The sequence below is a fragment of the Streptococcus sp. HMSC078H03 genome, assembly GCF_001808655.1.
Taxonomy (GTDB): domain Bacteria; phylum Bacillota; class Bacilli; order Lactobacillales; family Streptococcaceae; genus Streptococcus; species Streptococcus salivarius_G.
This window is the reverse complement of the sequence record NZ_KV794114.1, coordinates 30,382-88,052: the sequence shown is the minus strand read 5'-3', so window position 1 is coordinate 88,052 and position 57,671 is coordinate 30,382. Positions and strand designations below refer to the sequence as shown.

Annotated in this window: 42 protein-coding genes and 2 pseudogenes (1 of these 44 running past the window's edge); 7 read left to right on the top strand and 37 right to left on the bottom strand. The window is 39.8% G+C overall.

The window, feature by feature from the left end; all coding sequences use genetic code 11:
* The 3 genes in view from HMPREF2607_RS07880 to HMPREF2607_RS07870 are tightly spaced (at most 15 nt apart) and all read right to left on the bottom strand, a layout consistent with a single transcriptional unit that may run on beyond the window.
* Positions 1 to 45: the beginning of an ABC transporter permease gene (locus HMPREF2607_RS07880; protein ID WP_070476607.1), read on the bottom strand. It extends 1,332 nt beyond the left edge of the window; the window shows 45 of its 1,377 coding nt (coding positions 1–45); the start codon lies at positions 43 to 45; the stop codon falls past the left edge of the window.
* 13 nt (positions 46 to 58) lie between these two features.
* Positions 59 to 691, bottom strand: a complete 633-nt coding sequence (locus tag HMPREF2607_RS07875) for an ABC transporter ATP-binding protein (protein ID WP_002885283.1) — start codon at positions 689 to 691, stop codon at positions 59 to 61.
* A 15-nt stretch (positions 692 to 706) separates the two neighbouring features.
* Positions 707 to 1,966: an ABC transporter permease gene (locus HMPREF2607_RS07870; RefSeq protein WP_037601091.1), complete on the bottom strand. Its 1,260-nt coding sequence runs from the start codon at positions 1,964 to 1,966 to the stop codon at positions 707 to 709.
* A 222-nt stretch (positions 1,967 to 2,188) separates the two neighbouring features.
* On the opposite strand from HMPREF2607_RS07870, the gene HMPREF2607_RS07865 reads away from it, so the two are divergent.
* Entirely contained in the window at positions 2,189 to 3,673 is a 1,485-nt protein-coding gene (locus HMPREF2607_RS07865) for a DUF1846 domain-containing protein (protein WP_070476605.1), read from the top strand.
* Positions 3,674 to 3,894: 221 nt separating this feature from the next.
* Here the strand turns inward: HMPREF2607_RS07865 and HMPREF2607_RS07860 are convergent, their stop codons facing one another.
* The 6 genes from HMPREF2607_RS07860 to dhaK all read right to left on the bottom strand — a co-directional run bounded on the left by HMPREF2607_RS07860 (position 3,895) and on the right by dhaK (position 8,748).
* Complete coding sequence (locus HMPREF2607_RS07860; RefSeq protein ID WP_022496780.1) at positions 3,895 to 4,239, bottom strand: hypothetical protein; 345 nt, start codon at positions 4,237 to 4,239, stop codon at positions 3,895 to 3,897.
* 302 nt (positions 4,240 to 4,541) lie between these two features.
* Positions 4,542 to 5,633, bottom strand: coding sequence for a glycerol dehydrogenase (locus HMPREF2607_RS07855; RefSeq protein ID WP_070476603.1), 1,092 nt, complete (start codon positions 5,631 to 5,633; stop codon positions 4,542 to 4,544).
* A 142-nt stretch (positions 5,634 to 5,775) separates the two neighbouring features.
* Positions 5,776 to 6,759: a Gfo/Idh/MocA family protein gene (locus HMPREF2607_RS07850; protein ID WP_070476602.1), complete on the bottom strand. Its 984-nt coding sequence runs from the start codon at positions 6,757 to 6,759 to the stop codon at positions 5,776 to 5,778.
* A 14-nt stretch (positions 6,760 to 6,773) separates the two neighbouring features.
* A complete protein-coding gene (dhaM, locus tag HMPREF2607_RS07845) occupies positions 6,774 to 7,148 on the bottom strand; it encodes a dihydroxyacetone kinase phosphoryl donor subunit DhaM (RefSeq protein ID WP_021143900.1) in 375 nt (124 codons plus the stop codon).
* A 3-nt stretch (positions 7,149 to 7,151) separates the two neighbouring features.
* Positions 7,152 to 7,727 carry a dihydroxyacetone kinase subunit DhaL gene (dhaL, locus tag HMPREF2607_RS07840; RefSeq protein WP_070476601.1) on the bottom strand — a complete coding sequence of 192 codons (576 nt, stop codon included), beginning with the start codon at positions 7,725 to 7,727 and terminating at the stop codon, positions 7,152 to 7,154.
* A 31-nt stretch (positions 7,728 to 7,758) separates the two neighbouring features.
* Positions 7,759 to 8,748: a dihydroxyacetone kinase subunit DhaK gene (dhaK, locus tag HMPREF2607_RS07835; protein ID WP_060972002.1), complete on the bottom strand. Its 990-nt coding sequence runs from the start codon at positions 8,746 to 8,748 to the stop codon at positions 7,759 to 7,761.
* Positions 8,749 to 9,074: 326 nt separating this feature from the next.
* Between dhaK and HMPREF2607_RS07830 the strand changes: the two genes are divergently transcribed.
* Together HMPREF2607_RS07830 and HMPREF2607_RS07825 are read left to right on the top strand one after the other, a co-directional pair.
* Positions 9,075 to 10,340 (top strand): threonine/serine exporter family protein, encoded by a 1,266-nt coding sequence (locus HMPREF2607_RS07830; RefSeq protein WP_070476599.1) that lies wholly within the window; start codon positions 9,075 to 9,077, stop codon positions 10,338 to 10,340.
* A gap of 365 nt (positions 10,341 to 10,705) precedes the next feature.
* On the top strand, positions 10,706 to 14,197 hold the full coding sequence (locus HMPREF2607_RS07825) for a KxYKxGKxW signal peptide domain-containing protein (RefSeq protein ID WP_070476598.1): 3,492 nt from the start codon (positions 10,706 to 10,708) through the stop codon (positions 14,195 to 14,197).
* 238 nt (positions 14,198 to 14,435) lie between these two features.
* Here the strand turns inward: HMPREF2607_RS07825 and HMPREF2607_RS07820 are convergent, their stop codons facing one another.
* The 9 genes from HMPREF2607_RS07820 to HMPREF2607_RS07780 all read right to left on the bottom strand — a co-directional run bounded on the left by HMPREF2607_RS07820 (position 14,436) and on the right by HMPREF2607_RS07780 (position 26,138).
* Complete coding sequence (locus HMPREF2607_RS07820; RefSeq protein WP_083278665.1) at positions 14,436 to 14,756, bottom strand: hypothetical protein; 321 nt, start codon at positions 14,754 to 14,756, stop codon at positions 14,436 to 14,438.
* 134 nt (positions 14,757 to 14,890) lie between these two features.
* Complete coding sequence (locus HMPREF2607_RS07815) at positions 14,891 to 16,906, bottom strand: M13 family metallopeptidase (RefSeq protein WP_070476596.1); 2,016 nt, start codon at positions 16,904 to 16,906, stop codon at positions 14,891 to 14,893.
* Positions 16,907 to 17,148: 242 nt separating this feature from the next.
* The gene (locus HMPREF2607_RS07810) at positions 17,149 to 17,478 is read right to left on the bottom strand and encodes a bacteriocin immunity family protein (RefSeq protein WP_014632901.1); all 330 of its coding nucleotides are present in this window, start codon (positions 17,476 to 17,478) and stop codon (positions 17,149 to 17,151) included.
* 211 nt (positions 17,479 to 17,689) lie between these two features.
* A complete protein-coding gene (locus HMPREF2607_RS07805; protein ID WP_070476594.1) occupies positions 17,690 to 18,277 on the bottom strand; it encodes a DUF1648 domain-containing protein in 588 nt (195 codons plus the stop codon).
* Complete coding sequence (locus tag HMPREF2607_RS07800) at positions 18,267 to 18,542, bottom strand: autorepressor SdpR family transcription factor (RefSeq protein WP_070476591.1); 276 nt, start codon at positions 18,540 to 18,542, stop codon at positions 18,267 to 18,269. The genes HMPREF2607_RS07805 and HMPREF2607_RS07800 overlap by 11 nt, the downstream gene beginning before the upstream one ends.
* The gene (locus HMPREF2607_RS07795; protein WP_070476589.1) at positions 18,529 to 19,266 is read right to left on the bottom strand and encodes a YhfC family glutamic-type intramembrane protease; all 738 of its coding nucleotides are present in this window, start codon (positions 19,264 to 19,266) and stop codon (positions 18,529 to 18,531) included. Before HMPREF2607_RS07795 ends, HMPREF2607_RS07800 begins: the two co-directional genes overlap by 14 nt.
* Positions 19,267 to 19,496: 230 nt before the next feature.
* On the bottom strand, positions 19,497 to 24,236 hold the full coding sequence (locus tag HMPREF2607_RS07790) for a glycoside hydrolase family 70 protein (protein ID WP_070476587.1): 4,740 nt from the start codon (positions 24,234 to 24,236) through the stop codon (positions 19,497 to 19,499).
* Positions 24,237 to 24,635: 399 nt separating this feature from the next.
* Complete coding sequence (locus HMPREF2607_RS07785; protein WP_001291561.1) at positions 24,636 to 25,853, bottom strand: tyrosine-type recombinase/integrase; 1,218 nt, start codon at positions 25,851 to 25,853, stop codon at positions 24,636 to 24,638.
* A gap of 81 nt (positions 25,854 to 25,934) precedes the next feature.
* Positions 25,935 to 26,138, bottom strand: coding sequence for an excisionase (locus tag HMPREF2607_RS07780; protein ID WP_000814511.1), 204 nt, complete (start codon positions 26,136 to 26,138; stop codon positions 25,935 to 25,937).
* On the opposite strand from HMPREF2607_RS07780, the gene HMPREF2607_RS10675 reads away from it, so the two are divergent.
* Positions 26,122 to 26,373 carry a hypothetical protein gene (locus tag HMPREF2607_RS10675; protein ID WP_001845478.1) on the top strand — a complete coding sequence of 84 codons (252 nt, stop codon included), beginning with the start codon at positions 26,122 to 26,124 and terminating at the stop codon, positions 26,371 to 26,373. The two genes, HMPREF2607_RS07780 and HMPREF2607_RS10675, sit on opposite strands and share 17 nt — an antisense overlap.
* A 225-nt stretch (positions 26,374 to 26,598) precedes the next feature.
* Here the strand turns inward: HMPREF2607_RS10675 and HMPREF2607_RS07775 are convergent, their stop codons facing one another.
* Both HMPREF2607_RS07775 and HMPREF2607_RS07770 read right to left on the bottom strand, forming a co-directional pair.
* Entirely contained in the window at positions 26,599 to 26,829 is a 231-nt protein-coding gene (locus tag HMPREF2607_RS07775) for a helix-turn-helix domain-containing protein (RefSeq protein WP_000857133.1), read from the bottom strand.
* A complete protein-coding gene (locus HMPREF2607_RS07770; protein ID WP_000804885.1) occupies positions 26,826 to 27,248 on the bottom strand; it encodes a sigma-70 family RNA polymerase sigma factor in 423 nt (140 codons plus the stop codon). The genes HMPREF2607_RS07775 and HMPREF2607_RS07770 overlap by 4 nt, the downstream gene beginning before the upstream one ends.
* Positions 27,249 to 27,752: 504 nt before the next feature.
* Here HMPREF2607_RS07770 and HMPREF2607_RS07765 point away from each other — a divergent pair.
* The gene (locus HMPREF2607_RS07765; RefSeq protein WP_001227347.1) at positions 27,753 to 28,106 is read left to right on the top strand and encodes a helix-turn-helix transcriptional regulator; all 354 of its coding nucleotides are present in this window, start codon (positions 27,753 to 27,755) and stop codon (positions 28,104 to 28,106) included.
* 59 nt (positions 28,107 to 28,165) lie between these two features.
* On the opposite strand, the gene HMPREF2607_RS10255 is transcribed toward HMPREF2607_RS07765, so the two are convergent.
* The 17 genes and pseudogenes from HMPREF2607_RS10255 to HMPREF2607_RS07695 all read right to left on the bottom strand — a co-directional run bounded on the left by HMPREF2607_RS10255 (position 28,166) and on the right by HMPREF2607_RS07695 (position 50,332).
* Positions 28,166 to 28,333, bottom strand: a complete 168-nt coding sequence (locus HMPREF2607_RS10255; protein ID WP_000336323.1) for a cysteine-rich KTR domain-containing protein — start codon at positions 28,331 to 28,333, stop codon at positions 28,166 to 28,168.
* Between the two features lie 118 nt (positions 28,334 to 28,451).
* Entirely contained in the window at positions 28,452 to 30,371 is a 1,920-nt protein-coding gene (gene tet(M), locus HMPREF2607_RS07760) for a tetracycline resistance ribosomal protection protein Tet(M) (RefSeq protein WP_004632336.1), read from the bottom strand.
* 15 nt (positions 30,372 to 30,386) lie between these two features.
* Positions 30,387 to 30,434: pseudogene (locus HMPREF2607_RS10760) on the bottom strand (hypothetical protein); the annotation flags it as partial.
* A gap of 313 nt (positions 30,435 to 30,747) precedes the next feature.
* Positions 30,748 to 31,683, bottom strand: coding sequence for a conjugal transfer protein (locus HMPREF2607_RS07755; RefSeq protein ID WP_001224320.1), 936 nt, complete (start codon positions 31,681 to 31,683; stop codon positions 30,748 to 30,750).
* A complete protein-coding gene (locus HMPREF2607_RS07750; RefSeq protein ID WP_000769868.1) occupies positions 31,680 to 32,681 on the bottom strand; it encodes a bifunctional lytic transglycosylase/C40 family peptidase in 1,002 nt (333 codons plus the stop codon). The genes HMPREF2607_RS07755 and HMPREF2607_RS07750 overlap by 4 nt, the downstream gene beginning before the upstream one ends.
* The gene (locus tag HMPREF2607_RS07745) at positions 32,678 to 34,855 is read right to left on the bottom strand and encodes a CD3337/EF1877 family mobilome membrane protein (protein ID WP_000804748.1); all 2,178 of its coding nucleotides are present in this window, start codon (positions 34,853 to 34,855) and stop codon (positions 32,678 to 32,680) included. Before HMPREF2607_RS07745 ends, HMPREF2607_RS07750 begins: the two co-directional genes overlap by 4 nt.
* A gap of 2 nt (positions 34,856 to 34,857) precedes the next feature.
* A complete protein-coding gene (locus HMPREF2607_RS07740) occupies positions 34,858 to 37,305 on the bottom strand; it encodes a conjugal transfer ATPase TcpF (RefSeq protein WP_000331160.1) in 2,448 nt (815 codons plus the stop codon).
* Entirely contained in the window at positions 37,289 to 37,681 is a 393-nt protein-coding gene (locus tag HMPREF2607_RS07735; RefSeq protein WP_000723888.1) for a conjugal transfer protein, read from the bottom strand. The genes HMPREF2607_RS07740 and HMPREF2607_RS07735 overlap by 17 nt, the downstream gene beginning before the upstream one ends.
* A gap of 88 nt (positions 37,682 to 37,769) precedes the next feature.
* Positions 37,770 to 38,267 carry an antirestriction protein ArdA gene (locus HMPREF2607_RS07730; protein WP_000342539.1) on the bottom strand — a complete coding sequence of 166 codons (498 nt, stop codon included), beginning with the start codon at positions 38,265 to 38,267 and terminating at the stop codon, positions 37,770 to 37,772.
* 116 nt (positions 38,268 to 38,383) lie between these two features.
* The gene (locus tag HMPREF2607_RS07725; protein WP_001009056.1) at positions 38,384 to 38,605 is read right to left on the bottom strand and encodes a hypothetical protein; all 222 of its coding nucleotides are present in this window, start codon (positions 38,603 to 38,605) and stop codon (positions 38,384 to 38,386) included.
* A 42-nt stretch (positions 38,606 to 38,647) separates the two neighbouring features.
* Complete coding sequence (mobT, locus tag HMPREF2607_RS07720; protein ID WP_000398284.1) at positions 38,648 to 39,853, bottom strand: MobT family relaxase; 1,206 nt, start codon at positions 39,851 to 39,853, stop codon at positions 38,648 to 38,650.
* Positions 39,854 to 39,875: 22 nt separating this feature from the next.
* The gene (locus HMPREF2607_RS10245; RefSeq protein ID WP_000879507.1) at positions 39,876 to 40,028 is read right to left on the bottom strand and encodes a hypothetical protein; all 153 of its coding nucleotides are present in this window, start codon (positions 40,026 to 40,028) and stop codon (positions 39,876 to 39,878) included.
* A gap of 2 nt (positions 40,029 to 40,030) precedes the next feature.
* The gene (locus tag HMPREF2607_RS07715) at positions 40,031 to 41,416 is read right to left on the bottom strand and encodes an FtsK/SpoIIIE domain-containing protein (protein WP_000813488.1); all 1,386 of its coding nucleotides are present in this window, start codon (positions 41,414 to 41,416) and stop codon (positions 40,031 to 40,033) included.
* Between the two features lie 28 nt (positions 41,417 to 41,444).
* On the bottom strand, positions 41,445 to 41,831 hold the full coding sequence (locus HMPREF2607_RS07710) for a YdcP family protein (RefSeq protein ID WP_000985015.1): 387 nt from the start codon (positions 41,829 to 41,831) through the stop codon (positions 41,445 to 41,447).
* Between the two features lie 15 nt (positions 41,832 to 41,846).
* Positions 41,847 to 42,161 carry a YdcP family protein gene (locus HMPREF2607_RS07705; RefSeq protein ID WP_000420682.1) on the bottom strand — a complete coding sequence of 105 codons (315 nt, stop codon included), beginning with the start codon at positions 42,159 to 42,161 and terminating at the stop codon, positions 41,847 to 41,849.
* Positions 42,162 to 43,140: 979 nt separating this feature from the next.
* A complete protein-coding gene (locus tag HMPREF2607_RS07700; RefSeq protein ID WP_049545415.1) occupies positions 43,141 to 45,117 on the bottom strand; it encodes a KxYKxGKxW signal peptide domain-containing protein in 1,977 nt (658 codons plus the stop codon).
* 481 nt (positions 45,118 to 45,598) lie between these two features.
* The gene (locus tag HMPREF2607_RS07695) at positions 45,599 to 50,332 is read right to left on the bottom strand and encodes a glycoside hydrolase family 70 protein (RefSeq protein ID WP_070476585.1); all 4,734 of its coding nucleotides are present in this window, start codon (positions 50,330 to 50,332) and stop codon (positions 45,599 to 45,601) included.
* A 1,012-nt stretch (positions 50,333 to 51,344) separates the two neighbouring features.
* Here HMPREF2607_RS07695 and HMPREF2607_RS07690 point away from each other — a divergent pair.
* Positions 51,345 to 53,980: pseudogene (locus HMPREF2607_RS07690) on the top strand (KxYKxGKxW signal peptide domain-containing protein).
* A gap of 57 nt (positions 53,981 to 54,037) precedes the next feature.
* Positions 54,038 to 57,601, top strand: coding sequence for a KxYKxGKxW signal peptide domain-containing protein (locus HMPREF2607_RS07685; protein WP_070476583.1), 3,564 nt, complete (start codon positions 54,038 to 54,040; stop codon positions 57,599 to 57,601).
* Positions 57,602 to 57,671 lie beyond the last annotated feature (70 nt).

Genomic DNA, 57,671 nt, shown 5'->3' with positions numbered 1-57,671 from the left:
CTTTGACCATTTTCGTGTAATATATGCAAAAGCGTTTCGAAACATAAGAGTCCTTTCTTTATTTTTTCTTTTCTATGAGTTGTTTCTTCTTCAACTCTAAAACCACATCAGATGCCTGAGCAACTTCCTTACTGTGCGTAACAACTATGACACATTTTTGGCGATCTAAGGCCATTCTTTTAAGGATAGCAATAATATCCTTCGCAGTTTCCTCGTCTAGATTTCCTGTCGGTTCATCTGCTAAGATAATTGGAGCCTCTGAAACCAAAGCCCGCGCAATAGCTACACGTTGTTGTTGCCCACCTGAAAGTTGCAGGACATTTCGATTAATTTGTTTTTCATCTAATCCCAATTCAGAAAGTATCTTCCTATCGGCATTTTTATTAACAAGTCGTACATTTTCTAAAGGTGTAAGATAATCAATGAGATTGTAATTTTGAAAAACAAGCGCAACATGGTGTCTACGATGATAACTAGAGCCTTTTTTCTTGATATTTTCTCCATTAAACAAGACCTGCCCCTTCTTGGGATAATCAAGACCTGCCAAAAGGGAAAGTAAGGTCGATTTTCCCGCTCCAGATTGCCCAATAATACTATAAAATTTACCTTTCTCGAAACGATAATTCACTTTCGAGAGGATAGCTTCACTTTTATTTTGATAACTATACGTAACATCTTTGAGTTCTAACATAGTGTTCCTTTCTCCTTAACTCATATTAGATAAGATTTCTTTTGGAGTTTTACGCCAAATGAGACCTGTTGTCACACCGAGCGATAATATTACCAAGACTAGAAGACTTAGATAAGATTGGCCTAAAGGTAGTCCCTGAGGTATTTGATCTAATAACTGAAGAGCCTGCTGCTGTCCTTGCTGTCCTATAAATTCTTGCAAAAACAGTCGACTTAGTAGCCGTCCAATAGCAAGGGCAGGTAGCAAAGACATAAGAGACACCAACAATATCTCCATAAGAAATTGAGCAAAAATGCGTCCCTTGCTCTTCCCAATTGCTAAAAGAATACCTATCTCATGATTTCTCTCACGCGTCCATAGTGCCATTAAAAATGAGAGGATCCCTGCTCCTGTAACAATTAAACTAATCATCATCGTTCTGACGATTCCTTGTAGCGCTTTAGACGATTCCTTCAAGGAGTCAAAAGCCTTACGGTCCTCGTCCAAACGTAGACGATACCAATCGATATCTAATTGTTCTACTTGTTTAATGACTTGGTCGATCCTATCTGGATTCTTAATACCAAAGGATAATTTTGTCACTAACTTATCAGTCAAATTAAGCAGCTGGCTAGAGTCCTCATAATGGAGGAAGACTTGATTTTCACTTAAATCTGAGGACATTCCAGTAAATGTCTCCTCCTTCTTGCCAGAAAAAATACCAACGATATCAAAGCTCATTTTCTTAGCTCTATTTTCAGTCCCCTGAAAATTGGACAAGGTCAGCTTGTCTCCGACGCTTAGCTTATTTTTCCTAGCAAGCGATTCATGAATCAAAATTTGCCTTTTAGCAGATATGTGCTTCCCCTTAATGAGTTGAAAAGCACCACTCCTAAAATCAACACTTTGGCCTGTTTCCTTAGTAAAAGTGGCTCCCAAGGCTTGATTAGCCTCATTATCAAGATCATCACGTTCCACCGTTTGTTTTCCTGTAACTACCTTCTTATCGATAAGTCGCACCGGACTTACATATTGAGGTATCGTTGAAATCACATCAGATAGATGACTAATCTTTGCCCCCTCTTTCCAGGAAAAGGCACTCCCTCTTTCTTTACTTACCAGATCAAAACTTGCCCCACTTGACTTCCTGATTTGTGCCTCCATTCCTCCACCAACTTGCATAAGAGAAAAACAAAAATACAAGCAAGATAATATCAAAAATAAAATAAGAAAAAGGATAAAATTCCGCGTTTTTTTGCGGAAAATATAAGCAACTGCCTGTTGTAAGAGAATCATCTTCCACCTCCATTTAAGACATTGGCCCTCAGCTACACCAAAGATAAATGAGGACTCTTCATTTTTCTTATCCTAATTATAGACGACAAATGTGAAACCTTTATGAAATTAAATATTCTAATTATGATTGACTTTAAACTCTTTTTCTCCAACAAATCGACTTTCGCCAATAGCATTTACCTCAGGCATTTGATATAATTTTCCTCAGAGGTATTTTTATTTATGAAGAAACAAGCTTTTAGTTCTGAACAGTATTTGAATCTGCAACGCGACCATATTTTGGAGCGTATTAACCAGTTTGACGGGAAACTCTACTTGGAGTTTGGTGGTAAAATGTTGGAGGATTTCCACGCTGCTCGTGTCCTTCCTGGTTATGAGCCTGACAATAAAATCAAGCTCCTTCAAGAGCTCAAAGATCAGGTTGAAGTGGTCATTGCCATCAATGCCAGCAATATCGAGCACTCTAAGGCTCGTGGTGACCTTGGCATTTCTTACGACCAAGAGGTCCTTCGTCTGATTGATAAATTCAACGAGCTCAATATCTATGTGGGTTCTGTTGTTATTACGCAGTATTCAGGTCAACCTGCAGCCGATGCTTTCCGTAACCAATTGGAAAAAAATGGCATCAAATCTTACATCCACTACCCAATCAAGGGCTATCCGACGGATATGAACCATATCATTTCTCCTGAAGGTATGGGAAAAAATGACTATATCAAGACTAGCCGTAACCTTATCGTCGTTACTGCTCCTGGTCCTGGTTCTGGTAAATTGGCGACATGTATGTCTAACATGTACCACGACCAAATCAATGGCATCAAATCAGGTTATGCAAAATTTGAAACCTTCCCAGTTTGGAATTTGCCACTTCATCACCCAGTCAACTTGGCCTATGAAGCTGCCACTGCCGACCTTGATGATGTCAATATGATTGACCCATTCCACTTGGAAACTTATGGCAAAACTACGGTAAACTACAACCGTGACATCGAGATTTTCCCAGTCCTCAAACGTATGCTTGAGCGCATCCTTGGTGAGTCACCTTACGCTTCACCTACAGATATGGGTGTTAACATGGTTGGTTTTGCCATTACGGATGATGAGGCAGCCAAAGAAGCTTCTAAACAAGAGATTATCCGTCGCTACTATCAAACCGTTCTTGATTTCAAAAATGAACGTGTTTCCGAGACTGCTGTCAAGAAGATTGAGTTGCTCATGAATGATCTTGGTATTACTCCTGAAGATCGCCAAGTGGTTGTTGCAGCACGCGCTAAGGCTGAAGAAACAGGTGGTTCTGCCCTTGCCCTCGAATTGCCAAATGGTCAAATCGTAACTGGTAAGAATTCAGAACTCTTTGGTCCAACAGCGGCAGCTTTAATTAATGCAATCAAGACTTCTGCAGGTATTGATAAGGATACTAAACTTATCGAGCCTGAAGTGGTTAAACCTATCCAAGGTCTGAAAATTGACCATCTGGGTAGCCGTAATCCTCGTCTCCACTCCAACGAAATCCTTATCGCCTTGGCCATTACAGCTGCCAACAATGCGGATGCGGCGCGTGCCATGGAGGAACTTGGTAGCCTCAAAGGTTCTGAAGCTCACTCAACAATCATTCTTACCGATGAAGACAAAAATGTTCTTCGTAAGCTCGGTATCAATGTGACCTTCGATCCTTACTATCAATACGACAAATTGTACCGTAAGTAATTCATGATTTAAAACAAGAAAGACCTCAGTTTTACCAACTGGGGTCTTTTCGAAATCACTTTAGCTGGAGAAAGAAAAAAGGGAAGCTCTATCGAGTTCCCTTTTTGATAACCCACTCTTTCGTCTCGACCCGTTCCCGATGAAAAGGGAGTGGCCTAGCATTATTATGAAAAAGTGAGTTAAAGGTATCAAACAGAGGGCTAAGCCACTCCCGATTCTAATCAGCCTACGATTTCTAACTTGAGAAAAGGTAAGCTAAAAAGCAAAATTATAGTAGATAGGACAGCAACAAGTGGGAGGTAACGACCTCCAACAAGATAAAGTAACAATGGCGCTATCGCTATAAAGCGATTTAGAAAATTACTAGTAACACGGACAATTTGCCCATCCTCCACCGTAATGGTGTTAGACTTGTAACCCAATTTTCCGACACTCAAACGAGCTTTTGACGATGGTAGGGAAACGCTCACGTCTTCCACTCCAGAAACGGTCCCCACAAGACTAGTGTCTACGCGAATAGGACTCTTTCTAGCTACCTTGCTCGCTTCAATTGTTATACTAGCCACTAGCCATCTCCTTTTCCTATCTTTTCATTTATAGTATACACCTTTTGAAACGCTTACACAAGGGAAATGACTGTTAAATCAAGATTTCTTGAAAATTTCTGTTGTTTTCAATAGTTCTTAAACCGCTTTGAGGGACTTTGGAAATATTGGTTTTTAAATAGTAAAAAGGGCTCAGTCCTATCTAATACAGAACTGAACCCTTTCCTATAACAATTTGTCTATCCTGTTGGGATAAGTGCCTGAGGGGGATAATATTCCTATACGGGAATGGTGCCACTTTCCCTACAAAAGACCAAATTTACTTAGGCTAATCCATGAACATAAGCATCTACTGCTACGATTGCTTGGGCAATATCAGAGGCTTTCACTTCAAATGGCATTTGATGGATAGTTTCTCCTTCAATAGTCGCTTGTTGACCAACCTTGAGAAGATCTTCATAGCTTGCATTTTCAAGATGCATTTCTTTAAGAGTAGTTGGCATTCCAATTTGTTGATAGAAGCGAATGTATTTATCCAAAACTTCTTTTGGACGATTTTCTAAGAACAATTGCACAAGAGTTCCGTAGGCTACTTTTTCACCATGAGTCAAATGGTGAATATCGCCAGTGAGAGCTGTGAAACCATTATGGATGGCATGAGCAGCAGCCAAACCACCACTTTCAAATCCAATACCACTAAGAAGGGTATTAGCTTCAATAATATTTTCTAGGGCAGGCGTTACCACTTTAGCTTCACAAGCGGCCATGGCTTGTAGACCATCTGCAAAAAGAATCTCTTCACAGCGTTCAGCAATGGCAACCCCTGCTAGAGTTTGGTGTTTACCTAGCATAGTTTTTCCGTTGGCTTGCATAACTGCTCGAGCTTCTACCCAAGTTGCTAAGCCATCTGCAATACCAGATGCTAACAAACGTTTTGGTGTTTGAGAGATCACTTTACTATCCACCAAAACCAACTCTGGGTTCTTAGAATAGAAGATATAGCGCTCAAAGGCACCCTCGTCAGTATAGATAACAGACAAAGCTGAAACTGGAGCATCTGTAGATGCGATAGTTGGGGCAATAACAACTGACGATTGTAGAAGGTCTGCAATAGCTTTAGCACTATCGATAGTCTTACCACCACCGAGTCCAATAACTAAATCACAGTCTTCTTCTTTGGCTAGGCTGACCACACGATTAATTTCATTATCCGATGCTTCTCCATTAAAGAAGACTGGTACAACTGTGAGTCCATTTTGAACAAGGTATTCTTCGAAACGTTTACCTACAATATCATAAACTACTGAGTCACATAGTAAAACAGGATGAGTTCCCAATTCTGAAATGGCTTTTGCATTTTCAAATAAGGCATTTTCACCTTGAATGTAACGTGACGGACTTGCAAAATTTCTCATGTCTTTCTCCTTTGACATAAATGTATTATATAGAATCGGTTAAATGGACCTATTCCTATCTTATGCAGGGCTAAATCCTTTTAAGAGACTGTCTATCTTTTGTAGTCAGTACATTATACTGGTCTTGTTTATCATCTAATCGCTACTCTTCTTCTGGGTAGACCAAGCCCCAGTCTTTGCGGAGTTGAGTCATAAGTTCCATAACATCTCGGCTGTAATTGAGGTAGGTATGATCATCCTCGCCTGCAACAGCTGCTTCCATGTCTAGGACCTCATACTGGAGGGCTTTGGCGGTTGCTCCTGCCTCGATGACTTCTTGTGAGCCATCTTCTGTATAGGTGATGACCGCCTTTTGCCCACGTGGGTACTCGTAAAGTTCGATATAACCCTTGTCATAAGCAATGGTGCCACGTTTAGGTTGTTTAGCATGAAGACTCAGTGTCACCGTCGCCATTTCCCCTTCTGCATTGGTAAGGAGAATACCCGCTTGCTCATCAACACCAGTTGGAGCTAATTTGACCTGTGAAACCATCTCTGTCGGTTGTGAGGTCATAAACCAACGCACGAAGGATAGGGCATAGACACCGATATCAAGTAGGGCACCACCAGCTAGATTACGATTGAAAAAGCGGTTGGTCATGTCATATTCTTTATAAGAACCAAAGTTCATCTGGATAACCTTGAGAGGCCCTAGCTTACCACTTTCCACGATTTCAGATAGTTTTCGATAGATAGGCATATGAAAAATGGTCATGGCTTCTGCCAGTTTGACATGATTTTCTTCGGCGAGTTGGATAGCTTCTGCCAATTCCTCACTATTTAAGGTAATAGATTTTTCACAGAGGACGTGTTTACCTGCTGCGAGTGCCTTGCGAAGAAAATTGATATGCGTATTGTGAGGCGTTGAAATGTAGATAATATCCACTTCAGGATCTTTAAACACTTCATCAATCTCTTGATAAACCTTTTCAATGCCGTATTTTTCAGCGAAGGCAACACCCTTATCATAGGTGCGATTTGCAACGGAATAGAGTTTACCACCTAGAGCCTCTAAAGCCTGTGCCAACTCATTGGCAATAACACCCGTCCCAAGAGTAGCCCATTTATACTTAATTTGATTTGTCATAATTTTCCTTTATTCTATTTTTGAATAGTCAATTCATTAATCTGAGATAAGATTTCAACCTCACTCGCTCCTGCCTGAAGCAAGGCTGCTGCCGCATAAGCCCCCTCAATGAGAGGCACCTGTTGAATGAGAATTTCCTTGTCAGAAAATTCTTCAAGCATTTCCAAATTCATACGAGCACTACCCAAGTCGTAAAATGCCAAGAGTCTGTTAGCTGGCTGACTATCCACAGCCACTTGCACATGGTCGAAACTTGAACCCAAACCTCCATCTTCCAGACCACCTGTAGCTGTCAAAGGGATATCTGGAGCGACCTCACGAATCAGACTCACCAAACCTTTAGCAATATCAGCAGAGTGAGATACAATCACAATTCCAAGTTCTGGCATATCCTAGCCCTCCGATTCTAGCAAGGCTTTGAAGAGTAGACCAGACGAATAAGAGCCTGGATCAATGTGACCAATTGAACGCTCACCGACATAAGAGGCACGCCCCTTTGTAGCCGCAACTTCCTTGGTTGAAAGAACAGCTTGATCAATGACATCAATGGTGAGTTGGCCTTGTTTGACAGCTTCAACAACTGGATGCCAAACATCCACCATGGTCTTTTCACCAGCTTGTGCATGACCACGTTTTTTAATCATCTCGAGACCTGCCTCAAGCACACCTGCCAAATCCTGACCAGCTTGTTCAGCCTTCATCATGCCCATAAAGGCAGACCCATAAAGCGGACCTGAGGCACCACCAACCTTACTAATCAAGGCCATTGAGACTGCCTTAAATACTTCTGCTGCACTTTGTGGTTCCGTGCTCTTAATAGCTTCAACGGCTGCTGCCATACCACGCGCCAAGTTAGCACCATGATCACCATCTCCAATAGGACCATCTAATTCAGACAAGTGGTCTTTTTCTGCTTCAACTTTTTGGTCAAAGTCTTGCATCCATTTTACTGCAACTGTTTTATCCATAATATACCTAATTTCTAGTTCTCACGTCAGACTACCAAGCAATAGTCTTAACTGGACTCTCCAAAGCCTCAAGCCAAGCCTCATCTTCAATCTTCATCAGAGTCAATGAGAGGCCTGCCATATCAATAGATGTCATGTAATTACCTAACTTTTTATATGCCACATCTAGTCCGGCATCTTCAAGAATGCTTGCTACATCATTAGCAAAGACATACTGCTCCATGAGAGGTGTCGCACCCATACCATTGATGAGAAGGGCATAGCGTTCACCTGACTTAGCATCAAAAGCTTCAAGGAGCTTACCAGTCAATTCTTCAGCTAACTGTCGAGAAGGTTGCATAGACTCCTTGCGATAGCCTGGTTCACCATGGATACCAATACCGTACTCTATTTCATCCTCTGCTAGGACAAAACCAGGCTTGCCGACCTCAGGAACTGTCGCACCGCTAAGGGCCAAACCAATAGTGTGGATATTAGGAACAATCTTGTCAGCCAAGTCTTTGATTTCAGCCAGAGACTTACCTTCGCGAGCCGCATGACCTAGGATCTTATGCACGAAAATGGTACCTGCAACCCCACGACGACCTTGAGTATAGAGGCTATTTTCCACAGCAATATCATCGTCCACAACGACACTGGCAACCTCGATACCTTCCATCTCAGCCAATTCTTGAGCCATCTCAAAATTCATGATGTCCCCAGAATAATTTTTAACAACCATGAAGACACCAGCCCCTTGATCTGCTTCCTTGATAGCTTCCAAAATTTGATCAGGTGTTGGTGATGTGAACACTGCACCTGCGATGGCTGCTGAAAGCATACCATCACCCACAAAACCAGCGTGGGCTGGCTCATGACCACTTCCACCACCAGAAATGAGACCAACTTGACCAGCAGCCTGCTCATTTCTTACAATGATGTCAAAGCCGTCAACACGATGCACCAAATCACTGTGAACATAAGCCAAACCATCTAGCATCTCTGTCACAACATTTTCAGGTTTATTGATAATTTTTTTCATGAAATTGTCTCCTTTTCAAAGGTATCATCTATTTGCACTTACATTTGTTCCCTTCTTTAATTGCTAAGACCCCTATAAATAAAGGACTGCAAGGCTTTTTGAGAAAGGTAGCGTAAAAATATGTAAACGCATACATTTTATAATTTAATTGTAGCATTTGCCTCTACCAATAGCAAGGCAAAAGGCAAGCCCTCCATTTTCCTGCCCCCTATCATTAAGTAGAAGAAAAATCTCATAGAAAGTCCTATTTTAGTCGTCAAAGCTATTGAAAAACCACCATTCAAGCCTTATAATGGAATGACGAATTAAGTGATAAGGAGGTTCAAATGACCATCGATTTTCCAAGAGAGACAGAAATAGAAACCAAAAATGAAATGGATGCCGTCCTTCAGGCAGGCCGTGTCCTTATGGAGAGCGGTGCCGAGATTTACCGTATCGAAGACACCATGGGGCATATGGCCAAGTCTCTTGGTATCAGAGACTTCTCCACTTACGTGGTCAATCGAGGAGTCATGATTTCTGGACTCAACCGCTCAGGTCTTAAAGAGTCTCGTGTCCTAGCTACCTCAGTCCCGTCTATCCATCTAGGTAAACTAGAGGAAGTAAACCGCCTGTCTCGTGAACTGGCAGAACAGCCAAATCAGCCTGTTTCTAGCATTTTCCAAAAGCTGAAAACCATTGAGCAGAAGACTTTCTATCGTCCTTTAGAGGATATTATAGCCTGTGTCATTGGTGCAGGGAGCTTCTCGCTAGCTCTTGGAAGTAGCTGGATTGATGGGACTGCTGCGGCTATATCGGGGCTTTTTGTGGGGATTGGTATGCAACTCTTTTCCCGTTTTATTCATACCAGTTTCTTGCAGATTATCCTCTCTAGTGCCATTGCCGCTTTATCAGCTAATATTCTCTATTATTTGGGTATCGGGCAACATCGTAGCGTGATTATTCTGGGCACCTTGATGATTTTGATTCCTGGGGCCTACTTTGTAAATGCCATTCGAGAATTCACCCAGAACAACTACTATAGCGGTCTAGCACTGATGTTGTCAGGGGTCTCCACTTGTCTATCTATCTCTGTCGGTGTTCTTGCCATGATTTCCATTCTTCCCTTTGCGGAACAGTTATCAGGTATGTTCTCAACACCGTCAACCTCATGGCTGGGGGTCTTGATTCAGACCTTCATGGCAGGACTAGGGACAGCAGCCTTCTCCGTGCTTTACCGAGTGCCTAAGAAATACTTCCTAGACCTTGGGACCCTAGGTGCCGGCTCATGGCTCCTCTACCTCTTGATTTGGAATAATACCCATCACGAGGTCCTCGCCATCCTCTTCCCAGCCCTATTAGTCACTATCACCTCACGCTTTTTGGCCCACTACCGTAGATGTCCAGCTACAGTCTTCCTAGCCTCAAGCATGTTCCCACTCATCCCAGGGATGAGCTTCTACCGTGCTGTCTACTTCCTCTTGATCGGAAATGCAGACCTCGGCCTCAGCTTCCTACGAGCTTGTTTCCTGGCCTCCTTTACCATCGCCATCGCCGTCAGTTTGACACAACAAATCCCTAGCCGCTATTTTGTACTAGGGAAGAAGAAATAAATTGTTAAAAGCCATTGGTTTTGTATGCCAGTGGCTTTTTTGGTGGCGTTCTAAAATCAGTGGATAGCATATTATGAATATCAAAAATACCCTACTCAAGGATCTATCCGCTGCTAACTTAAAGCAAATACATCATTAACTCTCTTTAATGAAAGTTTATCATTCATATACTATCAGTTTTGTTTAGAGTAGAGTTGGAAAGAGTTTATACAAAAATAAAAACGCTTACACAATTCTTTGATTTTATTAAAATGTGATGATAAACTTGATATGTAAGTAATAGAACCATAATACTAACTTAATTTTACTCATGAGTTAACCATATCCTTGCTACTATTATTTAGTTTTATGAAAGGAGCATTATCATGGAAAAGAAAGTATACTTTAAACTTCACAAAGTAAAAAAGCAATGGGTAACCATTGCAGTAACTGGTCTAGCTCTAGGACTTAGTTTTGCAAGCTTGGGCTATGTGTCCGCAGCTGAACAGACTCACTCCACCTCAGAACCAACGGTTGAAAACAGCATAGAAGAAAATGCAATCGATGTCATAAGCCCGTCAACTAATGAAGTCACTACTAAACCAGAGGAAAACAAATCTTTAGTCACAACAAATTCAAGTGAAATCATCACTGAAACTACTTCTACTGAATCTAAACAAAGTGTCACTGATGCAGCTACTTCAGACATAGGTACTTCTGAAATTAACTCTCAACAAGCTCTTCGTTCGGAAGTCTCTACTGTTACTAGCAGTGAAGTCGTAAGCTCTGAAACATCACATTCTGAAACAAATGCAGCCCATGAAGTAGAAGAAAGTCCCGTAATATCCGGCGGTCATTACACTAGCGATGATCAGGGCAACTGGTACTATATTAAGGATGGGAAAGCACTTACTGGTATGCAAAATATTGATAATGTGAATGTCTACTTCGATGCCGATGGTAAGCAAGTCAAAGGAGACACCCGTCACGTTAATGGATCAACATATCACTTTGAGAAAGATAGTGGACAACTTACCCGTAGTGCTTTTGCATCTGATAAGAATGGAAATTGGTACTATTTAGGCCAAGATGGGAAAGCACTTATCGGTAAACAAGTTATTGACAATATACCACTCTACTTTTACCCTAATGGTGTCCAAGCTAAAGATGCCTTTGTCGTACTAGATGGAAATTCCTATTATTTTCAAAAAGATACTGGCCAATTGGTTCGTGACCGTTTTTGGTCGGATGACGACGGCAACTGGTACTATAGTGATAAAGAAGGGAAACTTCTAACAGGCGAACAGACTATAGATGGCTTCGACATGTATTTCTACCCAGACGGTGTTCAGGCCAAGGGTGAAATCGTTACAATAGGTATCGAACCCTATTACTTTGATAAGGATAGTGGTCATAAGGTTATAAATACCGACATCACTATTAATGGAAAAACTTACCACGCAGAAGCTAATGGTCTTTTGATTGAAACTGAACAGAAACTTCCTCAACGTCCACTTGTTTCTGGTGGCCATTTCCAAGAAGATTCCTCAGGCAACTGGTACTATTACACCGCAACAGGAGAGAAACTAAAAGGATGGCAAAATGTAGATGGAGTAACTCTTTACTTTGACGAAGAAGGTCGTCAAGCGAAAGATGGGGAAAGAATCATTGACGGCTCCCATTACTATTTTAGTCACTATTCAGGTGCTGTAAAAACCAACTATTGGCATACTTGGTCTATTGAAATCAGAAGACAGGAACCATTTGCTAAAACGTATTACGAATATTATGGTTCTGATGGTCGACGTTACTATGGATGGCATCGAGTTGGCGATCAACTTTATTATTTTGATCATACTGGTCGAGTTGAAAATGGTCTTACTATCTTCAAAGGACAAAACTACCTCTTTGATAATCATGGAAAATTGGTAAAAGATGCCTTTTATATTCAGTCATTACGTGTCTTTGTTGGAACTTTAAATACTAGCTATCGCTCCAATAAATTTGGCCAAGTACTAACCGGAGAACATCATATTAATGGTGATGACTACTATTTTTCAAATTCTGGTTCACCAGTCACTGATATAGTCGAAAAAGGAGGCAAGGACTATTACTATTTTGAAGGCAAACTTCTAAAAAACTATCTCGGACCTTTACTCAAACGTCAGGAACTGGATTATGATGCATACTACTCTGGCATCGTAGGTACAGATAAGGATGGGGTTTTACTTACAGGTGTTAGCACTGCAAATAATGGTAAACTCTATTATTTTGAAAATAATAGAAATATCCCCAAAATGTTTACAGTTACAACACCTACTTGGAAAACGATTGATGGTAAGCTATACCACTTAGAGCCTAGCATAAATAGAACTTACAAGCATGGTGGAAGAAGTTATACCGCTACCGTCAGGGAAGAAGTAGACATTATTGACCACGGAGTACGAACAAAGACCGATAAGATTAAACGTATTATTGGTGATGATTTTAGTAATCTATACTATCTTGATGAAAACAATGATTTTTACATCGGACATCTACTTCCAGAAAACACAGATTTAACTAAAATTGAAGAAACTGTAATTCAAAGTGATAATAAATTCTATGCTTTCAATAGAACAAGTTCGCTTTCCGAAACTTCCCCTCTCACAGTTTCCAAAACCTTAGTTTACAATAAAAAAGCCTACCTCATTGATGATAAAGGAGTAGCGACCGAAACTAAACTAACAAATCGTTTCGAACACGATGATGCATGGAATTGGTACTACTTTGATAACGAGGGAAAAGCTGTCACAGGACTCCATTCAATAGATAATGTCACTCTATACTTTGATAAAGAGGGCAAACAAGCTAAGGGAAGACTTGTCGAAATTGACGGTCAAACACATTATTTCGATAGAGACAGCGGAGCAATGTGGACTAACCGAACACTTGAACTTAATGGTATTCGTTATGTCATTGACCAAAATGGTTATGTAACTATGAATAAACCTGGACAATTTATTCAAGATAGAGATGGTGATTGGGCTTATATTAAAGAAAATGGACAGTTAGCCACTGGACTTCAAATTATTAATCATCAAAAATACTACTTTGATCCAACTGGAAAACAAGCCAAAGGAAAACGACTTCTGCTTGATGGAAAGTACTATTTCTTCGATAACGATACTGGTGCTATGTTCGTAAATAAATTCCATGAAACAGGCGATTACTTTTCTAAAAAATATACTTATTTTGGCGAGGATGGAAGCCAGATATTTGGTTGGGCAACTATTGAAGGTAAACGTGTTTATTTTAAAGAAGATGGCTATCAAGTTCGAAATGATAGATACAAGATAGGTGATTTCGATTATTTCTTCAAAAAAGACGGTAGTATGCTTTCTAATGATATTGACGGCAACTACAATTACTATTATGCTGATAAGGACGGTCATCTACAGTTCGGATGGGTTACTCATAATAATGAAACCTACTATATTAGCCCACCATGGGGAGCTGAAAACCGAACATATCTACAAAATATCAATGAAAAGACCTATCTTTTGGGTCCTAAAGGACGACTTCTAAGGAATACAGCTACAGACACCTCGACCTCTTGGAATGGTTTCTGTATCTCTGATGAAAATGGAGTTGTAAAAACAGGTGTCATTCGGTTAGAAGATAATAGACTTTATTATTTCAACCCTGAAATTTATATGACTACTCCTTTTAGTGGCGAATGGGCAGAGTTTGATGGTAAACTTTATCATTTTGAAAAGCCGATATCAGTTAGTCCAGAGTCAAAAGGTTCTCCAATTACCACTAACACTACGCTTGAAAAAGATGGAAAAACCTATATTATTGACGAAAATGGCGTAGCTACAGAGAAAAAGGATTAATATCAAACTAACAACTGTAAGCATTTAAAAATACCTCATTTTTGCCAAAATGTATTCAAAAACACCAGAAATCATTTTTTCTGGTGTTTTCTTTTTGTTTTCTAAAACCTAGTAAAGCTACCTGACAGAAGCTCTTTCATCAATCTACTTCAAATTAAAATATTCCTTAACATCTCTAGCATAGCCATACTGTTGATTCAAAGTCTCTAATAAGTCTTTGTTATAATCTGGATAATTGTCATTCCTCACCATCACCCTCATACAAACATGCTACCAAGCGTTCAAAGGGCTCTATATACTCCCAGTAGTCAAAAGGAAGATTTGTAATTTTACTTAGATCATTATCATCAAAATGATACACAAGATGGCGTAGTATTTGATTTTCAATATAATGGATATCTCTCAACTGCTCTAGGCTGATTGTATCCAGTTCTATGATGTAGTGACACAAATCATCAAGTGCCTTTACGTCAAATTTTTTCTCCTCGTGTAGGAAGTAGAGAAAGCTCTGATTCTCACCTCTTTTATTATCTTCTATCAGATTCCTTTTATGCATCATTCTTGAATCCTTTCCTTAATAGCACCATTATAACACTAGAAAATGATTCCCCAAAGCTACAACATAAAAAGAGAATCTGGGATGATTCCATTCCAAATTCTCTTCTTCTTGATTAGCAAAGTAGCAGGACTTTTTTACCACAAACTAATGCGCTTGCTTGGTGCTAAATACATGGCGTCTCCTTCCTTAATCTGAGGATAGGCCTCATAAAACTCAGGAAGGTTTTTAAGTTGTTGGTTAACACGCAACTCATTTGGTGCGTGGACGTCTTGCACCATGGTATATTTATTGTACTGCAGGCTAGCCTTTTGTTTCCAGATATTTGCGTAGTTTTCAAAGTAGTCCTTAAGATTAGGTTTTGTCACATCTGTTTTGAGCACTTGGAGTGTAGATGATAGACCTCCAGCATCTGCAACATTCTCAGTAACTGTGAGTTTTCCATTTACCTTAGTCCCGTAAATTTCTAAACCATTCCACTGGTCTTCAAAGGCTTTGATTCTCTTGTCGAAAGCTTTAGTATCTGCTTTTGTCCACCAGTTATGCATGTCGCCATTCTCATCATAATCGGCACCATTGGAGTCAAAGGCATGGGTAATTTCATGTCCAATCACGACACCGATACCACCATAGTTCTTTTCAACACTTTGGTTCTTGTCGTAAAACGGAGCTTGCAAAATACCAGCTGGGAAGTTGATACTGTTACTTTCTGGGTTGTAATAAGCATTGATATCAAAAGCAGAACCAGACCATTTATTCTTATCAATAGGATCATCAAAATGATCAATGGTATAACGTTTTCCGAACTGGGCAATGTCTTCTGACAATTCAAAGAAGGACTTGTTAGGGTCAAGATGTAGTTCCTTAGTACCAGGATCGACATCTTCCTGATAACCTACGAAAACCTTCATTTTATCCAACTTTTCGATGGCCTTGTTGCGTGTATCTTCCGTCAACCAATCATTCTGTTGGAGACGGCCACGATAGACATTTTTGATTTTATCAATCATACCTGTCACATCAGTCTTGGCTTCTTCACCAAAGTATTTACGTCCATAATAGACACTCATGACATCGCTAAACAGATTGACACTCATCTCATAGACTGTATCTTCTTTAGAAAGTGGCTTTTGTGTGCCCATAATAGCCATGCTAATCGATGCAAAATTCAAACGGTAATCTTCTGTCAAAGAATTTGACGCTGCCATAGCTTCTTGCACTAATATCCATGATTTTATTTTAGAAAAATTGTCCTGATTAACGATCTTACTATAGTTCTCAAAATACTTGGTATTAGGGACGTTGATGGTTTCTAAATCACGTCCCATAATGCCTTTAATGACATCATATAATTTGAAGGATCCCGAGTAGGCATTAATCTCTTCTGCTGTTTTAGGGTGAACCAAATTCTTACTTTCAGACATCTCTTCGTTACTGAGACTGTACTTAGCAATGATTTCGTCGAACTCCAGTGCTTCTTTGACAATCCGTTTACTATTTTTTTCGCTATATCCAAGCATTTCCAAGGCTTTTTGCGTGGCTGTTTCAATTGGAGTCAAATATTGTTTCTTGCTGGCCTCATCTTTATAAATAGACACATCTGGCAATAAGATACTTGGGGGACTCAATTGGATTTGTTTTTGGCTGGTATTCTCTGCGTTAGTTCCTACGTCATAACCAAATGGAAGAGGAATCCCTTTATCAGTCAAGCTAGCAGATTTACTGGCCAAATCATTTACATCCTTGATATCCTCAATCTCTTTTAGATAAGGTTTGAGAGGTTCAAGGCCATCTTTCTCACGTTGCTTGTAATCACTAGCAGCCTTGTAGAAGGTGATAAACTCAGACATCCCCGTAATATCTGACGTCTCCTTACCCTCCCCTAAATTTTTGATATCCTTCTTAAGCTTTCCTTTGATATCTTCCCCTAAAGTATAAAAATTATCAATGCTTGGAGAATCAGCGGGAATTTTGGCTTTTAGGAGCCAGTCCTTGTTAACAGCTTGATAAAAATTAGAAGCTACCGTAGCATTCTTATCAATTGGCGTTTCTTGCGGAACAAAGGTTTTATAAGCCCAAAAACCGCCTCCAGCAAGAGCTAAGGCCAAAGCTCCCATTATGGAACCAAGAATAATTTTCTTACGCTTTTTCATAGATACTCCTTAGAAAATTAGATTAATATACTTGTATTATATCATTAGAACACTTATTTTAGCAAGCTGTTTTTGGGAGACAAAAAGAAGTAATCAGACGATTACTTCTTTTTATTTTCTTAAATAGCGAAAATTAGGTATTATGACACTCAAGATAAGAACAATAAAAGATCAACTAAATCCAACTTAATGGGTTTAGTTGATCTTTTTTGTCATTTTACTAATCATCACAAGCAGATAAATCATTTAAAAGACAAACTGCCGAGTGATGTTAATCCTCTTGCTAGATTAAAGTTACGCTCTGATTTTTCTTGGAATTCTGTGAGCGTCTTACTCAAGTCACTCACTCCAGAACTCAGTGATTTGCCTTTAGAAAGATTGCGGACTGCTAGAACTTGAATAGCTCTACATAATTCTGCTAGAAGTTCATCATTATCCTTCTTCCCAACTTCTATTTCATTTTTAAACTTGACAAGCAACTCTCTCTCATTTTCAGTTGTTTCTGGATTTACAATCAGATTATAGATATTGTTTAAGATATCCGTAATTTGCGTGTTATTGCTTTTTGTCATCTAGATTACCTCCTATAACCTGTAGCAAGATTAGGTCGAGCAAGTGAATTAAATTGGTTAATTGTTTGTGTTGTCATGAGCAACGACCTCTTTTGATAGTTCGCTATGACATCATTATACACATCTAGCATATTAAATTCAAGAACAAAAATATCCTTCTGCCACGAATGCACGAACGGACAAAAAGAAGTAATCAGACGATTACTTCTCTTTATTTTCTTAAACAGCGAAAATTGGGTAACAAGATACTCAAGATAAGAACTATAAAAATGCCCAAAACCATAATTGTAGTATAGGGATTAAAGCAGAAACTTATTAGCAAGGCAAGACTTATTCCAATCATTAGGTATCCCAACTTTCTCACTACTGATTTACTGCTCTGGTTATGATTTTTTGTAGCCAGGCCAATACTTTTAGGAAGATAATTTCCAATCACTAGAAAAATAAGTGCCACTAACCAAATCACAGTCAAGCGAACTTGAACATGACCTCCTAAGGCAACAGTCAATATAAGACCTTGGATAAGCACAGTAGAGATTGGGACCAACCATAGCATAAACTCTTTTAAGAATGGAATCGTTATTTGTTTAAAGAATGAAAAACAAAGATTATATATGATTAACGCAAGAAAAGGTAGGGCTACTATTGCTAGATTGCGGTTCATAAAACCATTGGCTTGCTCTTCCACATTAAAGTGGATAGCAATCTGATTTGGCAGTTGTTTGTAAAAGACTAGTCCGACAATAACCGGTGTAAGTATCACTATATTACCAATGACTCTTTGCATATTATTTTTCATCTTCTTTTCCTCCAAGTGATTGAATCCAAGTTAAAATTTCTTCAAAAACGGTCAGGTTTAAACTGTAGTAGATAAAATTCTTCTGCTTTTCTTCTTCAATAAGTCCCGATTTTCTCAAGGTAGACAAATGATGGGAAACTGTTGCGGGAGCTAAATCAAACTGCTGGCTGATTTCACCAGCGGACTTGGGTCCAGACTTTAGATAGTCTAAAATTTCTCTCCTCACAGGGGCAGAGATAGCTTTTAGTGTTTCAGATAAGCCCATGAGTTCCCTCCTTTCTCCAAATCCGACGTGTCAGAAGTCCAATACCTAACACATAAATAGCTAAAATAAGTTCGATTAGTAAGAGATTGCTGACTATCCCTAGCTGATAAGCACCTGCCAAAAAATCAATGGCAGCATGGAGTATAATTGCCCAGAAATAGAATGAAAGTCTATGCTTAGTGACTGCTAGAAAATCCCAAGCTGTAAGCAAGACTTGTAACACCAAGGCAACTAGTCTTTCAAAGAGAGACATAACCACAGCAAAGCCTGTTAATTGGTTGACCTGACTCACAAGAGTTGAAGGTAACTGACTGGCCTGACCTGAATGGATGGCCTGCAAAACAATGATGTTAGTGAGTAAGCCCAGCACTCCAAGGAAGATAAATTCACTAAGACCATGTCCAAAACCGTAGGCTACAATATCAGACGTCATCAAACTTCTTTTCTTTGCAAGTACCTTAAAAACCAAATAGCGAGTTGTTTCTTCAACAAGGCCAGCCATAAGCCCTCCATAAATAATGGTGAACCATTTAGAAGAGTGACCAAAGCTTGAAAGAACTAGGGCATTGATAGGTCCTTCAATCATCATGACAGGTAAGGCAAAACCAATCAGACCGACTAAAAAGAGCTTGATTGAAAATTGCCATCTTTTCTTCAGAACGATAAAACTAATGACGGCGATAACCAACATGGTAAGAATTGCCATAAAAAGGAATGTTTCCATTTGATTTATCCTTTCATTGAAACGGAGCATCAATACGACTTAGGTCAGAATACCTATTTCTATACTTTTCGAAATAGATTCTACGCTTTTCTGAAAGCACTGTCAAGGTTATTTCGAAAAAAATCGAAATAGGGATACAAAAAAAGACCGTTTTCACGATCTTTCTTCTTGAGAATTTTCCCTCATTCTCGGCTGTGTATTCTCTGGTCAGTCACATGGGCTACTACTGCTTATCTTCCTGGGACATATTCGCCAGTGTTGGCATCGTAGTAACGGCGTTGGCCGTTGACTGTGACGTAGGCACCTTTAACTTGGCGACCTGATTGGTCAAAGTAAAGGTGTTGGCCATTGATGACTTGTTCCCCTGTCACGGCATAGCCATCAGCTCCGAAGTAAGCCCAGACGTTAGGCTCGATTTGAGCAAAGCGGTTGGTTACAGGTTGACCGTCGTTTTCGTCATAGTACTTGTAACGACTGCCGACCTTAATGGCCTTGCCTTTGTATTGGATACCATTTTCGTCAAAGTAGTATTCCTTGCCATTGATAGTCCACTTGCCTTTAAGGGCTTGGCCATCAGTATTGAAGTAAGACCATTGGTTTGGTGCAATCTCAGCAAAGCTGCTTGTGACAAGAGCTCCACTGTGGGCATCATAGTAATAAGTCTTACCATCTTCGACAACAGTTTTCCCCTTAACTTGGATACCATTTTTATCAAAGTACTTAAGGTATCCATGATCAGCACGAACTTGGCCGATAGCCAGTGAACCATCGTGTTTGAAGTACATCCACTGGTCATCACCTACTTGGAGATAGCGTCCGCTAGCAAGAATACCTGAGCCTGGCTCATAATAATATTTGATGCCATTTTCTTCGATAATTTCACCCTTAGCTTGGCTACCATCTTCCTTGAAGTAATAAAGGTGACCATCAATGTATTGACGTCCTGTAACACGGTTACCTTCTTTATCAAAGTAATTCCAAGCCTTAGTTGCTGGATTATATACAAAGATGCTGCGTCCGATTTCGCCTGCTGGTGTGATGTAGCGAGCCTTACCATTTTCAAAGATAATAGAATCTGCACGATTGCTGTAGGCCGTACCGACGCTACCATCTTGGTTAAAGTAATAAGTCTTACCATCAATGACACGTGAACCAGTCACAGTATTACCGTCAGCGTCAAAGTAATAACGTTTACCTGTGCTGCTGTCTGTCGCAAAGACGTTACGTCCCATGTCACCAGTTTCAGCAACATAGTAATGCAATTTGCCATCATCTGTACGAACAACGCGATCCTTAGCCTGGATACCAGTTTCACGGTCAAAGTAGAAATGGTGGCCACTCCAATGAAGGTTACCCACTACCATTGTTCCTTGAGTCGTAAAGGCACGAACCTGCTTATGTTTGTCATCAAAATCAACGAAGGCATTCTTAACCATTGCGCCGTCTAGACCGTAATAGTAGGTATAGCCGTTGCTAGCACGACGAAGGGCGTTACGCAATTGGATACCATTGTCAAAGAAATAGTAATCCTTGTTATTGATGTTTTGGGCACCCTTGGTCATCTTACCATCACCACCGAAGTAATACCAGTTACCGTTTCCGTCTTGAACAAATTCATTCTTAACAGCTTGGTTATCACGTAGGAAATAAACATCTTGTCCACGACGTTGGAAGACTTGAGTGCTTGTGATGGCAACTGTATCGCGAAGTGGTGTTGGCAAGAGTTGGCTGTTGGCTGAAGTATTAAAGTACTGGTTAGTCTTGTCATCACGAAGGACAAAGTTGATACCTCGTCCAAGGATATTAGTTCCGTTGAAGTACTTAGCAGACCATTTAGTAATCTTTTCATTCGTAGGCAACTGTTTTCCATTTGAGATTTGCACACGGTTGAAAATAGATGGGTACTTAGCTTTAAGCTCATCAAGGAAGGCACCACCGTATTTACCTTGATAGTCTGTACCATCTGTACGAGTATTAGCCACATAGGCTTGGTCAATGATTTGGTAGCCTACTTGGTGGTTACCATAACCATTAACACGTGTCGCATTTACCACTTCTTTTCCTGGGAGGTTATAGATTTGGTCTGGCACCCAGTCAGCAATGGCTTGAATACCGTCTTTATGGAGGGCACGAAGGACATTAAGGAGGTCCTCAAGTGAGCCGTACTTGTTATTTTGACTTAAGGCCATATCATAACGGTCATCAAAGGCATAACCATTATCAATTGTTGAGTCAAGGAAAGTGCCATCTTTACTTGAAACATACTGTGGTGGAAGTCCAACCGACGTGATCCCCCAAGCTTTGAGCAAGTCAGTGTTCTTAGCCAAGACACGGTTCATATAGAGTTCTGGCTGATCGTCCGCAAAGGCTTGGAAGTTTGAGAAGGCTTCATACATGACTTGCGAATCAAGGGCTGCTGAAGACTTGTAAACTTGGCCATCACTATTCGCACGGTTACTTGGCTGTGTACGTGCGTCTTGGTTTTCCTTAGCTCCGACTGGTACCCAGACACCGAGGTAACCTGAGACTTGGACATTTTCTACACCAAAAACATCGTTGGCATTGAAGGTCAAGTTCCCATTCCAGTCAGTGCGTTTAAGAAGGTGTTTAGGCACATCAGAATCGTTGAGGTAGGTTGCTATACCATCCTTAGTCGTCAAAAGCAATGGGCGATAAAGCTGATTACGGTGTGCTCTACCCATGTTCATCGTTACAGTTTCATTGCTACCCAAGCGGAAATCATAGTTGTTGGTCATAATGACACCCATACCTTGCGTACGAGTTTCTGAAGTTCCCAAATCTGTTCTGTTATTGGCACCTTTACCATAACGAACAGATGTCAAGAGTCCATCATTTCCGACTTTCTTCACTTCCATATCTTGACCACCAGCTACATACTTGATACGAGCACGCAAGAGGGTGTCAATGGCATCAAAGTAAGGTGTCTTTTTAGCCATGTAGTGACCATCTTCACGGTAGAGGTCTCCGTAATAAACACGTGTTACAGAGTCCTTATTGGTCAACATGAGGGCATAGACAGATGGCAAGTTGTATGATGCATAAGTCTTGTGAGCCTTATCAATATCCTCATTGTAAATCTCGAAGGCTTTCTTGATTTCATCACGGGTGAAATTGTAACCAAACAAATTTGGATTGATACGATCACGGATGATACGTTGAATAATGGTTTGAGCTTCTGTATCATGGGCACGGGTGAAAATATAGTTAGCCATACGCTCACCGTTTTTATCATTGGCACCACGTGGATTCAAACTACTATTGATGAAAGCAGTCATGTCCCCAAGTTGCATACGTGTATTTTTATCACGCATCAAGAGGTTGGTAAGGGCATTACGAAGGGCATTATCAATCGGAAGTTGTGCTCCCTTAGTGTCCTTGTTGTAGTATGGGTCATTGGCAGACCAAGCTTCCAAGTATGACAAGTGCTTAATGGCATTGGCTTCAGACTTGTCAACACCATAGGCTGCTTTGAAGTAATCTGAAGCGATTTGGAGCAGGTCGGCGTCCACATTGTCCAAGGCATCGACACGCAAACCGTCAAAGTTGGCAGTTGGATCATTGGCCATGATGCTTCCAATATTCATCATAAAGTGGAGCCAGTTAAGTTGCTCTGCCTGAACAGCTGGGTTTGAGTTATCAATATCGTTGGCAAGCAAGAACTCAAGACCACCGATAGAATTGTCCTTGAAGTACTTACGTGTACCCGTCTGGTTAGTCGGTGTGCGGTTAAGCAAACGATAGTCAGAGTTGGCGTGACTGGTACGGTTGCCAGTATCACCCTTACTGTTGTTAAAGAGCAACTGTCCACCTTGCAAGTGGTCGTATGAACTATTTTCAGTGCTACTATTCCAACCTGGCTGAGTCTTGATGAACTGGTCGATACTTGTACGCAACCAGTTTGTGTTGCCTTCACGAGCGATACGTTCTTCAATCTTAGTCTGAACCATCTTGGCAGCTTGGTCTAGACTTTCCTGACTAGAGTTTGTTGAAAATGAGCCTGCACCAAGACCTTGATTTTGCATGTAGTTAAGGTAGTTAACCTGAGTTGACTTGTCAGGCCACCAAACCATCAAGAGTGGACGTTTGTCAGCCTCGGTTGAAGCCGTCCAAGTCTTACCATCCTTGAGAATGCTCTTTGGACGGTACCAAGCATCCGCTGTGATGAAGGTGTCAAGTTGGTCCAAAGACTTGTCATCGTTTTTGTAGAGCTGGTTTCCAGATGAAAAATCTACAGTTGCCTTGATAGGTTCTGTTGAAAATTCATCCTGTGACTTAGTTGCAAGAGCCCCTGTTTCAGCATCAAAGTAATAAGACTTACCGTCTTGCTCAAAAACGAAGTTTTTACGCACACTACCGTCACTATTGACATAGTATTGTTTGCCGTTGATCCATTGGATTCCAGTCGTTGTGTTGGTGTTGGCTTCACGAGTTTCTGCCAAGGCACGACGACTACGTGTACGAGCTTCTGTATTTGCCGTATCCGTTGTTGCTGCACGGTCTGTAGTGGCTGTTGTAGTATTGTTGGTTGTATCTGTAGTTGTAGCACTCGTATCAGCTGCAGCTGGTTGCACATTTGTGCTTGGTGCTGCTTGATCTGAGTTGGTATCAACTGTCGCTGCGTTTGTGGTAGGTGTGGCTGCTCTATCTGTCACACTTGTTGTCGTGCTAGTAGCATCTGCGACAGGGATGTTGACGCTAGCAGTATTAGCATCTGCTGTGATAGTTGGTGCTACCGTAGTTGCTGCATCATTAGTTGTGGCAGGCGTTTCTTGAAGTAGTTCCTGACTGCTATCACCCGACTGATTCGCAGGATTTTGCTCATCGGCCTGAACCTGTTGATCCGCCAACAAGGTTCCACCAGCAACAGTAACCATTGAAAGTGCTGTTACCCCAATTGTCACCCAATTCTTCTTCACTTTATGCATTTTAAAGCGTACTTTTTGTTCCATATTATATACCTTTTTCCCTTATATTACTTCTATCATAAGCTATTTGACAAGGGAATACAATTACACAACTATAATGTCAGCTTAATGTATAGCCCCTGGTTTTCTAAGAAATCAGGCTCAAATGAATGGTAGACGAAACGAGGAATTGGTAACTAACGGTATCATTAGGTTATAGCCCCTCCAAGCACTCCTTGCACCCCAACAATCTTAATTTATTTTTAAATAAAACAAAGTATAAATTTCTAATTATCTTTTTATATTTTCTTAAATGCTCGTAAAGCCTTATTCTATGTGCTTTCGAGTATTTTTACTGTAGGAAGATACTTCACGTTTCTTTGCATATTTCCTCATGTCTTAGCTGTCAGAAGTGGTAAATAAGTAGTAAATTCATTTGTACTACTAAGCAACAAGACGCTCCTGTTGCTTCTCTTTATTCAAGCGTTTCATTTCTGCCATTGCAGAATCGAATGTTGCATGTGCGTAATAGTTCAGCGTCATGGCTATATTAGCATGTCCCATAATGTACTGTAATGCCTTTGGATTCATTCCTGCATTTGCATAGTTGGTACAGAATGTATGTCGCAAACTATGTGGAGTGATGTGTGGCAATTTATCCTCGTTATACTTATTGTATTTCTTAACAAGACCTTTCATCATGCCGTTGTAATCACTTGCCACTTTTGGATAGTTCTTTCTATTAAGAAAGAGGAAATCACTATATCCATCAATCTCAACACGCTTATCATTCTTTCGATTCGCTAACACTCGCTTAAATGCTTGATAGGCTTCTTCAACCATAGGAACTTGACGTTCGCCACTTTTGGTCTTTGGTGTTTCAATGTAGTACCCAATTTCAGTATCTCTCAATAGCTGATGGTCTATATTGACAAGACGATTCTCAAAATCTAAATCTGGAAGTGTCAAACCACCAAACTCTGAAATACGAAGACCTGTTTTTAAGAGTATCAGAATTTCATCATAATTTTTGCTGTAGGTTTTATCAGCTTTTGCAAAGGCTAACAGTTTTTCTTCCTGTTCTTCTGTTAGTACGGTCTTAGGGACAGTATCATCATCAAGAACTGCTTTCAGTTGAAAGTCAAATGGATTCTTCCGAACACAATCATCTTGTATAGCAATATAGAATGAAGCCTTTAAAGAACGTTTGTAGTTATTGATGGTTTGATAAGCATAACCATTTTCACTCATTCTAATAGCCCATTCTTTAGCGTCTGATGGCTTAATACTGTCAATACTTCTTACACCTAACTTGTCTTTCTTCAAAATATCCATAAGATATTTGCGTCCAGTTTCAGTGTTTTTTCTAACCTTTGGTCTTTGAGCGTTCTGTTTTGCGTAAAGCTGGCAGAGTGTCATTTTCTTTCCTACAACATCAATACCATCATGAATGTCTTTCTGTAACTCTGCGATTTTCTCTCTAAGTGAGATACAATCACGCTTTCCTGCTGGTACTCGGTCTGTAGCCACAAGTTTCCACGAGTAAACAAATTGCGGTTCTCCAAATGAATCTATATATTTGTATAAGTATCTTCCGTCTTTTCGTTGGCTCTCTCCAGTCTTTAAGATTCGACCTTTATTGTCACGTCTTTTTTCTGACATGGCATTTGCTCCTTTCCTTTATGGAAAGAGCCTTGATACGACTTAATACTATTTTATCATATACAAGACCCTTTGGCGACGCTAGATTGCGTCCAATGTATCTATAATTTTTTCAAATTGTTTTCGTTTAATCTGAATACGATTGCCATTCATAATCAGCCAATTTGCATTTTTATTTTCCTCTGCCAAGCGTCGTAGCTTGTTTTCGCCAATACGAAAATATTTTGACGCTTCTTCAATGGTTAGGGTATAACGTTCCCAAATAGGAATGTCAGTCTGCTTCATAAAATCCTCCTTTCCAAATCACTTATTTGGATTTCATAAAAGTTGTTTTACCAGCAATCGAACAGCTTTAGCAAAGCTCACGGGAGTTCCACCCCTGCATGGTTCTCATGTAGCCATACTCATTGCCTGCGACGGTTTTATCACGCTCGGACTATTGACTGTATGGGAGTATCATTATCACGATAAGAATGTCGTTGCAGGCAATCCTGCTAAAGATTGCTTCTCGGATCACTAACATGAATCGCTCGCTATCTTTATAAGATAGGTCATGGCGGTTAGTTCCGTTGGCTCTTTTCTTATCGAAACGTATTCGATTACTTTTATTCAGTTTTCAAAGAACAATGGCTCGTTAGCCTATCAAAACACATTGAAAGCTCAATATGCTTTGGTGGAATAACAAACCTCCCTGTTCGGGAAGCGTGGAATGGTTTAGCACGCTTCCACGAAAGGAGAGAGGATATTACTTAATTTCAAATGACAAAATCTTTGTAATCAGTCTGGTTTCCATTCTTCCACGTAAGACTTCATCAACGACCATACTTTGATTGCCATATTCATCTTTCATAAGTCGTAGGGAACGCTTCGTTATGTACCCTCTGTAATGATGTAGAATCTGGTTAATCGCTTCGGTATCGCCATCTGTTGCCTTTACAATGAGAGGAAAGGGAATCATAGGATATTGTGTTTTCATTCTTCAAATTCCTCCATAAACTTTTTAATTAAGGCTAGTCCACTGGTTCTATGCCGATAGACAGTAGAACGGTTCAATTTCAACAGGTCTGCAATTTCTGAATCGCTCATGTCCATAAAGTAAAACAGCAGTAGAATTTCACGTTTCTTGTCTGGCAACTCACGTAATGCTTCACTCAACAAATCATTTTCAACGCCTACTGATAACCCATTGAGTGTAAAAATCTGAAAGTCAGTTGAATAGTTATCTGTTGTCGCAAACTGGCTAACAAGATAATCGCCAACATCCGAAAAGGACACCTCACGCTTTGCAATCCTTGAAAGATAAAGCATATAATTCTTTCGCTCGTCTTCCATAGCACGTTTACAGATATAGTCAAACTGATTTTCTATTGTGGTCTGAAAAGAAGATGGTTTCATGTTTCTCACCCCCTTTCTGTCTAGGAAAGGAAGTGAGCCTTGCTCGTTTATCTCCTTTCACTCTTAGTCCCAATGTGAAAGGGGGATTTGTTGCATTACTGATAAATAAACTTTGTAAAAAAGTTCTGAATAGCCAAAAAAGCATATAAACAGATTTATTTCTCTGTTTACATGCTTCTGTTATTCTATCTATATGATTTATAAAACCACATTGGTGGACGTACTTATCTATTGCAGATAGACGACTTTTTTTGACAAGAACCCAATGTAAGGAAATTTATTGTATATGATGTACTTCATGGCGACGTTGACCTCCAACAAACCGCCATTTGGAAGTAATATACAATATTTTAACAGCGTAAATAGCACTACCATATAACGGTTTTTTTTATTGGCGTTTAGTAGTGCTTTTTATTAAATATAAACCTATAAACCATATAACACGTTTTTCTATACCTGTTTTTAATTCAGTAGGAACAATAAAATGTATAGAGGTGGTCTACTATGCGTAAAAAAGAAGATAAATATGATTTTAGAGCCTTTGGTTTAGCCATTAAAGAAGCTCGATTGAAACGAGGTTTAACTCGTGAACAAGTGGGAGCATTGATTGAAATTGACCCACGGTACTTAACTAATATTGAAAATAAAGGGCAACACCCCAGCATACAAGTTCTTTATGACCTTGTATCGTTACTTCATGTTTCCGTTGATGAATTTTTCTTACCTGCTAATAACTTGGTAAAAAGCACCCGACGATTACAGATAGAGAAATACATGGATAGCTTTACAGACAAAGAACTATCCTTAATGGAATCTTTAGCCAGCGGTATCAACGAAGCAAGAAACATCGAAGACTAATTAAAAGAATCCATACATAACGGAAAGAGCCGATAAAATGAGATTGTATTAATCTCATTTTATCGGCTCTGCGTCTTTGCGTCTGGCTCTGTAATCACAGTTACTTTGAACTGCTTTATTTCAATTAAATTTTCTTGTCTGCATTTCGGACAATAGAGGGGGAATTTTTTTAATTCAGTATCTTCCCTTATCTTTAATCGTGTTTTATTTCCACATACAGGACACAATATCCACTTGTAGTTTATAATAACTATCTCCTCCTTTACACTTTAATTCAAATCTTTATTAAAAAATATTTCATCTTATTTAACAAGAAACCATATTTATATAACAACATAAAATACACTAAGTTATTTTATTGAACATATATCGTACTTTATCTATCCGACTATTTGGACGACGGGGCTGGCAAACAGGTTCACCGGTAGTAACATGGTACCCTTTTAACTCTGTTAAACAAACACTACGTCCATTTGTAAAGAAAGTTAAATCACTACGATATTCTTGAATACACCGAGCAGGGATTTCTCCACTAAGAATGACCTCATTATTTTTCAATTGAGTGTCTACGATGTTCGCACAATATTTAGGAGCATCGTTGTATGCTCGTGAAAGATATTCCTGTGGCGCATAAATTTTAAAACTAAGATATGGCTCTAACAATTCTGTTCCAGCTTTTTTTAAGACTTGTTCCAATACAATAGGAGCAAGCATCCGAAAATCTGCTGGGGTACTAACAGGGCTATAGTATAAGCCATACTTAAAACAGATTTTACAGTCCGTCACATTCCAACCATACAATCCTTGTTCACAGCCATAGCGTATCCCCTCCATAACTGCATTTTGAAACGATTGATTTAAGTATCCAAGAGAAACCGAGCTCTCATACTGTACTCCGCTCCCTAATGGAAGCGGTGCTACAGATAGACCAATGGAAGCCCAGAAAGGATTCGGTGGAACTTCGATGTGAATGGTATACTCTGCTTTTTTTAACGGTCTTTCCATATAAATGACTGTAGGCTCTTTTATTTCTATCTCCACATGATACTTTTCTTGCAGCAGAGCACAAGTCACTTCCATTTGTACTTTCCCTAAGAAAGAAAGTATGATTTCATGTGTCGCAGAATCCACATAATATCGCAGAAGCGGGTCACTGTCGGAGATTTCTAAAAGTGCATCAAGTAACATTTCCCTTTGTTGAGGTTTGCTCGGTTCAACAGTCGTTTGCAGCAGAGGGAGGGGATTTTCAATTCTCTCTCTCTGTGGCAATAGCTTTGTATCTCCAAGAACACTATTTAACTTCAAAAACTCATTCTGCAAAATAACAATTTCCCCGGAATAAGCCTTATCGATTTTACATAATTCACCATTTATTGAAGTATACATTTCTGTAATTTTTATTTTTTCCTTTTCCGATATTCTAACCGGATCTCGCAAATGCAGTACGCCACTATAAAGACGTATATATGCAAGACGCTGTCTTTTTTCCGAATACTCAATTTTGAAAACTTTTCCGCAAAGTTCAGACTGACCTCGATGTGTTGATGAATAAAATTTATTCGTAATCACTTCTATAAGGTTATCAATCCCTATATTGTTTTTTGCACTTCCGTGATAAACAGGGAACAGGGAACAATTATGAAATCTTATGCTTTCCTCTTGTTCGAGTTCTAATGCTTCCAATAATTTCCCAGACGTATATTTCTCCAAAAGGTAATCATTTCCTTCTATTACCATATCCCATTGTTCAGATTCGGTAAAGTTCATTACACGCATATTAGGATGCAGTTCTACCTTCTGTTTGATTACAATTTCCGCAGAAAGTTTCTCTTTAATATCCTGATAAACCGTTGATAAATCAATTCCATTTTGGTCAATCTTATTGATAAAAAAGATTGTGGGAATACCTATTTTCCTAAGTGCATGAAACAATATACGAGTTTGTGCTTGTACGCCATCTTTTGCAGAAATCAGTAGAATTGCCCCATCTAATACTGATAATGAACGATATACTTCTGCTAAAAAATCCATATGTCCTGGCGTGTCTATGATGTTCACCTTAGTATTTTTCCACTGAAAAGAGGTTATCGCCGTCTGAATTGTAATTCCTCTCTGACGTTCTAAAAGCGTATTATCCGTTTTCGTTGTACCTCTGTCCACGCTTCCTAATTCTGTAATCGCTCCACTGTTATATAATAAGCTTTCTGTTAAGGTAGTTTTTCCCGCATCAACATGAGCTAAAACTCCAATATTAATAATTTTCATGTGATTTTCCTCCATTCAAAAGCCCAAAAGGGCATAAAAATCCCAGTGATAAATACTCTTATCACTGGGATTTTTATGCATAACCATAGGCATACAAAGCATACAGATATTCTCCGGATACTTTAGAATCACATGATAAAGGTATTCTTAAACTGGGTACAAAAAACTAAGCCCTCCTAAAAAAGGACATCCAATTATTTGTTCCCACTATCAAATTGACAGTTTATTTAAGAATACCTTGCCGCATATTTATTAACTCCTTTTAAATAGATACTTAAATAATAGCACGTAAGAGCATATTTGTAAAGGAATCTCCAATTTTTTATCAAAGAGAGTACGTGATTACAAAATAGCTGTAATAATGTACCAATATTTGTTATTCTATAATCTTCCAATTACTCCCGTTCTTTTCAAGTACCAAATCAAATTGAGATACCTGCGTTGCTTTGGTCTGCTGGTCGATATACTCCACTGTCAGCGATACCGTGACTTGATTATCCTTACGATTGTGAATAGGATTTACCAGTTCTTGAAAGATGTACTCTTTTCCGATTGGTTTTAATATCCCGTCATTCACATAGTAGGAAAGTTCACTGGCTGTCGCTGTAGGATAGAGCTTGAAGAACGTCGTTAAAAACTCATTGATTTCATTGGTTGTAATGGAATCAACCGTCCCCTCACTTTCAATGGCTTTTGGTTTATAACTTGATTTCTTAGGTATGTTGGTAATGGTCGGATTCTTAACCAGTACCATATTTCCAGAACCATCTACATAGACACTCACTATATAAGCAGAGTGGACGGTCTTTGTATTTTCTCCCTCTGTAATGAGCTGGTCTACACTGTAGGTTACATTAAACTCATTGTCGCCAGTTGGCTCTACCGTCCATATCTGAAATCCTCTTACAGAAGACGATACAGGAATATCTTTGCGTACTGTATCAACATTGAGAGCTTGAAGTTCATCTGTCAGATAGCCTTTTAGACTTTCCATTCGATTATCAATGGACTTATCGGATTGCTCCCATGAATAGTAGACTTTCGCAAAGTTCTCTACAAAATTTTCTACATGATGAGTATCAACGTATTCCTTTTCTATGATAGTTGTTTCGTGAATAGTATGAGTATCTATAGCTGTAAAGTGCTTGAATATCGCAAAGCTGAAACTAAGCCCTAAAAGTACCCACAAGGCAATCACAACCTTTTTATGAGGATTGACCTTATAGTAGACACGAGGTTTCTTTTCCTTTGGTATCTGTTTTTCTTTATTCTGATTTTTTCTAAATTTCATCATTAAATCTTCCTTTCTCATTGTTTGATTCGTCCTGCTCCCACTAAATGCTGTTGCCAGTAGGGGCTTGTTAAGTCGGCATAACCGATTGGGTCGCCTGCATGAAACATACGGTTATTGCCAAGGTATATCCCAACATGAGTAATATAAGAGCCAGCGTTATAGGTAGAATGAAAGAAAACCAAATCGCCAGCTTGTGCTTCCGATAGTGGGATATGCTGGGTCACATCATATTGCTGTTGTGCGGTTCGTGGTAAGTTAATTCCAGCTTTTCCATACGTCCATTGTGTCAGTCCGCTACAATCAAAAGAAGTAGTCGGGGAAGCTCCACCGTAAACGTATCGCCAGCCCTCATATTTCAGTGCTTCGTCCATGATGGCTTGTACCGTATCATCATCAAACTCTGTTGTGACAAGATACTGCGTTACCAGTTGCACATAAAACATATTGCCATAGTTGTATCGCCAGCCCCCATTGATAGGTATGGCTATGGGATTGGGGTAAGACACTTTTTCGCCACCTGAATACTCTTTTGAGAAACTTTGAGCCAGTTCAAAGGTATATTTATTTCCACGATTAGCCACATACCCTAAGAAACCACCACCATAATTGTAGGATTGGATAACCGATTCTAAATCTACACTGAGCCTTTCGCTACTGGCTAATAATTCACTGAAATACTTCACACCTTGCTTAATGGATTCTTCTGTACTCAATGAATTAGGTGGAAGACCGAGGGATTCCGAGGACTGCATAACATCTTCCGCAGTACCGCCCGATTCCACCTGTATAATCGCAAGAAGTATGTTGACATATTCTTCAACGCCATATTCTTTGGCATATTTTTCTACCATAGGCTTATGAGCCAGCACTTCTGCGGAAACATTCACACCTCCATAATGAATATTGGAAATTCCGCTGTCCTGTTCATCTGAAAATAAAATGGCAACAAACAGAAGCAGTGAGAAGACCATCAAGAATAATCCAGAACCACCAATCACTAAAGTTTTCAACTTCATGGTTTCTTACCGACTTTCTTAATGGTGGCGGTTTTGATTGGTGGTCTACTTCTTGTATTTTGTAGTGGTACTCTTTGAACAGTAGACGGACGTTCTTTTGTGATTGGACGTTGTGAAGTTCTATCTGCTGTAGTGGTTGAAGTTGCTGGCTTTTGAACGGTTTTTTCTTGAACGGTATTGCCTTGGCGTTCCACTTTTGGACTTGAAAAATCGGACTTAACTGCTGGACGCTCTTGTTTGGCTTGTTGAGATTCCTTATATGAAGTCTGAATATTAGACTGTTTTGAGGTCTGTTCATCATGATATTGTTCTTGTCTTGTAGTCGGTCTTTCATGAACAGAAGAAGCAGGCTGTTTTTTCTGTTTGACCTGTTCCATTTCAGAGCGACGCTTCGCAATGGTTTTTCGCCTTTGTTCCTGCTGTTCCTTGCGTCCACTGGCTCTGTCCGCTTTGGTTTGAGAAATACTACTGGTTAAATCACGGACATTCTCTTTTACTTTGGATTTTCCTTGATATACTGCATATCTTGCATTGGTCGGCAAATCTTTAACCTGTTCTTTCAAACCACTAGCAGTGTCTACCATTCTGTCTTTGGTATCAGCTACTGTACCGATGGTTTGACCGATACGTTTTCCAAGTGTTGATTTTTCCTTTCCGTCTGGTCGGGAGTGATCTGCTTGTGTCCTTGCAGAACTCCCCGAACCCGACTGTCCTTTTTTACCTGTAACAATGGCAGACCCAGCCCCTAGAGTAGTCATGGAACGTCCAAGTTTCCGCTGTAGACGGTGCATGTGAGCGTGCATAAGCATACGAGGTTTTCTCATCACACGACTTCCCACACTTTGAGAATCGTTACTCTGTAGAGAAAACATACTCATTAAATCGCCCAGCTTGAAGTAGATTCCTGCAAAGGTCACAATCTGTAGAAAAGCAATCAAAAAGAACGGATAACCAGCCGATAAGGTATAGAGCATGGTTGAAATACTAAATGCTGTCGTAATAATCAATGTGATTCCAGCTCGTGTCAAAATGGTATTAAAGAGCTTTGTTATGGCTCGTTTTGACATACCATCAAATGATGGAATCATGCTTAAAATAAAGCTCACAGGCAGAAACATAGCATAGATGATAAAAAGTACCTGCGAGAAAATCATGATTCCTGTTAATAGGAATACAAATATGGAAATCCCAATATTGAAGACAAATAGGAAGAAGACTGTACCTAAACGGTTAATGGTCTTTGTAATGGTTAGATTGGTATTGCTTCTGTCTTCAATTTCTTCCGCAACAATTTTTTCTCTGTCTTCGCCATTGTTGGAATCTGGGCTGGTGGAGAGCAGGCTTTCCACACGGTCAATACCGATACTTTCAATGTCTGAACTGTTGTATTGAAGCAGTAGCCACGGTTGCTGAACCTGTATGGAAAACAGGCTATCTCTGATTAAGTCCACGCTGTCCTTGCCTTGACTATCGGAATGGGGCATGACAATCTTCGTGCCAAGTGATAAACTGGCATTACTGATGTCTGATGAAAAGTCATTGATTTTTTTAATGTAGTCGGGAGCGTAGGCAATAAAGGAAGCCGATAGGATAAACACCAGCACAAAATTCATAATGGCATGAATTGCCTTTGTGGTTTCTCTCTTTATCAGTCCCGTATAGGCAACATAAACCCCAAGAACCAAAATCAAGAGTAAGAGGAATCCAACATAGAAACCCTCTGTTGAAAATCCGTTTGCACTCACACCAGCTAAGGTCTGCATATTCTTACCAATGGAATCTGCTGTAGCGGAAATGAAGTCTAAGGAATAGGCTTCCTGTACTAAGTAACCTGTCGCATTGGAAACATACAAACTGATTGTCCAAATAAAATTGGTAATGGCATATAGTCCATACATGACCTGTTTTCCAATCCCGTCCGACCAGTTCCACGGAAGCCAGCCCCAGCTATTATCCACATAAAAATCCAGTTGATAGTTTTCAAGTGGGTATCGGCTGTATTCATTTGCCACATTGACCGTATCATCTACCAAGCCCGCAGCTTGAACCACCGTTCCCAGCATGGCTAAAAGAAAAATGGCAATCACAAGTGTGAAAGCCACTGTCATTGCCACTTTACCTAGACGTTTCAGCGTCCAGTTTGATTTTATTCTGTTTACTATTGATGGTTTCACATTTACACCTCTTTTCGCACAGGTGGTCTGGTATCAAAGGCATGGAGCAGTTCTTCAAATACAGGGTGGAACTGTATCACACCGACACGACCATATAAATCACTGATAAGGCATTGCCCGTTTTCCAAATCACGCAATCGCTTCTGATTGTTTTCGTCCTCTGGGTCTACACCAAAAAAGGCTAAGGTCTTTTTAATCTCGTTAAGGTCAGTGGAACGAAATGCAAATTTTAAGCCGAGGTTATTTTTCAGTTTTTCATCTAAGAGGTCGTCTGTATTTTGGGTCACGAAATATACCCCAGCGTTCATAGCACGACCAGCCCGAACCAGCTTCATAGATAGTGTTTTTCCTTGTGCTACCTGTAAAAAGCTCCATGCTTCGTCTAAATCTACAATCTTGAAAATGCTTCGGTCTGTATGGATAAAGTCTAAAGCAAAGGTACTAATGACAATCAGCATAGCAACGGATAAAAGCTCCATAGTGGTATATTCCTCAAAGGAAGTTTCCTTGTCGGGAAGTACCAAGTCCGCAACCTGTATAATGTTCAGTTGTTTTTCTAAGCTGATAGACTGCTCCACATAACCATTACTGAATAATAAATGTGCAAAGTCATAGTCTGTAAAACTTTCGATATGGTCGGCTATACTGGTACTTAGTGGCGTATTCTCAACCCGTAATTCCTCAATCACTTTCATCAACCCTCGTACTTCACTATTGGTTACTGCACGAATGGCTTTTCTAAGGATTGGGAAGCGTTCCCCATCACGAGAGGAAATCCCCGTAAGGAATGTCAGAATATCAATAGCCAGTGATTCAGAATCTTTGGGATTTTTCATAATCACATAAGGGTCAAGTAAGCCTTTGTTTTTCTCATCAGAAGTCAGAGTGACGATATTGATTTCATGGGAAATCTCTGGCAAGGTTTCTTTCCATCTGCCACGTTCTGCTTTTGGGTCTACAATCACTGCTTGTGCCCCATAAAGCACCGCATAATAGACGATAAGGTTATTCGCAAAGGATTTACCACCACCCAGCGAACCAACAAAAGCCGACGCTAACGCATTGGTTACTGAACCCTTAACCCCTTGACTGGCAAGAGCAGGTTTCAGATAGACATTGCGTCCAGTATCTAAGCTGTAGCCAACATAAATCCCCTCATTTTCCCCCAGCATTTGAGTAGCACCAAAACCTAAACCAGCGAGGAAATCAGAGGTCACGTATTGAATATAATCATTCATATAACGCTTGCTGGCAGGTAAAAATTCTTCATGTAAGCCGAGCATATCCCCAAATGGTCGTACCAGTTTTACGCTTAAATCGTCATAAAAATCTTTCACTTCATTACAACGACGTTTGAGTTCGTCAAGATCATTTGCTGATACCCTTACCACATAAGACAGCTTGTACATAGATTCCTTGCTTTGGTCTAAATTGGTTTCCAGCTCATTCACACTTTCCAGAGCTTCCGCCACATTGGAGCTGGTTTCATTATCACTTTGCCAAGCGTGGTTATCCAAGTCTTTCAGTTCTTTCTTTTTATTGCGGACAGTAGATAGGGCTTTACGATTCGCTACAATTTCCACATTCATTGACGTATCAATCGGGAATGTAAATTGCTGTTGCTGGTAGTAGAAGATTTCAGAGGACGGGAAGTCCAGTTCTCCGACAATGCTGTTAATGGTAAAGTAAGCTACATAGACGGTTTCATCTTCCTGCTGGATTTTCAAATATCGCTGTTTTTCTTCCACCAAACAGCGAGTAGGCTTAATCAAGTCATAGTATTTAATCAGCGTTTCATTATCCAGCTTTTTCTTTGATAGATGGTACTCATACTCTTCATAGGCAGTGCCTGTCTGTCCGTAAAGGTGTTCAATCAGATAGCCGAAGTCGTCCTTATCTAACCTGCGGATTTTGAAACGACGAGAGATTTTATTTTCTAAGAGCTTTTCCATCTTCTGAAAACGCAGGATTTCATCATTACTCATACTAACAAAATCGCCCATCAGCTTATGGTTCACATCATAGACAAAATCAGACAAAGCATTTTTTGCTTCAACGGTAAGACTTTTCATAGAAAACTCCTGATCGTTGAGAAGCAACTTAAAGCCGATAAAGAAACGGTAGTTCACTTGATTTTCGCCAATCATGGATATTAAAGCGTCTGTCTGTTGGTCGATTTTGTCATAGGCAACCGCTTTGAGCTTGCCAGTGACTTCATTTTTGGAACGCTCTTGTGCAGAACGTATGCTGGATTCTGTACTGATTTGTAAAGCATGAATTTTGCCATCACGATTTTGTGCGATAAGCTGTCTGAAAGAATCATGCACTTGTATTTTCTGTTCTGGACTTAGAAATGAGTAATTGTAAGGAACAAGCTCATAGTAAGCATAACATTCCCCGTCTTTATTCCAGACGAGATTGTTTTCAATGTATTTAATTGGATATGCCATAAAATTCACTCCTAACTGCTGTAATGGCTTCTTGTGGCTGGTTTCTGCCAAGCGTTACTTTTTTTCCTGCATAGGTCAGCTTTGGTCGCAGTGCATAAGCAATGACAGACTTCAAAAATCCATAAGGCTTTTTACCATCAAAAGTTTTTGTAGACATAAACCATGTGAAAGCCACAGGAATCCCAAAGTATTTGAGAAATGCTCCCTCTATCATGGAAAGAGGGGGCAAGTTGCCAAGTATCATCACTGCAAAGAGTGACACGACAAACCATGTCATTTGCGTAAAGGTTATGGGAAACGGAAGTCTAAAATCATTGATAGAATACAGTACCTTTTCCACAGACCAGATACTGGTATAGCTTCGTATTTTCTTCATGTAATCAATCCTTTCATAAAAAATAGGGGTAGCTGATTGAGCCACCCCGTAAAATAGAAAATCTGCCAGTAGTAATGTACCGACAGATTTAATAGACGATTTCAAAAATCCCATGATTGGTTGAGATAAACGTTCCTGAAAGGTCTAAATCCCGACCATAGGCTTGATAATCAATATAGTTTTGAAGACTAGCTGGTACTTCGCCTAAAGCACCCGTTTCTTCAATGTAGTAGCGTGCCACGTCATACATATCATCACAATCGGAATGAATGATAATATCCTCTTGATGTTCGCTTAGTTCTTCAATGCTTGAAAAATGAGTGAGCAGAGCAGATAGCTCCGATTGTAATTCTTCGGGTAATTCCGATACCATTTCCCATAGTCGATTGAGTTCGCCAATGGAAGTGTATTCGTCAACCGTAAAGGGTAACTCGTAGTCATGAATGGCGTATTCCTCATATTCATCATTCAAGCCGATTTTCTCTTTGACTTCCTCAAAGTCAATGGGAAAGGTAAACCACGCACCGACCAATTCGCCCTCATTGTATTTGCCTAAATTCGCAATATAGACTTGCATATCGTCCATATATTCACGTCCTTTCTTTGTAGAGATTCAAAAATCCCTACCGCACTTCGTTTGGTGTACCATTCCTTTGCGGAACATAAGAAAACCACTTATATTCCACAAAAGAACGGTTTTATTTAAGCACCAATAATGCGATTGAATAGCTCTAGTAAAATGTCTTTTACTCCAGCAGCGTTGAAGACTAAGCCAACCGCAATAATCGCAATAATTAAAAAGCCAATCAGTTTGCTAAACTCACGCTTGAAGCCAAGATACAAGCCAATCACAACGATTGCTAAAAGCACCAGTGATTGAGCGTTTGATAGAAACCAGTTATAAAGGTTTTGTCCAAAATTCATAAAAATGTTCTCCTCTCTATATTCAATGAATTTGTATTTGAGTTATTTTTTTGTTGTTATCACGTCCTGTTCTTTTACTGACTGTTGCTTCAAAATCTGCTTGTGTCGGTCTGTCAGTTTCGCATGGTCGAGAATGTCTTTTACAACCTGCGTCTGGTTGATTTCATCAAGTTTAATCGCAACCTTTAAGGTCGGGGCAACTTGATGAGATAGCCAGTTCAGCGTCCTTTGGAAGGAGTAAGGCTCTGGTTTTGTGGTTAGTTTTAATCGTTCACGATTGTTCCCAATAAACCAAGCCCATTCTTCATTCAGTTTCCAATCAGAACGAGGTTTGGAATCGTCTTTATCTACAAAACGGATATACCGATTGATAATTTTAAAGGCGGTATGCTCTGGATTGTCATAGACGAGTAAATCACGGACTGCATAATAGGCACGCTCATTTTTCAATCGAATCTCAAAACGGTTTTTTACTTCTGCGTCTTCAATGGGAATATCATTTTTCTTGTACTGCTCGTAGTCCTTTTCATAGATACAGAAATAAACTTCACTTTGTAATGAACCGATATAGAGGGTGTTTCCCATACATTCCTTTTCCTCTTTGCGTACCAGTTCGCCACTGCGATAGCTTTTAAAACTGCGGAAGACGGAGATACATTCTTCCTGTTGGCACTTTTCAGTGAGTACAGGGATATTCAAAATCCCTGTCTTATCGTTAATGGCAAGGTCAAGGCGTTTCATCACACCGCCAGCCACCAAAACGTCCATAAAGAACTCATACCAGCTTCTTTGTTGTGCCAGAAGATAGCTTTCAAATTGTCTGCACCCACGACCTTTCAATTCCACCAGAACTCCTTTGTCCAGTTCATGGGAGCAAAGGACGAATATGTCGCCTAAAGCATAATGCTCTGAATAAGAATAGAAACCATAGTCCTCATGAAGAAAATAGGACAGTTTCAGTTGTAAGATGTTTTCGACCACCTGCTGTACGTCTGTTGTCGGAAAGCGAATCCTTACATAATCAAACAGCATTTCAAGGGGAGCGTCGGGATTGAAGCGTTCCAGAGCTTCCCAAAGGGACTGCTGTAAATCCTCTGATGGCTTGACTTTTCCTGTTTCAATATCGCTTAGATACTGCCTTGTAATACCAGTCGCAACAGCTAAACGGTTTTGAGATAGTCCATAAGCCAAGCGTTTTTCTTTTAAATGCTGTAACCAAGTTTGTTCATTCAGTAAAAATCCCTCCAATCAAAAAGGCGTATGTCAACTTTTAAAGCCCATTTGACATACGCTGAAATTTTGTAAATCCCTTGTAACCAAAGGATTTTCTAATGTTTTTTTGACTGTTTCCTGTCGATTTGTACCCCCCTGTTAGATACGGGGGGTTAAGTGCTGGCGTGGCTATTGCCACACCAGCCAGCAAGATCAGTCCACACCTGCGACTTCCGCTTCGCACGTCGCCTGCGTGGACTGTCTGCTGTTGGATAACTTTTTAATTTCCTCCAAGAAATCATATCCTTTTGGTACAAGGGGAGTATAAAACTCTGATATGACACTTGTTCCTACATCAACATAGCCACGACCTTTGATTCGCTTTAAGAAGAAATCCTTTTGTACGTCACTGCCAAACATCATGCCATAGCCCATTTCAGACATACGACCTAAAGCCACTCTGAAATTAAACTGATCACGGATTCCGTCGCCTAAATATTTTGCGTCTGGACGTTGACAAGCCAGTATTAGAAAGAAGCCAGCTTGACGACCTAACATGACAATCTGTTTCAGCTTATTCATAACTGCGGTGTTTTCTTTTGTTCCCAGCATTTCCATGAAAGCGACGTATTCATCAAAGATTAAGAAGTGTGCCGGGAGACCTAAGTAAGCATAATTTTTGCCAGTCTTATAGTTCTTCATCTGCTTCATTTCCTCACTACGTTTCATCATTTCTTCATAGAATGTTTCAATGCAAGAAAGCAAGTCTTCTTTTCTATAGTAGACATTTGCCATCACAGAACCTAAGTCCGCAAGGTCAGCATTTTTCGGGTCAAGAATATACAGTTTTGAATCTGTATGAAGCAAGGCTTCAATCAGTGTCAGTATAAAGTAAGTTTTACCGCCACCTGTACCACCAGCAATCAACATATGAGGGAGCTTATCATATTCCCACCATACGTTTTTCATTAAGCGAAGTTTACCATCTTTAGCTTCTACTTCATCAATAGAAATACGACTGGCTATGGTGTCATAGAGCAAAGTATATTCCACATAGGAATCCTTTAACTCTTTATCCGTCAGCTCACAGTACAAGCCACTCTCTAATTTCTTTTCCAAGTGTAAGAGTTGGTCTTGATATTTTCCCAGCGTGATTTCCACCCGTATCTGTATCAAGCCATTTTTAAGTCGATAATACATTTTAGGGAAGTAGGTTATCTTTTCCTTTGTACGACCAGCACTATCTTTAAAGAAACCCTCTGTTTTGACCTGTTCAGATTCATACCACTTGTTTTCAAGTATCATCTTTGCCAGTTTTTGACGGTGGTAAAGTTGTTTAACCGTATCATAGCGAACCCGTTTGAATACAAACGCTACCAGCAAGCAGATAAGAATTGCGACACTGAAACTGATAATTAAATAGGGAATGTCAATCTTATCTGCTTGTGATAGGTTAAAATCCTGCCAGTTGATCTGCTGGATTGTCTTCACATGAAACAGTCCGACAACCAGCAGGAAAACAGGCAGGAGTGACGCTATCGTAAAATGAAAGACTAAATCTTTACCAGATGGGCGAATCCTTTTACCACGCTGTTTCATGCGAAAAAGTCTCCTTTCTACCTAGCGACTATTTGTCTTGTGTCGGTTCTTTCTTTGCTTGTGGTTGAGCTTTGAATGAACTAGAATCCTTTGTCAGCACAATATCGTCTGCCTTGATATACCAGTCAACATCTGCTCCTTGATAGGTGGCAGTAGCAACGGTGTCCGCAATGGGATTGATAAGTTCCACCCGTGCGTTATAATCAAACTCTTTCAAAGGCACGCTGGCAGGAATACTTACTTGAATCATGCGTCCTTGTCCTTTGGATTTTAAGTCATAGGTACGTTCCTTGATTTCATCTGAAACCGACCCGTCTTCATTTTGGATTCTCACTTCACGACGTAGAGCAGAGAATTTCAATTCTCCAAAAGTCGTGTCTTTATCTAATACAATGCCATTTGCTAATCTCATCATTTTTCCTCTCTTTCTTTATTCTTTTATCATGTCGTCAGCATGTAAAAGGTAATTTGTAAAACCACGAGTGCCGATTTTGTAGCCCTCTGCGGTAATACGTGGATTGACTAACTTCACACGTTCCTCAAAGCCGAAATGTTTTTCGCCAGCTTCAGCAGGAAGCACCACCACAATATCATCTGCTCTTTGAACATCAGAATAGAGATTATAGCTTCTTGATAAGACAGTTAGCCGTCCGTTGATTCTTCGCTGAACGACTTTATCCTCGCCAGCAAATTCTAAATTGCCGAATGTTTTTTCCATGTTGGGAATCACAAATTTAAGTTCCATATTTTTACCTATCCTTTCTTTTTTATTGGCTGAATGAATGTTTGATGGTCTTAAAGAGTGGGGAACGACCTTTTGATTCTTGATTTTTTGTTTTCATAAGTTCACTTCCTTTCAAAATCGGGTAAAAAAAAAGACACCTCATTTTTTGAAGTGTCTACCTATTAAATATTCAAATTTTATTGGAAGTATCTTTATATCTTCACTTTTCAAGGATAAATCGTCGTATCAAAGCTCATTCATAAGTAGTAAATTAGTAGTAAATTGAGTGGTTTTGACCTTGATAAAGTGTGATAAGTCCAGTTTTTATGCGGATAACTAGATTTTTATGCTATTTTTCTTTGAAAAAACCTTCATTTCTAAGATAAAATAAAGGCTTTGTGGGAGGTATTAGCGAATGACTGTGAAAGCATGTGTGGCTAATGGGTTAGGAGGTTGCGCTGCTTTCCATGTTTGGTAGTCCGAAAAACTCTTGATTGGTGTTTTTACTCACTTTCTATTTACTACCACCTACTAGTGAAAAATGCACCTATGGTTTTAATAATTGCATAGAGGAATGCTTTTTTCGTGTTCTGGAATCTGTTTTATAAATGTAATAATTCGAAATTAAAAGAAATAATATGACAATGATAATCCAAGCCAAGATAAGCATGATTTTCCTCCTCTAAAAAGCCAGTTACACCTTGAGTTTAACGAAGATAGTTCCCCATAACTACCCCTAACTCTATTTTCTACATACAAATATAATACCCTTTATAACACGTCTATGGCTCCTTCTTTTGAATATGAGAGGGATAAAATTATTAGGATTTAATCGTGAAAAATCACCTAAACAAAAAGCAAAACGTTATCTTCACTAAAAAACCAGCAAACGCTGGCTTTTTCGTCTATTTAATCATCTAGAGTTCTGATAGGAAAATAATAATAGTAATTTATATAGGAAAAGGAAAAATTCGCTCTAGATTTTTAAAGTACATCTTAATTAGCGACGCTGTCTCAATTCACCAGTTTTGGCATCGCAGAAAAGGCGTTTACCACCAACATAGACATAACGTCCTTTCACTTGACGACCTGAACCGTCGAAGTAAAGTTGTTTGCCATTGATGACCTGTTTCCCAGTCACTGCTTGACCTGCTGCGTTAAAGTAATACCAGCAACCACGGCCAGCTTCGACAAAGCGGTTCACCACTTGCTCACCAGTGTGGGCATCAAAGTAGCATTTCTTACCTTGGACAGTGAGCAATTTACCTTTGACTTGAGCACCGTTGCTACCAAAGTAGTAAACTTTATTGTTAATGTTTTGAAGACCTGTTACTTTGTGACCATCTTGGTTAAGGTAAGCCCATTGGTTAGCCGCGATTTGAATGAATTGGTTGATGACTGCTTGGCCAGTAACGGCATCATAATAGCGTCCTTCAGCCCAGCCACCTTTTAATTGGCTATGGTCTTTATTGAAGTAATAGAGTTTACCATCAATCACTTTTGCACCTTGAACGAGGCAACCAAAAGCATCCGCATAATACCAGTTGTTATTTTCAAAGATAAAGCGTGAAACAGCCATTTCACCTGTTTGAGCTGAAATGTAGTATTGCTTGTTGCCTTGTTGCATCATCTGACCTTTGATTTGACGGCCTTCTGAGTCAAAGCAGTATTCTTTACCATTGATGATACGTTTTCCTGTCACAGCGTAACCATGTTCATCTAGGTAGTACCAAGCTTGGTTTTCTTTATTTTGAACAAAGGTATTTACAGCCATATTACCAGTATCAGGGATGAAGTAACGGATACGGCCATCTGAGAAGCGAATAAACTTGTCTTTAGCTTGGATACCTGTTTGTGTATCAAAGTAGAAGGTTGTGCCACCCATTTCAATGAGACCAGTAGCCATGTGACCATAACAGTCGAAATAGCGGACATCCTTACGATAACCTGCAAAATCGTAGAAACCGTTGATAGCTTTCACACCATTCTTATCGTAGTAATAAGTGTAGCCATCGCTACCTTTAACAAGTGAGTCACGAGCTTGGAGACCATTTTCAAGGAAGTAATAAGCCTTTCCATCGATAACCTTTTCGCCTTTGACCTTTTGACCATATTGATCGTAATAATACCATTGATTTTCGCCTACACGTACAAATGATGACTTGGCATTGTTCGAATCAACACTTGGTTTAGTCTCGCCTGAGATGATTTGGTAACCTGAGTTATTTTGTTGATTTCCTTGTGAAATGATAGTGACATTAGCATTTGAACCATTTGAATGACCTACTGTCACGTTTGGAAACAGTTTATTTGAATTCGAAACGATAGTCACATTTGGCGTTGTTCCTGAAGCCGTGATGGTAATTGTCGTGTTTCGACCACCATTCCAATGAATGCCGTTTGAGTCAGACGAACTTGTCGTAATTGTCGCAAAACCGCTAGCTGACGATGATGAAGACCATGATGATGAAGACGAGTAAGAATACCAAGCTGAGCTTGACGAACTTGACGCACTAGCACTTACTGATGCTGAGCTGCTACTTGATTGGTAAGCAGAACCCGTTTGTGATGAATTAGAGTTTTGTGTTCCTACTACTTGAGAAGATTGTGACGAACTCACTTGACCAGCTCCGCCACCTACCACAGTCTGTGATGAGCCTCCTGTTGAGGCAGATGATGAAGACTCGTAGCTTGAGTTTGTTTGACTGCCATAGTTAGATGACACTGCTGACAAATGGCCAGCGTCTTCTTTCAAGGTTGGCGAATAGCTTTCATTAATCAATGAAGCACTTGACTCAATGCCTGCATCTGTTTGTTCAAAACCGTCACCATTAGGAAGTGACACTTCATCTGCTTGTGCAGATTGGTCTGCTAAGAGAGCACCACCCGCAAGTGCAACCATCGACAGCGTACTAACTCCGATAGTCACCCAGTTTTTCTTGACCTTGTGCAACTTAAATCCAACTTTCTTTTCCATAACATACACCTTTCAATATAACTTTATTTCTCTATACTATGTTAAGGGATTTTGGAAGCGAATACAATTACAGATGCATAAGCCTAGTCTCATAAGACTAACCTTCTACCCATAATCCATTTGAAAAAACAAGCCTAAGATATATACCTATAGCCTTTATATGTTAGAAAACGTTACCAAAAAAACGTTCGGATTTTCTTAAATCGACACAGAAATTCCGATGTTTAGCCGTTTTAGCTCCTCCATCATTAGAGGACTGAGTATAGTTTAAAGCGAAAGTAAGCAGTTTATTGACGATTCTATTAATCAAACTCATTGTTTGCTTACAATCCACTAGCCATTTCGAGGGAAAATGATAAAAGAAAAGTACTTGAAGGAAAATACTTCAAGTACTTAAAAGTTTTGAAATTATGTGGAAAACTACTGATTTTCAATCTATAAGCTTCTGGGATAGTCCCAAAAATACATTTTTTCTGCCTACTTATCGTTTTCTGACCCAAGCTCCAATATTGGCATCATAGTAACGGCGTTGGCCTTTAACCCAGACGTAACGGCCTTTGACCTGACGGCCAGAAGCGTCAAAGTAGAGGTGTTGGCCGTTGATGACTTGTTCACCAGTTACGGCTTGGCCTGAGGCGTTAAAGTAATACCAAACACCACGAGAAATTTGGATAAAGCGATTGGTTACGGCTTCACCACTATTGGCATCAAAGTAGTATTTCTTACCTCTGTAAGTCAGAAGTTTCCCTTTAGCTTGGACACCGTTGCCTTCAAAGTAGTAAAGTTTACCATTGATATGCTGGAGACCGACTACCTTTTGACCATTTTGGTTGAGGTAAGCCCATTGGTTGGCACCGACTTGGACAAAGCGGTTGGTTACGGCCTGACCTGAGTCACCATCATAGTAACGGCCGTTAGCCCAGGCACCCTTGACTTGGCTATAATCATTGTTGAAATAGTAGTGATTACCATTGATAACTTGAGCGCCTTTAACCAGCTTACCATTGCCATCGACATAGTACCACTTGTTGTTTTCCGTCACAAAGCGTGAACGAGCAATTTCACCGCTATCGCCATCAAGGAAGTAACGTTGGTTATTGATAGTGACAAAGTGTCCCTTAACCTGACGTCCTTCATTGTCAAAGTAATACTGCTTACCGTTAATCGTTTGAAGACCTGTCACGGCATAACCGTTGCTATCGAGGAAATACCAAGCCTTGTTTTCAGGATTTTGCGCAAAACGGTTGACTGCGAGATTTCCTGTATCTGGAATGAAGTAACGCGTGCGACCGTCCGCAAAGCGGATGAACTTGTCTTTGGCTTGAATACCTGTCTTTTCATCGAAATAGAAGGTTGTGCCATACATGTCGTGGAGGCCACGATACATTTGACCGTTGCCATCAAAATAGCGAACATCTTGGCGAGGACCCGCAAAGTCGTAGAATCCATTGAAGGCCTGAACTCCTTTAGGATCGTAGTAATAGACGTGACCATCACTGCCTTGGCGAAGGACATGACGTAGCTGGAGACCATTGTCTAGGAAGAAGTATTTCTTACCATCAATGACCTGTTCACCTGTGACCATGTTACCGTTCTTATCAAAGTAATACCACTGGTTGGCACCGATTTGAATGAAGGTATTCTTAGCAAGGTAGCCACTCGTTGAGAGGTATTGGACCTTATCTCCAACCCTACGGAAACCAGTTGCTGTGATTTCAGTCATTTGTTTCGGAAGGAAGGTTTGACCTGCTTTCAGGTTGAAGTATTGGTTTGTTGCGTTGTCTTGCAAGACATAGCGAGCCCCTGTACCTTGGATATTGCTTCCATTGAAATACTTGGCTGACCATTGCGTGATTTTCTCATTGGTTGTCAATTTACGGCCGTTTGAAATCTGCACGCGCTCAAAGATAGCTGGGTATTTTGCCTTCAATTCATCAAGGAAGGCACCACCGTACTTGCCTTGGAAGTCATTTCCAAAGGTACGTGTTTTAGCTGCATAGAGACTATTGTAGATTTCGGCATTTGGACGTGGTGTGCCGTAGCTGTTGGTACGTGAAGCTGTTACCACTTCTTTTCCAGGAAGGTTGTAAATTTGATCTGGAACCCAGTCAGCAATGGCTGAGATACCTTCTGCGTGAAGGGCACGAAGGGCATCCATGAGGTCTTTGAGTGAACCGTATTTGTTGTTCTTACTCATGGCAATATCGTAACGGTCCTCGAAGGCGTAGCCGTTTTCAATGATAGAATCCAAGAAAGTGCCGTCTTGGCTAGACACGTACTGTGGCGCAAATTCAAAGGAAGTGATTCCCCACTCTTTGAAGCGTTTGGCATTTTGAGCAATGACACGGTTGGTGTACTGACTTGGTGTCTTAACGAAATCTTGGAAGTTTGAGAAGCCTTCGTAAATGACTTGTGAATCAAGAGCTGCTGATGATTCAAAGACCTGCTCACCCTTCTTAGTTGTCGAAGCCTTGGTGCGGGCATCTTGGTTTTCAGAAGCACCTACTGGCACCCAAACTGCCAAATAACCTGAAACTTCAACGGTTGAATGACCAGCAATATCGTCTGCTGTGAAAGTCAAGTTCCCTTGATTGTCCGTATAGCGAACCAATCCAGCTGGCACATCAGAATCCTTGAGGTAGGTCGCAAGACCTGTCGATTTGCTGAGAAGTAATGGACGGTAAGCCTGATTTTTGTGGGCAGCTCCCATATTGACCACCAAATGATCATTTGCTCCCAACTTCATATCTGGACGGTTGGCTGTAAGGACGAGCATTCCTTGGTTGCGTGTTTCGGCAGTACCAAGCTGGTTGGCTTCTTCTGCTCCTTTACCATAACGCACAGATGACATGATTTCATAGCCATTAAGCTTAGTAACCTTCATGTCTTGACCACCTGCTACATATTTGATGCGAGCACGGAGCAGGGCATCGATGGCATTATAGTATGGTGATTTTTCAGCCATGTATTGGCCATCGTCGGTAAAGAGATCACCGTAGTAAACACGAGTGATACTATCCTTGTTGGTCAACATTGTGGCATAGGCAGCTGGGATATTGTACTGGGTGTACTTTTTATCAGCCTTGCGCATGTCCGCATTGTAGATTTCGAAGGCCTGTTTGAGCTCATCCATAGTGAAGGTGAAACCATCTGTTTTTGGATTAATCTGCTTGCTGATGATATTGGCCAAAACAGCTTGCACTTCACTATCATGGGCACGCACGAAAATATAATTGGCATCACGTGGCGTGTGTTTCTGCTCACTTGAACGGTTGTTAAGAGAATTAGTAATGACACGTTCCAAGCTACCACGGTAATTGCTCTTACGCAAGAAAGTCGTCAAAAGCGTTTCACGTAGTGGATTGTCGATGGACAACTGAGCACCCTTGGTATCCTTGTTGTATTGATGGTCGTTGTATGACCAAGCTTCAAGGATTGACAAGTGGGCAATAGCGTTGGCTTCATTGTCAGCCACACGGTATTTTTCCTTGAAGTAGTCAGAAGCAATCTGCAAGAGGTCCGCATCCACATTGTCCACCGCATCGATACGAACACCGTCAAAGTTGGCACTTGGATCATTGCCAAGGATAGAACCAATATTCATGATGTAGTGGAGCCAGTTTAGTTGCTCAGCCTGAACAGCTGGGTTAGAGTTGTCGATATCGTTAGCCAAGAGCAACTCGTAGCCACCATTTGAACGGTCAATATGGTATTTGCGTATCCCCGTTTGGTTAGTCGGTGTGCGGTTCATGAGGCGGAAGTCTGAATTGGCATGACTAGTCGTACTATTATTGAGGAAGGTCAGAGCGCCTCCTTGCAAGTGGTCTTTACCAACTAAGAGATTGTCCTCACTCTCAGAGTTCCAGCCAGGCTGTGTTTTGATGAAATCTGACATCAACTGGCGAAGCCAAATGGTATTGCCCTCACGACCAATACGTTCCTCAATTCCTCGTTGAACCGTTTCGGCAGCAGCTGCCAAGTCATAGCTCATCATGTCGGTCGTATAGGTCTTATTACCAAACCCTTGTTGACTCATATAGTTGAGGTAGTTAACCTGTGTCACCTTGTCTGGCCACCAAGTCATCAAAAGGGGACGATAATCTTTCTCAGTTGAAGCTGTCCAATTTTTTCCATCCTTCAAAATCTGTTTTGGACGGTACCAGCTATCAGCCGTCAAGAAATTGTCCAAGTGTTCAAAACTCTTGCTTGACGTGTCGTAGGCCTGGTTATAAACCGCATAGATAGAGTTATTTGGAATGGCATCGGCACGATACAAAGGTTTACTTTGATCTACCATAGCCCCAGTCTCATCGAAATAATAAAGGCGACCATCAAGTTCAATGGCTGTGTTCTTTTTCACAACGCCATTTTCAACATAATACTGCTTGCCATCAATCGTCTTCAAGTTAGAAGCTACTGGCTTATAGTCAAGACTTGGCTGACTTGGTTGGACTGGCTTGTTAGGTTGAGACGGTTGACTTGGTTGAACAGGTTTGTCTGGTTGATTTGGCTGCGTTACAATGGTCACATTTGGTCTTGTGCCATTTGGACTTGTCACCGTCACGTTTGGCTTAGGCGTGTTTGGCCCTGTGATAATGGTTATATTTGGAGTCGTACCGCTGGCCGTAATCGTGATGTTAGTGTTGCGGTTAGCATTGATACGAATAGTACTATCAGCAGCGCGTGTTGCGATTGATGGCGCTGCATTAGTCAAGACTCTAGGTCTTACTTGTTCTGTCACACTTGGAGTAGACTGAGCACTTGTTTGCACAGCTACTTGAGTTGATGTCTGACCTTGTGACACCTGTTCAGTAGTCTGTGTCTCTTGGCCACTGGATTGAGTTTGCGAAGAAACTGCCACTTCTTGACCGATAACTTGACTACTTTGCGCTTGAGCAGTTGCCTCTTGGCTGACTGCACTTGTCGTCGCCTGAGAGCTTGTTTCGTGGCTTACGCTGGCTGTTACTACTGCTGCAACACTTGCTTGAGCACTAGCTTGCTCAGTAACAGTTGTGGTCGTCACTAGACTGGCAGTGCCATCCTCACTCAGCTGTTGCAGGCCATCACCATTTGGCGTGCTTGTCTCATCAGCCTCTACCTTACCTTGAGCTAGGAGGCTTCCACCTGCCAAGGCAACCATTGAGAGAGTGGTCACCCCGATAGTTACCCAGTTTTTCTTAACCTTGTGTAGTTTAAAACGTACCTTATTTTCCATCTATATCAATCATCCTTTTTCTGTTGTTGACTCTACTCTATGATATATTCAGACAAATTACAAATAGGAAAAAATCATCTTCTTTTCATAAATCTCTGCCACACGCTCAGTTATATTAACTTTGATCACTGAAAATGAGACCTTACACCGCATGTAAGGTCTTAAATAGAGAGTTTTCGATTCTAAAACACCTTCAACCGCTTATCTTCAAAGGCTTTTGAAGATTAAAGCAAGCTTCAATTAACCTTAAGAGATAGCAAAACTATGAGAGAAGTAGCCCCTAAAAAGACAATTCTGAAAAGAAAATTTTAGATAGAAAGACTCTATTTTTTCATCTGACTAAGATCGTGGTCTGTCTATGAGGAACAAAAATTAAAAATATAAATGATTTACACAGGTGAATTCTTATTTGACTAACGAAACTAAATATAGAATCTTTTATGTCAGTTCTTTAACATTTTTGATAATTCCGTTAGTTTCTGTTGTTTATTCTTAAAAAAGGATTATAATGAAGCTAGGTGAACATGTAAGCGTTTTAATTTTGCTTTAAAGGACACTTGGGGGATTATCTAAAAGATTGACATTAGTTACCTAATGCCTAAATAAGGATTATAGTAGGTTAACCATTCCTGAGTCACTTTGAACCATCAAACTAGGGCTCATAAAAAGAATACAGCATCATTTCAAACTAGAGCTCTAGAGGGGACGCCTCATACTAGTAAGCTCTAGTTTTTTGTGTCTTTGAAGCCCAAAATAAACGAGATCTTCCATGCTTAGAAAGGAGGAAAATTCCGAACGGCTCTCGTTTTTCTAGAATCATTTCGTCAGAACTCATGTTTGCCTTGAACAGTCTCGTAATACCGAAATTGAGGAGACTTGGAGAAATAAGGATTGTCATAAAAAGATTAACTTACATCGCTAGGGACTCTACCCAATGCTCACTTTTCATAAACTCTCATGACAGCCCTTATTTTGCAGTATGTAAAAAGTTTAAAATGAAAGGAGAATTACCATGGAAAAGAAAGTACATTTTAAACTTCACAAAGTTAAAAAACATTGGGTAACTATTGCAGTGACAGGACTTGCTCTGGGATTGAGTTTTGCAGGCCTCAGCTACGCTTCAGCTGAAGAACAACCTACACCTGTTAATGAAGCAACTGTTGAAGCCATCATCAAAGAAGGTGCTATTGACGTTGAGGCTCCAGCAAGTAATGAAGCCACAACTAAACCTGTAGAAAACACAGCTGCTACCGCTTCGAGCGAGGTTGCCACTATGTCAGAAACACCAGTAGCTAGCTCTGAAGTGGCTTCAACAGAAATTGTTTCTGAAAAACCAAGCTCTGAAGTGACAAGTACAGCTAGTTCAGAAACTACGCATTCTGAGGTAAGTACAACGACTAGTGAAAGTATTTCACACGAAAATAAAAGCACTTCATTAACTACTGATAGTACAAACACAACTGAAAATAATATCACTGGCGGTCACTACTACAGTGATGAACAGGGGAATTGGTACTATGAAGATGCTAATGGGAAAAAACTTACTGGAGACCAAACGATTGATAACGTAAGAGTCTCCTTCTGGGAGGACGGAAAACAAATTAAAGGACCACAAATCGTAAATCACAAACTATACCGTATAAGATGCACTATTATGACCCTAACACCGGAGCTAGAGTTAGAAAAGAAGGTCTCGTTCAAGATAAAGAAGGAAGAACCTTTTTTATCAATAATGACGGTTCTAAATATACAGGAACTCGTATGATTGATGGTAATCTTTATTATTTCGAAATCAACTCTGGTGTCATGCAAAAAGGAATCAGCATAGAGCTAGAAGATGGAAAGACTCTTCCAACTTCTAATAAATATGGAACGCCCACAAACATTACCCGTCGTTACTATTTTGACTCAGAAACCGGTCAGTTAGTAAAAAAACAAACAATTAAAGAAAATGGTAAATGGTACTACTACGGTGATGATGGAAATGCTATTCGTCCTAAAGATGGGGAAACCCTTATTAATGGACAAATCGTCTATCTCTACTCAAACGGCCGTCAAGCTAAAGGAGAACTTGTTCTTGATAATGGGGTCCTCCGTTACTATGATCCTGATTCTGGAGCTCGTGTTGTAAATACAAGCCTAACGATCAATGGGATGACTTATAACTTTGATGAAAATGGAATTGGTAAAGATGCTCCAAACCCTAACGGCTACTATAGCGATGAACAGGGTAACTGGTATTATAAGAATGCAAGCGGAGAAAACCTTATCGGTTCCCAAATCATTAAAGGACAAAGAGTATTCTTCCGGGATAATGGACAACAAGTCAAGGGGGCCTTAATAGATATATATAATGACCTTAAAGGTTACTACGATGTCAATACAGGAAATCTCGTAACCAATCGTTACGTTGAAGTTAATGGTAATTGGTACTATGTTGATAAATTCGGCAGCCCACTAAAAGGAGCCTACATTATTGATGGACAAGATGTTATGTTCGATCCCCATAATGGTAAACAGATTAAAGGAGGATTTGTAAGAGATCCGAAGTTTATCTCCAAATATTATTACATGCCTAAGTACTACTATGATAAAGACAATGGTTGCAAAGTAACCCATGCAGGCTTTGTTAATGAAAATGATTCAACCTACTACCTTGATGATAAAGGACAAATAGTTCTTGGGCTTCAGGAAATTAATGGCGATTTCTATTACTTCCGTCCAGAAAATACGTATAAACACTATGACATTGGAGAAATGTTACGAGATCGTTTTATCTATGAAAATAATAAGGTCTATTATGTTGATTATAGTGGTAAAATCTTGAAAAATCGCTTTTTCGAACGTAATGGAACTGGAACTTGGTATTATTTTACAAAAGATGGTACAGCTGCAACAGGAGAAGTTGAAATTAATGGTCAAAAACTATACTTTGATAATCCTTGGGGTTTTCAGACCAAAGGAAGGGTTGCTCAAAACGGTAAATTCTATGACAAAGACTCTGGTGAACTAGTGACCAACACTTTTAAAGAAGTATTGACTTCCGTTGGTAGTACCATAAATGGCGAAATTTTATATGCAAAGGACTGGTATTACCTTGATAGGGAAGGCCGACCACTAAAAGGACCTCAAACACTTGATTATGTCAAAATGTACTTCTTCCCTAATGGAGCACAGGTTAAGGGACGTTTTGCTCCTGATGGACACTACTATGATAAGGATACTGGTGCACTTGTAACAAACCGTTACGTCCATATCTATAACTGGAAATTTCAAGATAAATACGGTAATCCTGTCGATAACTTTTTTATCAAGTACCCACATAATTTTATTTTTGGTCTCAATGATAACACAATACCAGTAGACATTAGTCACTACCCACTTTCAAGCAAAGACTTCGATTGTGAGGACTATTTCTACTACGTTGATGTCAATGGTGATAAAGTTACCGGTGAACAAACCATTGACAATGTCCCAGTCTACTTCCACAGTAACGGTAAACAAGCCAAGGGTGAACTAGTCACCGTTGATGGTAAAATCCACTACTACGATGCCAACTCAGGTGCCCGTTTGTCAAACATTGACATTACTATTAAAGGGCAAACCTATCATTTTGATGCGGATGGAAACGGAACACTCATTAGTTAATGAAGTTATAGAGACTCCTTCTAAATAATGACAGTTTAAAATGAAAGGAGAATTATCATGGAAAAGAAAGTACATTTTAAACTTCACAAAGTTAAAAAACATTGGGTAACTATTGCAGTGACAGGACTGGCTTTGGGATTAAGTTTTGCTGGCCTTAACTATGCTTCAGCTGAAGAACAGCCTACCCCTGTAAATGAAGCGACTGTTGAAGCCATCATCAAAGAAGGTGCTGTTGACGTTGAGGCTCCAGCGACTAATGAAGCCACAGCTAAACCTGCAGAAAACACAACTACTACCGCTTCGAGCGAAGCAACCACAGTATCAGAAGCACCAGTGGCCAGCTCTGAAGTTGCTTCAACAGAAACAGTCTCTGAAAAACCAAGCTCTGAAGTCACAAGCACAGCTAGTTCAGAAGTAGCTAATTCTGAAACTACACATTCTGAGGTAAGTGCAACAAATATACCTACAAACAACGAAAACCTCATCATAAGTGCTTCTCCCGATAAAACAACTTTAGATACCTCACAAAAATATGGTGATTTCACCATCACTGTTGAAGCGGAAGGTATCACAAAAAAGACAGATAAAAGAGAGAGTTTCGTTTCAGATGCAAATGGTGTTACCTATTATGTAGATTCAAAAGGGCAGCTGGTTACCGGACCAAAAGTAATCAACGGTTTCCAATATTACTTTAACGATGACGGCACTATGGTAAAAGGGCAGCTTAGGAAAGTTGACGACAAACTGCACTTTTATGATGAAAACGATGGCAAGCTAGTAACAGACCGTTTTATTACATTCAAAGACAACCACTATATTCCAGAAGAAAACTATAGTAAAGTTGTTTACTTCAATGAACCTGCTTATATCGAACCAAACTATTATGTAATGCCTGGACTAGAACGTTACTATTTCGATAAAAATGGTAACACTCTTAAGAAAGGTCGTCAGACAATTTTAGGTGATGACTATTACATCTATGACAATGGCCAAGTTGCTGTTCATAGACTAATGGAATTAGATCACAAACGCTACTACTTTGATGACAAAGGGGCCTTAGCCAAAAACAAACAATTTCCTATCATCGAAAAGGGTCTTCGGAAGTCTATGCCATATGTATTTTATTCAGACCACGATGGGGTGGCTGATTATCTCAATAAACAACTAAACATTGTGACTTATCCGTTCCCAATTTACTATACTCTTCCTTCAGAAAATAATATAGAATATCCAAAAAATCAATTTATGATGGACTACGAAGGTCGTTGGTATTACTTCAACAAAGACGGATTTCCTGTCACTGGACCTAAAACTATTGATGGCTTTGAACTCTACTTCCATGAATCATCTCGCCCAGAAGGACATCAAGCTAAAGGTGAATTCATTAATATTGATAATAAAATCTACTACTTTGACAAAGACAATGGCCGTAAAGTCAAGGATACATCTTTTGAGTTAAACGGTATCCATTATATCGCAGATAAAGAGGGTAACATTACTATCCAAGGTGATTCTAGATTCCATAACCAATATGTCAGCGATGATAAAGGCAACTGGTATTACTACAACTCCGATGGCAATAAACTCATTGGCGAACAAACCATTGATAACGTCAAAGTTTACTTTAAGGACAGTGGAGTCCAAGTTAAAGGACACTTCGCTCCGAATGGACATTTCTATGACAAGGATAGTGGTGAACTTGTTACCAATGCTTATGTAGAAGACAATGGAAACTGGTACTATGTCGATGAAAATGGTCAAAAACTCATTGGAAACCAAATTGTTGATAGTTATCATGTTTGTTTTCACAGTGATGGTCGTCAACTAAAAGGTGAGGCTAGCTACTCAAATTCAGGTCTACCAAAACATTACTATGATTTGCATAATGGACAAATGGTTATCAACTCTCTTATTCAAATCGATGGTAAGACCTATAAAGCTGATAATGAAGGTAAACTCTCTGAAGTACCATATGCTTTAAACTATCGTAACCAAATTGTTACCGACGAATTTGAAAACAGCTATTATTATGACTACCAAGGAATGATGGTCAAAAATCAATATGTTACTATCTATCACCTAGAGAATGACTATCTTAACCCTAAAATTAGAAAAGTCACCTATTATGCAGGATATGACGGAAAATTCCTTCACGGTCCCCAAACAATAAATGGTGTTGCTACTTATTTCAATGCCTATGGTGAACAAATCAAAGACCAGTTCGCAGACGATGGTTACTATTATGATAAAGATACCGGTGCTCGTGTTAATTTAGGCGTCAACCGATCAGTTATGATAAATGGTAAATGGTATCATCTTGACCAAAACGGAAAGCAATCTAAAGGAGAGTTTATTAAACAAGGAGACAACAAATACTACTACGATAAAAATAATGGTGAGCGTGTCATTGGAACACTTTTTGAAGTGAACGATAAACTTTATATTTCAGATCAAGAAGGTATCATTACTGAAAAGAAAGATGATATCAAAAAAAATGGACTGTTCTATGATGACTACCACAATATCCATTATATGAATGATAATGGTCATCTAGCTAGGAGCTTATACGTCCCTTCTGACCACAATGGATTTAGCGATGAGATAAAGCCGTTTTACTATTTTGGTTCCGAAGGAATAGCATTAAAAGGGGAACATACTATTAATGGTGAAACTGTATTCTTCGATGAAAATGGAGAGCAAGTAAAAGGAGGTTTCGCAAAAAACGGTAAATATTACGATAAACATACAGGTAACTTAGCAAGAAATACTTTCAGAGAGCGTACTGTAAGAATCGCTCGTGAATGGCGTGCTAATGGTATCTCAACTACATTCCGCTACTACCTAGATAATAGTGGCTACAAGGTGTCAGGTTATCAGATTATTAACGGTGAGAACTACTACTTCTACCCTGATGGACCACAGTTAAAAGGGGATTTCGCACCAGATGATAGATATCACGATAAAGACACCGGAGGCTTAGTCACAAAACGTTATGTTCAAATAAAACCTTGGCATTTTATCACCGACCTAGGTAATGACCCTATCGACCATAATTATGTTCAAGTATTTCAATTCGATAGATACCCTAGTCTAGCAGACACCTCAACTGGTGCAATTACTAGATATTTTGGTAAAAAATATTCTGATAGTTGGTACTACGTCGATGAAAATAGTCAAAAGGTAACTGGGCACAAAACTATCGATAATGTTAAGGTTTACTTTGATAAAGATGGTAAACAAGCAAAAGGTATTGTTGCTGATGATGGTTATTACTATGACAAGAATAGTGGTGAACTTGTTGACTTAGGACGTGACAAATTCGTTGACATTGACGGTTATCGTTACTATGTTGGTAGTGATGGTAAATGTTATAAGGGTGAACAAAAGATTGGAGATGATTACTACTATTTTCACGATGATGGTAGACTAGGCTACGATGAATTGCGAACAATTTGGGCGGGAAATGACTACTACTACCATTATTATTACCCAAAAACTGGAAAACGTGCTAAAAATGTTGACATAACTTTTAATCACTCAATTCGTTACAAGGTGAAAGCTGAGCTTGTTCATTTCGATGAAAACGGAGATGGAAGGGTTATTAAATATATTTACGAATAATATTTATTTCACACATCTAATTCCAATTTGTCTTTCAATGAAAGGAGAATTATCATGGAAAAGAAAGTAC

Bases quoted from the DNA above. Each gene is read 5' to 3' on its own strand.
- HMPREF2607_RS07875 (WP_002885283.1), bottom strand. From the start codon at position 691: ATGTTAGAACTCAAAGATGTTACGTATAGTTATCAAAATAAAAGTGAA.
- HMPREF2607_RS07870 (WP_037601091.1), bottom strand. From the start codon at position 1,966: ATGATTCTCTTACAACAGGCAGTTGCTTATATTTTCCGCAAAAAAACG.
- HMPREF2607_RS07865 (WP_070476605.1), top strand. From the start codon at position 2,189: ATGAAGAAACAAGCTTTTAGTTCTGAACAGTATTTGAATCTGCAACGC.
- HMPREF2607_RS07855 (WP_070476603.1), bottom strand. From the start codon at position 5,633: ATGAGAAATTTTGCAAGTCCGTCACGTTACATTCAAGGTGAAAATGCC.
- HMPREF2607_RS07850 (WP_070476602.1), bottom strand. From the start codon at position 6,759: ATGACAAATCAAATTAAGTATAAATGGGCTACTCTTGGGACGGGTGTT.
- dhaM (WP_021143900.1), bottom strand. From the start codon at position 7,148: ATGCCAGAACTTGGAATTGTGATTGTATCTCACTCTGCTGATATTGCT.
- dhaL (WP_070476601.1), bottom strand. From the start codon at position 7,727: ATGGATAAAACAGTTGCAGTAAAATGGATGCAAGACTTTGACCAAAAA.
- dhaK (WP_060972002.1), bottom strand. From the start codon at position 8,748: ATGAAAAAAATTATCAATAAACCTGAAAATGTTGTGACAGAGATGCTA.
- HMPREF2607_RS07830 (WP_070476599.1), top strand. From the start codon at position 9,075: ATGACCATCGATTTTCCAAGAGAGACAGAAATAGAAACCAAAAATGAA.
- HMPREF2607_RS07825 (WP_070476598.1), top strand. From the start codon at position 10,706: ATGGAAAAGAAAGTATACTTTAAACTTCACAAAGTAAAAAAGCAATGG.
- HMPREF2607_RS07820 (WP_083278665.1), bottom strand. From the start codon at position 14,756: ATGATGCATAAAAGGAATCTGATAGAAGATAATAAAAGAGGTGAGAAT.
- HMPREF2607_RS07815 (WP_070476596.1), bottom strand. From the start codon at position 16,906: ATGAAAAAGCGTAAGAAAATTATTCTTGGTTCCATAATGGGAGCTTTG.
- HMPREF2607_RS07810 (WP_014632901.1), bottom strand. From the start codon at position 17,478: ATGACAAAAAGCAATAACACGCAAATTACGGATATCTTAAACAATATC.
- HMPREF2607_RS07805 (WP_070476594.1), bottom strand. From the start codon at position 18,277: ATGAAAAATAATATGCAAAGAGTCATTGGTAATATAGTGATACTTACA.
- HMPREF2607_RS07800 (WP_070476591.1), bottom strand. From the start codon at position 18,542: ATGGGCTTATCTGAAACACTAAAAGCTATCTCTGCCCCTGTGAGGAGA.
- HMPREF2607_RS07795 (WP_070476589.1), bottom strand. From the start codon at position 19,266: ATGGAAACATTCCTTTTTATGGCAATTCTTACCATGTTGGTTATCGCC.
- HMPREF2607_RS07790 (WP_070476587.1), bottom strand. From the start codon at position 24,236: ATGGAACAAAAAGTACGCTTTAAAATGCATAAAGTGAAGAAGAATTGG.
- HMPREF2607_RS07785 (WP_001291561.1), bottom strand. From the start codon at position 25,853: ATGTCAGAAAAAAGACGTGACAATAAAGGTCGAATCTTAAAGACTGGA.
- HMPREF2607_RS10675 (WP_001845478.1), top strand. From the start codon at position 26,122: ATGTCAGTCTGCTTCATAAAATCCTCCTTTCCAAATCACTTATTTGGA.
- HMPREF2607_RS07780 (WP_000814511.1), bottom strand. From the start codon at position 26,138: ATGAAGCAGACTGACATTCCTATTTGGGAACGTTATACCCTAACCATT.
- HMPREF2607_RS07775 (WP_000857133.1), bottom strand. From the start codon at position 26,829: ATGAAAACACAATATCCTATGATTCCCTTTCCTCTCATTGTAAAGGCA.
- HMPREF2607_RS07770 (WP_000804885.1), bottom strand. From the start codon at position 27,248: ATGAAACCATCTTCTTTTCAGACCACAATAGAAAATCAGTTTGACTAT.
- HMPREF2607_RS07765 (WP_001227347.1), top strand. From the start codon at position 27,753: ATGCGTAAAAAAGAAGATAAATATGATTTTAGAGCCTTTGGTTTAGCC.
- HMPREF2607_RS07755 (WP_001224320.1), bottom strand. From the start codon at position 31,683: ATGAGAAAGGAAGATTTAATGATGAAATTTAGAAAAAATCAGAATAAA.
- HMPREF2607_RS07750 (WP_000769868.1), bottom strand. From the start codon at position 32,681: ATGAAGTTGAAAACTTTAGTGATTGGTGGTTCTGGATTATTCTTGATG.
- HMPREF2607_RS07740 (WP_000331160.1), bottom strand. From the start codon at position 37,305: ATGGCATATCCAATTAAATACATTGAAAACAATCTCGTCTGGAATAAA.
- HMPREF2607_RS07735 (WP_000723888.1), bottom strand. From the start codon at position 37,681: ATGAAGAAAATACGAAGCTATACCAGTATCTGGTCTGTGGAAAAGGTA.
- HMPREF2607_RS07730 (WP_000342539.1), bottom strand. From the start codon at position 38,267: ATGGACGATATGCAAGTCTATATTGCGAATTTAGGCAAATACAATGAG.
- HMPREF2607_RS07725 (WP_001009056.1), bottom strand. From the start codon at position 38,605: ATGAATTTTGGACAAAACCTTTATAACTGGTTTCTATCAAACGCTCAA.
- HMPREF2607_RS07715 (WP_000813488.1), bottom strand. From the start codon at position 41,416: ATGAAACAGCGTGGTAAAAGGATTCGCCCATCTGGTAAAGATTTAGTC.
- HMPREF2607_RS07710 (WP_000985015.1), bottom strand. From the start codon at position 41,831: ATGATGAGATTAGCAAATGGCATTGTATTAGATAAAGACACGACTTTT.
- HMPREF2607_RS07705 (WP_000420682.1), bottom strand. From the start codon at position 42,161: ATGGAACTTAAATTTGTGATTCCCAACATGGAAAAAACATTCGGCAAT.
- HMPREF2607_RS07700 (WP_049545415.1), bottom strand. From the start codon at position 45,117: ATGGAAAAGAAAGTTGGATTTAAGTTGCACAAGGTCAAGAAAAACTGG.
- HMPREF2607_RS07695 (WP_070476585.1), bottom strand. From the start codon at position 50,332: ATGGAAAATAAGGTACGTTTTAAACTACACAAGGTTAAGAAAAACTGG.
- HMPREF2607_RS07685 (WP_070476583.1), top strand. From the start codon at position 54,038: ATGGAAAAGAAAGTACATTTTAAACTTCACAAAGTTAAAAAACATTGG.